This window comes from Candidatus Enterococcus willemsii (assembly GCF_009933335.1).
GTDB classification, from domain to species: Bacteria; Bacillota; Bacilli; order Lactobacillales; family Enterococcaceae; genus Enterococcus_F; species Enterococcus_F willemsii.
Map to the genome: position 1 here is coordinate 1 of NZ_MAEL01000010.1, position 57,671 is coordinate 57,671.

The following is a 57,671-nucleotide window of genomic DNA, read 5'->3' on the forward strand; positions in this document are numbered from 1 at the left end:
GACATGATGAAAAATACGTTGAAATAAATAGTTGGAGGGACAATCATGAAAATCGGTGCATTTGGTGAAGTAATGCTACGCTTAACGCCTCCGGAATATCGTCTATTAGAACAAAGTCATACTGTACGCATGGATTATACAGGAACAGGTGTCAATATTTTAGGCAATTTAGCTCACTTTGGTTTGGATACTTGGATGTTGACCAATGTACCGGATAATCGGTTAGGTGATGCAGCCAAAAATAGTTTACAACAATTTGGGATGAAAACTGATTTTGTTGGTAAACACCATAATCACTTAGGATCGTATTTTGCTGAAATTGGTTTTGGTGCTCGACCAACCCAAGTCACCTATCAAAATCGTCATGGCAGCTCATTTGGGGTTTCTGAACCTGATAATTATCCAATGGATGCCTTTTTAGCGACAGTTGATTTGGTACACATTTGTGGGATTTCTTTAAGTTTGACTGATGCAACGTGGGCTTCTGCAAAAACATTGGCGCAAAAAGCCCATCGTCAGCAAAAAAAAGTGTGCTTTGACTTTAATTTTCGCCCCAGTTTAAATACTGAAGAAGGTAAAAAGGCCTTAATGAAAGCACGCTATGAAGAAATCTTGCCATATTGCGATATTGTTTTTGGTACGCCAAGAGATTTAATTGAGTTATTACAACTAACGAATGAGTCTGTCACAGATGAAAAAGCAGAACAACAGTTAATCCGTTCGTTCTTAAAGAAATACGACATTGAATGGTTTGCAGGAACCAAACGTCTACACCAAGAAGAAAAGCAGTGGATTGCTGGTCGGATTGTCACAAAAGAGGATGTAATAGAAACAGAACCGCAATTATTAACGGTTTTAGATCGAATTGGTGCAGGAGATGCTTATGCAGCTGGTGTGTTACTGGGATATGCTGAAAATTGGTCATTGGAAAAAACAGCGACATTTGGTATTACGAATGCTGTGCTTGCACATACGATGCTAGGAGATGTCCCTTTAACAACTAGAGAACAAGTGCAACAAGTGATTGACCATCCTGGTATTGATTTAATTCGATAAGAAAAAACTTCTGATTAGCAATAGTCAGAAGTTTTTATTTTGTTAAAAAGCTTTCATGAATGAATTCTTTTTAGTATAGTAGGAACAGGTGATGAATATGTTAATCGTTGATGGCGATGGATCGCCAGTAAAAGAAGAAGTGATTCGCTTAGGTGAGTTCTTTCAGCTACCAGTACTAATCGTAACCAGTGTTGATCATTATACAACCAAAGAATACCCTGATTTTGTTCGTTTTATTTATGTTGATAAAGGGGCCGATAGTGCAGATTATCAAATTGTTAAAGAAATTCATGCTGGAGATATTTTAATTACGCAAGACTACGGATTAGCATCATTAGTATTGCCTAAAAAAGCCAGAGTCTTTCATCATTCAGGAAAAGAATATCTACCTGAAACTATTGATTTCTTGCTAACTCAACGCTATTTAGGAACACAAATGAGAAAATCAGGTAAGCGAACCAAAGGACCGAAAGCGTTTACGAAAGATGACCGGCAAGCTTTTTTTGAGCAGCTAAAAAAAGTCCTGCAAGAACCATAAAAACCTTAAAAGGAAACAATTTTTTACTAAATTTTGTGGTTAGCAACCGGAAAATCATAGTTAAGGATGTTCTGAAAAACCATTTTATGCTAAAATATGTGAGAATCATACGTGAAATGTGACGTTAAACACAGGAGGAAAAACGGTGAAAATTATTTTACTATACGGAGGGCAAAGCGCAGAGCATGATGTCTCTATTCTGTCAGCTTTCTCTGTACTAAATGCGATTTATTACAATTACTATCAAGTTCAACTTGTCTTTATTGCAAAAGATGGACAATGGGTCAAAGGTCCCGTGTTAACTGAAAAACCAACTTCAAAAGATATCTTGCATCTTACTTGGTCAACAAATGGTGCGTCTGGTGACTTTACCGGAACTGCCATTCAGCCAGGTGATATTAAGGAAGAAGATGCGATTGTCTTTCCACTTTTACATGGACCAAATGGCGAAGATGGAACGATTCAAGGATTCTTAGAAACAATTGATATGGCGTATGTCGGTGCAGGCGTTTTAACTAGCGCTTGTGGTATGGATAAAATTATGACGAAATATATCCTACAAGCAGCGGGCATTCCGCAAGTACCATATGTACCAGTGTTGAAAAACCAATGGAAAGAAAATCCTAAACAGATTTTTGAGCAATGTGAAGGTACGCTGTTGTATCCAATGTTTGTCAAGCCAGCGAATATGGGGTCCAGTGTAGGCATTTCTAAAGCAGAAAATCGTGAAGAGTTACAACAAGCGCTTGAAGAAGCTTATCGATATGACAATCGTGCGGTTATTGAGCAAGGTATTGAAGCTCGTGAAATTGAAGTTGCTATCTTAGGTAATGAAGATGTTCGTACGACAATGGCTGGTGAAATTGTGAAAGATGTTGCTTTTTATGATTATAATTCAAAATATATTGATAACAATATTGTGATGCAAATCCCAGCACAAGTCCCTGATGAAGTGCAAGAAAAGGCGCAAGAATACGCTAAAAATGCCTATATTATGTTAGGTGGTAGTGGGTTAAGCCGTTGTGATTTCTTCCTAACGAATAAAAATGAGTTATTCTTAAATGAATTAAATACGATGCCTGGTTTTACGCAATTTAGTATGTATCCTTCTTTATGGGAAAAAACAGGGTTGCAATATGGCGATTTAATTGAAGAATTGATTCAATTAGGACTAAATCGTTACAAACAACGGACAAACTTTTTAACAGATGTGAAATAAACACTAGACAAGGCACAGGTGAAGCAAATCGCTTCAAGGTGCCTTGTTTTGATGAAGGAGCAGAAAAGATGAAATTAACGATCAAAGAAATTGCCCAAGCGTTAAATATTGAACCAATCGACGCAGACAAACTTGTAACGAGTGTTGAATTTGATAGTCGTTTAATCACAGAAGGAAGTTTGTTTGTTCCATTAGCAGGTACAAGAGATGGTCATGAATTTGTCCAACAAGCCATTGAACAAGGTGCTGTGGCAACCTTGTGGGATAAAAAACGTACAAATATCCCAGAAAATATTACCGTTCTTTCAGTGGCAGATGTGAAAGCTGCTTTTCAACAATTAGCTGTTTACTATCAGGAAAAAGTAGCGCCTAAAGTAGTCGCTATCACTGGTAGTAATGGGAAAACGACCACTAAAGATATGACTGAAGCCGTATTGGCGCAAAAATTCCAAACGTATAAAACACAAGGAAACTATAACAATGATTTAGGAATGCCGTATACCATGTTACACATGCCAGATACAACGGAAGTGTTGATTTTAGAGATGGGGATGGACCATGCAGGTGAGATTGCTTTTTTATCTAAGTTAGCTCAACCGGATGCTGCAGCAATTACGTTAATTGGTGAAGCACATATCGAGAATTTAGGTTCACGAGCAGGGATAGCCAAAGCAAAAATGGAAATTACTGAGGGCTTAAAAGCAGAGGGCTATTTAGTTGTTCCAGCTGATGAACCATTATTACTACCTCTCATGACTGATTTAACGCAAAAAATCGAAACATTTGGGTTGGATAAAGGTGATATTCACGCAACGATTGTTGAAGAAACAAAAGATCAAACAACCTTTACAATTGAAGGAGAAACTTTCCGAATCCCTGTCTTAGGAAGTTATAATGTCAAAAATGCGCTGATTGCTTATGGTTTTGGCCGTTATTTTGGTTTAACAAATGAAGAAATTGTTCGTGGTTTAGCTACGTTTCAGTTAACTAAAAATCGCACACAATGGCTGAAAGCATCAAATGGAGCAGATATTTTGAGCGATGTTTATAATGCCAATCCGACAGCGATGGGGTTAGTATTAGATAGTTTTGGTCGTTTAGAACTGGCAGGCCGTCGTTTGGCAGTGTTAGCAGATATGCTAGAATTAGGACCTGATTCTAAACAAATGCATGCTCAGATGGCTGAACATATCGGTAATCAATATGATGCTATTTTTCTTTATGGGTCAGAAATGGCTTCATTAAATAAAGCGCTAGTTGAATTTGCAGGAAAAGTATACTATTTTGAAGAAAAAGACGCATTAATAAAAACATTAAAAGAACAATTACTGCCGACAGATACCCTTCTATTAAAAGGTAGCAACGGGATGGGTTTAGCTGAAGTTATTGCGCAACTATAAAGAGGAAAAGTGAGAAAAATACGACATTTAATCATGTGATGTGTCGTATTTTTCTTTTTTTGTTATACTAATAATAGTACAAATAAAAAGGAGAGTGTAATAAATGAAAAAGTGGATGATTACAAGTGTTGTATTGGTAGGATTATTGGCGGGTTGTGGCAGTAAAGAGGAACCCAAAGAAAGTACAGCAAGCAGTACAGCAGTAGAAACAGCTTCAAGTTCATCAGTAACAGAAGAAAGCACGAGTACTAGTGTTAGTACAAGTGGGGAAAACGGTGAATTTTCTGTAGGAGATGCTTCATATTCTATCGAAATTCCTGCTCACTGGGCAAATTATGAAGATGTCGCTAGTTTAAATCCAGATGCTTCTTACGCCTTAGAAAAAGATGATTTAAGTGCATATTACATGGTGATTGCTGAAAACAAAGTTGATTTTAGTAATTTCAATACGTATGTGGACTTAGTTACTGGTAGTTTAGAAGAAGAAGCAACTAATGTAAAAGAAGAAGACGTAACAGTTAATGGTATGAAAGGTGTGCGTAAAACCTTTGATTTGAATGTCCAAGGTGTAAACTTATCTTACATTTTTGATGTTGTTGAAAGTGAAACACAATTTGTACAAAGTGTTGGTTGGTCATTGAAGAGTGAAGCAGAAGTTGCAAAACCTGAAATTGAATCAATTTTAAATTCATTCCAACAAAAGTAGGTAGAAAATATTTTTGCAATAATGTTTGAAACTTGCTGAAAACAGTATTCCGTGATACACTGTTTTAGTGCCGAAAGATGAAGTAAAAATTGGAATAACTGATAACTAAACGAGAACGACTGTTTAGATAAAAAAGAAATGACCATGTCATCATAAATTCAAAACGAGGCTAGACAAAAGTAAATGATCGTTTGTCCTAGCCTTTTCTAATGCCTTCAAGAAGTGGTTTTTCGGTGAGAAGTGATAAAACAAATATGCTAGGGACCATGTTTGATTCATCATGGAAGAAACAAACACTTCAAACTGTCACCAGATACCTCGAGGATGTATCTAGTAAAAAACGACGAGATGAATCAATCATCTTGATCACAATTAGGAGGATCCATTTGAAATTTAAAGAATTAGAACTATCACAAGAATTATTGACTTCTATTGAGCGTGCCGGCTTTGAAGAAGCAACACCCATCCAAGAAGCAACAATTCCATTGGCGTTAGCTGGTAAAGATGTTATCGGTCAAGCGCAAACAGGTACAGGTAAAACTGCAGCCTTTGGGTTACCAATGTTACAACACATTGACCCAACAAAACAACAATTACAAGGTTTAGTTATTGCTCCAACACGTGAGTTGGCTATCCAAACGCAAGAAGAACTATACCGTTTAGGTAAAGACAAAAAAATCCGTGTACAAGCTGTTTACGGTGGGGCTGATATTGGTCGTCAAATTCGTCAATTAAAAGACCGTCCACATATCGTGGTAGGTACACCAGGACGTATGTTGGATCACATTAAACGCCACACGTTAAAACTAGCAACCGTGGAAACATTGGTATTAGATGAAGCAGATGAAATGCTAAATATGGGCTTTTTAGAAGATATTGAAACAATTATTGCCCAAGTCCCTGAAGAGCGTCAAACGTTGCTATTTTCTGCGACAATGCCACCAGCTATCAAAAACATTGGTGTAAAATTCATGAAAGAACCAGATCATGTAAAAATTAAAGCCAAAGAAATGACAGCTGATTTGATTGATCAATACTATGTACGTTCAAAAGATTTTGAGAAATTTGATATCATGACACGTTTATTAGACGTTCAAAAACCAGAATTGACGATTGTCTTTGGTCGTACGAAACGTCGTGTCGATGAGTTGGCTCGTGGATTAGAAGCCCGTGGCTACAAAGCAGAAGGTATTCATGGTGATCTTTCTCAACAAAAACGTATGAGTGTGTTACGCTCATTTAAATCTGGTAATTTAGACATCTTAGTTGCGACAGACGTTGCCGCTCGTGGATTAGATATTTCAGGTGTCACTCACGTTTACAACTACGATATCCCTCAAGATCCAGAAAGCTATGTTCACCGTATTGGTCGTACAGGACGTGCCGGTAAAGGTGGTATGTCAGTAACATTTGTAACGCCAAATGAAATGAGTTACTTACATGTTATTGAAAACTTAACGAAAAAACGTATGACACCATTACGTCCACCTTCTGAAAAAGAAGCTTTCAAAGGACAAATCGGTGCTGCAATGGAAACTGTTGCAGAAAAAATGACTTCAAATGGCTTAGAAAAATACTTGTCAGGTGCCGATCAATTGTTAGAACAATATTCAGCGCAAGATTTAGCGGCGTTACTATTAAAAACATTAGCAAAAGATCCAGAAGATTTAGTGCCAGTTAAAATCACACCTGAACGTCCATTGCCACAAGGGAAAAAATCCTTTAACAAAGGTGGTGGCAACCGTCGCAATAATAACCGTAATGGTGGCGGACGTCGTGAAGGCGGACGTGGACGCGATGATCGCCGAAATCGTGACGATAGAGACCGTCGCAGTAACAAAGGAAGCTATGGCAATAACAAAGATGGTGGCTCTCGCAAACCAAGCCGTCGTCCAAGTGATAAAAAGCGTAGTTTTGTTATCCGTAACAATCAAGATTAAGGAAAACTTAATGAATTCGAGATGAATGGATTCATGTTAAATATCTTTATATGACTTGTAAAATAAGAAAAGTGTCTGAGGAAATTCAATTTCTCAGACGCTTTTTGCATTTCAAGTAGGTTTTTAAGTGGTTTTTCTTCGTTTTTTTGGTAGAATAAGACTAACTTCGAAGGAAAGAGTAGGCGTCTATGATTCAGGGAATTGGGATTGATGCAGTTGATTTGCATCGAATAAAAAAAATTATTCAAGAGAAACCTAAATTTATTTCGCGTATTTTAACTTCAGCGGAATGTGAATTATTCTATGCATTACCTGAAAAACGTCAAATTGAGTTTCTTGGTGGACGCTATGCTTGTAAGGAAGCTTTTTCCAAAGCTTGGGGAACAGGTATAGGTAAAGTAACATTTCAAGATTTAGAGATTTTAGCAAATGATTTAGGTGCACCAATTGTTACCAAGTCGCCTTATCAAGAAGGTGCGGTGTTCGTTAGTATTACACATACCGAAGACATTGCATTTGCGCAAATCATTTTAGAGAAATAGAAGGAAGGTATTTCGATGGCAGTATCTTATCATCGCCCTACGAAAATAATTGTTGATTTACAGGCGATTCAACAAAATCTTGCCAATGAAATCAAACACAATCAAGGAAAAGATGTTTTTGTTGCCGTCAAAGCTAATGGATATGGGCATGGAGCAGTTCCTGTGGCGAAGGCCGCTTTAGCAGCTGGCGCTATGGGACTGTGTGTAGCAACACTTGATGAAGCAATTGAATTAAGAGAGCAAGGAATTGAAGCCCCTATTTTGTTACTAGGATTATTGCCATTATCGGCAGTAGCTGTGGCAGAAGAATATCGCGTGGCAGTAGCGGTTGCATCGCTAGCATGGCTTAAGCAAGCACAACCAGAGATTCGACACGCCTTGAAAATACATCTAGCCATTGATACAGGTATGGGGCGAATTGGCTTTCAAAAGTCGGAAGATGTGCAACAAGCAGTAAATTATTTACTGTCGGAAGAAGTGTTTGACTTTGAAGGGATTTTTACTCATTTTTCAACAGCAGATCAAGCAGACACCACTTATTGGGAGAAGCAGCATCAACGATTCAACGATATTTTAACTGGACTCTCTCATTTACCTAAGTATGTACACACAAGTAACAGTGCGACGACCTTATGGCATGAAGGTGTGGGGAATATGGTTCGATACGGTATCGCTTTGTATGGCTTGAATCCTTCTGGAAATGACTTAGATGTTAGTTATCCATTACAACCGGCTTTGTCATTAGAATCAGAATTAATCCAAGTTAAAAAAGTAGCAAAAGGTGAAGGGATAGGTTATGGCAAAACTTATGTGACACCAAAAGAAGAATGGATTGGCACTGTGCCAATCGGGTATGCGGATGGCTATGTTCGCAAAATGCAAGGATTCCATGTCTTAGTAGAAGGACAGTACTGCGAAATAGTTGGTCGTGTCTGTATGGATCAACTGATGATTCGTTTGCCACATGCTATTGAGGAAGGAACAAAAGTAACATTAATTGGAAAAAATCAAGGCGCACAAATTACGCTTCAAGAAATCGCAGATTATTTAGATACGATTCATTATGAAGTCATTTGTTTGTTTTCTGAACGAATTCCAAGAGAATATTTATAGAAAAGGATTGAGGGCCATGGTCAAACGTGGGGAAGTTTATTTTGCAGATTTGTCACCAGTAGTTGGTTCGGAACAGGGAGGATTACGCCCAGTTCTCATTATTCAAAATGATCTTGGAAATCATTTTAGTCCAACTGTGATTATCGCCGCAATTACAGCAAAAATGGCAAAACCAAAGTTACCAACACATATTGGAATTACTGCTTCTGGTACAGGTCTTGGCAGAGACTCCGTCATTTTAATGGAGCAAATTCGAACGATTGATAAATCTAGATTGAAAGAAAAAGTATGTCACCTACAAGCTGAAATCATGCAGTCAGTTGATACTGCCTTAAAAATCAGTGTTGGCTTATAGCAAGAAGACAGAGGTTCATACATAAATACAAGTTGGTGATTGAATGGGCTATGTAGTTCTTATACTAACCGTCATATGTTTAGTAATAGCTAGTTGGAAACGACTAGCACAGGTACGTAGATTTCGATATCAAAGTAAAGAAGGATATTATTTGCTAGTACACAAATTTGAAAAATCAGGCAGGTATTTTGGTGTTTTCCAACAAGGGGAAGTTGAACTCACTTTACAGATGCCAATCAACACTTATATCCAACTGCAACCTCCTATCAGAGGTTACTTACAACACACAGATGGAGAGCTTCAACGCTTTGAGGTCTAAAATGAGGAGTGAATATTATGGGGACAATTGGCTTTTACGGTGCAGGTAATATGGCGCATGCGATTATTCATGGCATGTTAGCAGAGGGATTGTATCAAAAAGAAGAGATTTTAGTCTACAATCATCGTTATGAACCCACATTAAAAAAACTAGAAGAACAATACCAAATTAGACCGATTTTAGATGAAAAGGAATTATTTGCTAAAACAGATTTGATTATTTTTGCGGTGAAGCCAGAAATTTTACTTGCTAAGTTACCTGGTTTTAAGCAATTTTTGACAGAGGAACATTTACTAGTTTCCATAGCTGCGGGTGTAACAATTCAGCAAATGGAAGAATTAGTTGGTTTGCATAAAATTGTTCGAGTAATGCCAAATACCCCAGCAGCAGTGGGCGAAGGTATGACCTCGTTGTCTATCAATTCAGAGGTCACTGATAGCGAGCAAGCGAAAGTTCTACAGGTATTCCAAAGCTTTGGTCGTGCAGTTGTCTTGCCAGAAAGTCAAATTGATGCAGTTGTTGGTGTCAGTGGTTCATCCCCAGCATATGCCTATTTATTTATAGAGGCATTAGCAGACGGTGCAGTCTTAGAGGGTATGAAACGTACGGATGCTTATGAATTTGCTGCACAAGCTGTTCTCGGGGCAGCTAAGATGGTTTTAGAGACTGGTGAGCATCCAGGGGCGTTGAAAGATAAAGTTTGTTCACCTGGTGGAACGACGATTGCAGCGGTTCGTTCACTAGAAGCCAATGGTTTTCGCCATGCTGTTATCGAAGCTGTTCAAACAGCCGCAAAAAAAAATCGTGAACTTACTTAAATACAATGACGAAGACATCTTAGATGCTTCGTCATTTTTTGTTAATTCAAATGATTGGCAGGTAAAACGACTTTACGTTGCTCAGAGAGTGCATACATCGTAATTGGTTTATCATAAAATTTAGGTAACAATGCTTCTGTCATCATTTCTTCGCGGAGACCTTTAGCGAAAATCTCACCATTTTTTAACATCATTACATGACTAATAATAGGTAAAATTTCTTCGGTATGATGTGTAACGAATAATAAACCAGGAGCATCAGGTTGGCGCATTAAATGATCGATTTTAATTAATAATTCTTCTCGAGCGAATAAATCAAGTCCGTTACAAGGTTCATCTAAAATTAACAGTTCTGGTTCGGCCATCAAAGCCCGCGCAATGAGCACAATTTGGCGCTCTCCTTGAGACAGAAAATGGTAGTTCTTGCCAATCAGACTTTCGGCATCTAAGGAAACCAAGATTTCTTTGGCAGTATTTAAGTCTTCTTGTGTAAATTTTTGATAAATACCGATACTAGCAAATTTTCCGGATAGCACAATACGTTCCGCTGTATCATTGACGTTTAAACGGTATTGCAATGCTGTACTGACCCAGCCAATCCGTTTAGACAATTCAGGGATAGACGTTTGGCCGAAGACTTGATCTAAGACCGTCAAACGCCCTTTAGAAGGCCAAAGACTACCAGTTATTAATTGTAAGAGCAAGGTTTTGCCTGCGCCATTTAGTCCAAGAATCCCCCAATTTTCGCCCTCATTAATTTGCCAACTAATATGATTTAAAAGTGCTTGTTGTTTACGAATAAATGAAACATCTTCAAATGTTAAAATTGCCATACAAATTCCTCCTTTTTATTCATCATACCAGTCTCTTACAAATTAACCAATAGTATTTTGAATTTTCTAACAATTGGCTTTCGCTATCTTTTTCGTTCATTTTTGTTAAAATGGAAAAAAAGAGAAAGAAGGCAATCGAATGGCAAATTGGCGTGAAGTTGTAGCATTATGTAGTGAAGAAAGAATCTTTTGGGATGACCACTACTATCGTTTTCGAAAAATTGGTGATGATACCTATGAATTATCTCGCTTAGTTGCAGGTCCATGTGGGGAGAACACGTACCATCCTAAATTAACTGTTAAAGTGGAAAATGAGATGTTCATTCCAATGACGTATTTTGATAATACCGATACACCAGTTAAAGAATTTACTAGAGAAGATGATGAGTCCTTTATAGATCAAGAGTTTGTGACATTATTAGAGATGTTTATGGAAGCAAAAGAACACCAAGAATAAAAAAGTCCGCTTATTTTTTCGACAAAATTGGATATTTGTACAAAAAAAAGAGCAAAATTAAGCAATAAAATGGAAAGTCTATCAAAATCATGATAAATTATCCAACGACATTGAAGAAATGACGGTGAAAATTGTGAAACATATTAAAAATATAGGTGAATTGTATCTATTGGATTGGAAGCGATTAGTGAAAAATCCAATTACGATTTTTTTAGTAGTGGCTTTAATGGTCATTCCGTCCTTATATGCGTGGTTTAATATCAAAGCATTGTGGGATCCTTACGGAAATACGAAGGAAATTCCCATCGCTGTATATAGTGATGATGTAGGGGCAACATTGAATGACAAAGAGATTCAAATTGGCGATCAAGTGATTGATACTCTCCATGAGAATGATCAGCTAGGTTGGCGTTTTGTGAAATCAGAAAAAGAATTAACAGAAGGCGTGAAATCTGGTAAATACTATGCAGGTATTTATCTACCGAAAGAATTCTCGGAAGATTTACTAAGCTTTACCAAAGGGGAAATCAAAAAGCCAACTATTGATTACTACTTTAATGAAAAGATTAATGCGATTGCACCTAAGATTACTGATAAAGGGGCAAGTAGTCTTCAAGAACAGATTACAGAGAATTTTATCCATACAGCCAGCTCAACTTTGTTAAAAGCATTTAATGAAGTAGGTTACAATTTAGAAACCAATTTAGTTTCTATTAATAAGGTCAAGAATTTAATTTTAGAAGTTGATAAAAATGCAGATAAAATTGAAGGATACACGAAAGAAGTACTAGAATTACAAAAAAAATTCCCAGAACTAAAAGAAAAACTAGCGAAAGCCGACGAGTTTACTAATTATATTCCTGAAGTAGATGCAATGGGTGAAAAACTAGTCGCAATGAATAAAAAAATGCCGGAAATTGAAGAACAGGCGAAAATTATTTTAACGTTACAAGAAAAGATTCCTGAAATTCAAAATGCCGGACGACAAATTGCAATGGTCGATGAAGACTTTGACCAAATTTCAGCAACTTTAACAGATGGGATTGCAGAAGCTAAAAAAGGATTGCAAGTCATCAATGATGTCCAAGCGTTATTACCAAAAATTGAACAACTATCCGGCGATGCGACGGCCTTTACTGATAAAACACTAGAAGCTGCCAATGCTTTAGAAGCCAACCTTGATTCCATTACTCAAGTAGTTCAAACCAATTTACAAATGGTTATCGGGTTATCCGAAACAGTTAACAGTTGGGCAGGAACGATTAATACAATCTTGAATGAATCAGAGGACTTAACTCCGGAACAACGAGCAGCATTGAAGAAAACACTATCTGATATTTCTGCTAGTTTAGCCAAACAGCAAGTGTTCATTGAAGATATGATTAATTGGTTTGAACAATTAGGGGGACTGGATCAAATAAGTGGTGATTTTAGTGGTGTGAAAAGCAGTTTACGGGAAATCCAAAATGTAATGGGAGCAGCGCAAAAAGCGGCAGACAATCTATTACGAATAATTGATTCAGATGATTTAAACAAGGCTAGTATCCAAAACTTCGTCCAACAATTACAAGAACTATCAGGCAATATCGCAAGTATTGGGAACTCAATTGATGTCACTGCTGTTAGCAATCAAGTACATGATTTGCTAGCAAATAAATTGATTCCAGCGTTAACCAATGCGCAATCGTTATTAGCAGCAACCAAAAATATTGATTTTGAATCCTTGCTGTCTTCAACAGAAAAAACGATTGGCAATGCCGTAACAATACTTGAAAAATACGAAAAAGAAATGCCAGCGATTGGACAAGAAATTCATGATGCCAATGTGTTATTAAATGGCCACATGGACGATATTGTTAATGGAATTAATAAAGGCGTCGATTTGTATCAAAATGAATTACCTGTGTTAAAAGAAAAACTGAACTTAGCGGCGAACTTTATTACAAATGACTGGCCTACGCTAAAAACGGAAATTACTTCGACCTTAGATACTATGCATGAAAAATTACCAAAAGTTGAAACAGCTCTGAATACAGCAGCAGAATTAATTGAAAAGGATTGGCCGTCCCTAAGAAGAGGCGTTCATAAAGCAGCTGATGCGATTCACAAAGGTGAGGAGATTGCTGATTTAGGAGATATCATTAAACTACTTAAAAATGATGTCAAAGCCGAAAGTGATTTCATTACGTCACCAGTAGAATTAAAAACCACAGCGATGTATCCAATCGCCAACAATGGTTCAGCAAGTACACCGTTCTATACAGCACTATGTTTATGGGTAGGAGCTTTATTATTGTCAAGTGTCGCAGCAACAGAATTCCATTTAGAAGGCAAAGACAAAAAACGTTTTAGTAAACGTGAAACGTTCCTGGCCCGCATGGGTACTTTCTTGACCTTTGCGGTAGGGCAAACACTAATTGTCACCTTAGGAAACTACTTTGCATTAGGCGTTGATGTGCGCGAGCCATTCTATAGTGTCTTGTTTGCTTTAGTCGTAGGACTAACCTTTATGATGATTATCTATGTCTTAGTCGGTTTATTCGGCAATGTCGGAAAAGGAATAGGGATTATTATTCTGGTACTATCGATTTCCGGAGGTGGTGGAAACTATCCGATTCAAGTTTCGGGTAAATTCTTCCAATTCATTAATCCACTCTTACCATTTACCTATGCCGTGGATCTTTTACGAGAATCAGCAGGCGGTATCTACTGGCCAAATGCAACCGTTAATTTACTTGTACTAATTGGTTTGTTTATTGTTTTCGGTGTCGTGGGAACAATTGTGAGTCCATTAATGATTAAACCGATGGAAAAAGTCGAAAAATTAGCCAAAGAAAGTCATTTCTTCCATTAAAATAAAAACTTGTGTGAGTACGGAATAAGGTGCTCACGCAAGTTTTTTTGTTTTTTAGAAAACTTTATGAAAAAATGAAAATACCTAAAAAAATGTGATGAAAAACAGCGAGATACTGCGTTGACTTTTCAATTCTTGAGGCGTAATATTCTCTCTTGTCTAACACAAAAAAGTGTGCGATATCAGAATGAAATAAAAAACGCAAGGAGCGAAAATAAGTGGAGTATCTAAAACGTTTGTTGGTAGGCAAACCCTTAAAGTCTGCAGAAAATGATGAGCAAAAATTAAGTCGTTTTGCTGCATTGGCCTTATTATCATCAGATGCCTTGTCCTCAATTGCTTATGGGACAGAGCAGATTGTTGTCGTGTTAGTAACACTTTCAACAGCAGCTATTTGGTACTCTTTACCGATTGCGGCATTTGTCATTGTGTTATTAGTGTCGTTAACATTGTCGTACCGTCAAATTATTCATGCCTATCCTCATGGGGGAGGAGCTTATATTGTCAGCAGTGAGAACCTCGGTGAGAAAGCAGGATTAGTGGCAGGTGGTTCGTTACTGATTGATTATATGCTAACTGTAGCAGTATCTGTTTCGGCAGGAGCAGAAGCGATTACTTCTGCAATTCCGGCACTGTATGGTCAGCAAGTCACAATTTCAATTATCATTGTTGTGTTAATTATGATGTTAAACTTACGTGGATTACGCGAGTCAGCCGCCTTTTTAATGGTTCCAGTCTACACATTTATTGCTATTATTACCTTATTAATTATTGTAGGACTGGTTAAAATCGCGTTAGGCATGGCACCATTACATGCAACAGCGGTGCCAGGAACAGTCGTCCCAGGCATTACAATTGCCTTGCTGTTGCGAGCTTTTTCATCAGGTTCTTCGTCATTAACTGGTGTGGAAGCAATTAGTAACGCTGTACCTTTTTTCAAAAAGCCCCATGCAAAAAATGCGGCAGCAACATTGACAATTATGGCAACTATTTTAGGGTTTTTCTTCGTAGGAATTACCTTTATTAATTACTGGTATGGCGTGGTTCCTAAAACGGAAGTAACTGTCTTAGCACAAGTCGGAGAGGCTGTCTTTGGTCATAGCGTCATGTTTTATATTTTACAATTTGCGACAGCTTTGATTTTAGCTGTTGCAGCGAACACAGGTTTTTCAGCGTTTCCAGTGTTAGCCTATAACTTAGCAAAAGATAAATTTATGCCCCATCTTTATCAAGATCGCGGTGATCGCTTAGGTTATTCAAATGGCATTATGACCTTAGCAGCAGGGTCAATTGTTTTGTTGCTTATTTTTCAAGGCTCAACAGAACGTTTGATTCCTTTGTACTCCATTGGGGTGTTTATTCCCTTTGCCCTTTCACAAACAGGTATGGTCATTAAGTGGCGAAAAGAAGGGCAGGCGTGGTTCCGCAAGTCGCTAGCAAATATTATTGGTGCAGCGATTTCTTACGGAATTATTTTGATTTTATTTTTCTATCGTTTAGGTGATATTTGGCCGTTTTTCATTATTATGCCGGTATTGCTGATTGTTTTTTATAAAATTCATGAGCATTATCATCATGTGGCAGAACAATTACGTTTAGAAAAAGAAGTGAAGATGAAGACATATGATGGAAATACTGTGATTGTGTTGGTTGGAAATGTGACCCAAGTAAACGTTGGGGCATTAAATTATGCTCAGTCGATTGGCGATTATGTGTTAGCTATGCATGTTTCTTTAGATGAGGATATAGTGAAAGAAAAAGAAATTGAGCGTGAGTTTAAAGAAAAATTCCCTGATATCCGTTTTTCAGTCGTTCATTCTTCGTATCGTTCGATTGAAAACCCAATCATTCGTTATGTGGACATTGTCAGTAAAAAAGCCCGACAACTTAACTATACGACGACTGTGGTTATTCCACAATTCGTACCGAAACATCGTTGGCAAAATATTTTGCATAATCAGACAAGCTTGCGATTGCGTTTCCGTTTGTCATGGCGTGAAAATATAATCGTTAGCACCTATAGTTATCATTTGAAAAAATAATTTGTCATGAAAAAAGGAAACCCTTTGAACGGATAGTTCAGGGTTTCCTTTTTATTTTATGATTCTTTACTTGTTCGTGCGGTTGGATCTAAGCGACGTTCAATGATTCCAAGTATCCAGTCGGTAAAAATCGACATCACAGCGGTTGGTAAGGCACCTGCTAAGATGATTGCAGCACCATCTGTTGCATTTGTCCCGCGGACGATAATGTCACCTAAGCCACCGGCACCAACGAAGGTACCAATTGCAGTGATTCCGATTGCGACAACTAAAGCATTTCGAATACCAGCCATGATAACCGAAATCGACAATGGCAATTCAATCATGTATAAACGTTGCCAAGCAGTCATCCCCATACCTTTACCAACGTCCAGTGCGTTACGGTCTACTTGAATCATGCCTGTATAGGTATTTTTGATGATTGGTAGCAGTGAATACAAGAAGACCGTCACGATAACCACGTTCACACCTAAACCAAAGGCAAACATCAGAATAGAGACCATTGCTAACGCTGGAATCGTTTGGATGATATTGGCAACACGAATGACCCAGTCGGATAATTTTTTATTCCGAGAAATTAAAATCCCGATTGGAATTCCCACAATTGCTGCGAATAACACACCATAAATAGAGATGAGGAAGTGACGAAGGAATTGTGAGAAGACATAACTGCCGTTTTCTTGAAAGTAATAGAGAAACTGTTGCAGTAAATTCATTTCGTTCATATTCATTTCGCATCCTCCTCAAAATAGTTGTGTTGTTCTAAAAACTGTTCTGCAACAATTGAAGGCTCGATTAAATCATTATCTGATTCATAATTCAATTTTTGCATGGTTTCAGTATCGATTTTCCCAGCTAAACGATTCAATGCATCTTCTAGTTCAGGTACTTCGTCTAACAGTTCTTGATTGACGACCGGCGAAGCATCATATGGTGGGAAAAACTGTTTGTCATCTTCTAACATGACCAAATCATAACTAGCAATTCGTCCGTCAGTTGAGTAGCCTAAGACCACGTCCATGCGATGTGCATCAACGGCATCATAAACTAGACCGATTTGCATAGGTAAAATAGAGCCGAATTTGAAGCCGTATTTTTCTGTGAAACCATCATAACCATCACCTTCACGAGTCATCCACGCGCGGTCTGCACCGACGACTAACTCATCAGCAACTGCTTCTAAGTCACTCACTGTTTTTAAATTATATTTTTCAGCGGTATCTTTTCTAACGAGAAAGACATAGGTATTGTCAAATCCATAAGAAGGGAGCCATACTTGGTTGTAGCGTTCTTTAAATTCTTTTTGAACGACTTTCATCGCTTCATCTGGATCTAAAACAGGTGGTAGTAACAGCGTGGAAGCAATATCCGTTCCTGTATAACGTGTAGAAGAGATACCTGCGTCACCATTTAGCATCGCTTGATGGTTAATATTGGTTGTTCCTAAGTTGTTAATAATGGTTGTTTGCTTGTCGGTATAATGTTCGACCATTCCAGAAACGACACTACCTAGAATTTGAGATTCAGTCGTAATACCACCGGTAATAGCGATAGTATCTTCATCTGTATTTGAAGCTAGTCCAGGAAATGAACAACCTGCAAATAAAAACAGACTTCCGCAAAGTAATAAGATTTTTTTGAATTTATTCATTAGTCATTCTCCTCTCTCAAGGCGGATGGTGTTAGTTTTTCTTCTAGTTTTCCTAAAAGATAGTCAGACACAATCGCTAGAATGATGACAGGAATAGTTCCTGCTAAAATCAATGGTGGTTGATAGTTGTCTAATCCACTAAAGATCATGACACCAAGTCCGCCAGCTCCAATGTAAGAAGCGAGGGTTGCCCATGCAATGACATACACAGCTGCTAAACGTACGCCAGCCATGATGGTTGGCAAGGCAATGGGCACTTCAACGCTGATAATTGATTGGATATTCGTCATCCCCATCCCTTTGGCAACATCAATATAATTAGGATCAACATTTTTCATCCCAATATACGTATTTCGCAAAATGGGTAGTAATGAGTAGATGAATAATGCGACAATCGCTGGCGCAACGCCGACTCCAAGAAAAGGAATCATTAAAGTTAAAAGGGCCAATGATGGAATGGTTTGTAATGCACTCGTAACTCCAATAACGACATTGGCAATTTTAGGGAAGCGTGTAAGCAAAATACCTACTGGGATTGCGACAAGTGCCCCCAATAGCAAGGCAGCGAATGAAATATAAATATGTTGCATGGTATTTGAAAAAATTTGAGCGCCGTATTCTGTAAAGAAGGCTTGCATAAGTCTAGACCCCCTCTATTTCTTCAGGATTGAATGCCTCAACTGCTTCAGTAATCGATTGTTCTTCGCCCCATAATACATCATAAACGATATCAACCAATGAAGCGCGGGTTAAAATACCAACGACACGATCTTTATCATCCACAACAGGAACATATTTTAAGCCACGATTCAAAATTCGTTGTAACGTATTACGTAAAAGGGCAGTCTCTTTGACAGAAAAGACATCGGTTTTTAAAATATCGCCAACACTGCTCGATTTCCCACGACGTTGGTTAATTGACTCAATGTCTATATATCCTTTAAGAATTCGTTGATTGTCAGTCACTAGCAAAGTATCGACGCGACGTTCACGCATTAGTTTAATCGCTTCTTGCAACGATTTTTCTGGCGTAATTGTCACGGCAGTATTTAACATGACTTCGCTGACTGGTGTTGTATCAGGTTTCGCTTGCATTAGTCGGTCTTCACCAATCAATTCTTCCACAAATTCATTGGCCGGTGCTTTCAAGATATTTGATGGCGTATCAAATTGAATCACACGACCTTCACTCATAATGGCAATTCGACTGGCTAATTTCAGTGCTTCATCCATATCATGGGTCACAAAAACAATGGTTTTACCAAGCCGTTCTTGTAAATCTTTTACCAAATCTTGTAAAGAATCTCTGGTAATTGGATCAAGGGCACCGAATGGTTCATCCATTAAAATAATATCTTGGTCAGCGGCTAACGCCCGGACAACCCCGATTCGTTGTTGCTGTCCACCAGAGAGTTCATGGGGATAACGATCCAACATTTCTCTAGGAAGTTCCACCAAATCAATCATACGTTCTGCTGTTTTTGCGCGTTCTTCGGGTGATACTTTCAATAATTTAGGAACTAACGTAATATTATCCCGAATAGTCATATGTGGCATTAAACCAATATTTTGAATAACATAGCCAATTTGACGACGCAATTCAACTGGATTAATTGATTGAATGTCTTTGCCATCAATTAGAATTTTTCCTTTTGTTGGCTCAGTCATTCGATTAATCATCCGCATGGAAGTCGTTTTCCCACTCCCACTAGTTCCAATAAAACAGATAAATTCTCCTCTATCAAAAGACAGATTCACATCTTCTACAGCTACTTTTCCGCCTTTATAAATCTTTGATACATTTTGAAATTCAATCACTATTGTTCACCTCAATTAAGTTTATTTTTCTCGTATCCATAATAATAGTATGCCTTAAATTCCGAAAGAATACAAATCATAAATAAATTGCAAACGCTTCATTTACGTATGATTTACTGTATAAAATGATGAAAAAGGAACAAAAAAGAAACAGAAGCAAACGTTGATATTATAGGCTTAGTTCGGATTATCATAAACTAAAAAATAAGATAAATCTATTTTTTTGAAAGAAATCGAAAAAAAGTGCTAAAATGGGAGAGCAAATCGACAAGAAAAGAGTGAAAAAAACATGTTAACAACAGAAGATTTTGATTTTGATTTACCAGAAGAATTGATTGCACAAACACCTTTAACTGATCGTGCAAGTTCTCGTTTGCTCGTCCTAGATTCCCAAACGGGTGAAATGGAGGACAAACATTTTTATGAAATCATTGATGAATTAAATGCGGGTGATGCTTTAGTGATGAATGATACACGCGTTTTACCTGCACGTTTGTATGGAGAAAAGGTCGAAACAGGAGCACATTTAGAAATTTTATTATTGAACAATACTGAAGGAGATACTTGGGAAACACTGATTAAACCTGCTAAACGTGCTAAAATAGGGACTGAAATTTCTTTTGGAGATGGTCGCTTAAAAGCGGTTGTTAAAGAAGAACTAAATCATGGAGGGCGCATGATTGAATTTAGTTATGACGGGATTTTCTTAGAAATTATTGAATCACTAGGTGAAATGCCTTTGCCACCGTATATTAAAGAACGTTTGGAAGATCAAGAACGTTACCAAACGGTTTATGCCAAAGAAAATGGCTCTGCTGCTGCACCAACTGCAGGCCTTCATTTTACAAAAGAATTATTGGCAAAAATCCAAGAAAAAGGAATTGAATTAGTCTATTTAACGTTACATGTAGGCTTAGGAACATTCCGTCCAGTTAGTGTAGATAATATTTCCGAACATGAAATGCACAGTGAATTTTATCGTCTGACTGAAGAAGCAGCAGATAAATTAAACGAAGTGAAGAAAAATGGCGGACGTATTGTAGCAGTTGGGACAACATCTATTCGCACGTTAGAAACCATTGGTACAAAATTTGACGGGAAAATTCAAGCAGATAGCGGGTGGACAAGCATCTTTATTACCCCAGGCTACGAATTCAAAGTGGTGGATGCCTTTTCAACTAATTTCCATTTACCGAAATCAACATTGGTGATGTTAGTTAGTGCTTTTGCTGGACGTGAGCAAACGCTAGCAGCGTATAAACATGCAGTTGATGAGCGTTACCGATTCTTTAGTTTCGGCGATGCTATGTTTATTAAATAACTTTAAGCCAAAAAGAACACCATTCGCATGAATGGTGTTCTTTTTATAAGAATAATTGCTTATCTTTCTAATAACGTTTGGGTAATAGTAATAAGTTCATCTTCAATTTTTGCAAAATCATTTTCTGAAATTTTTGAGTTGATTAAAATAACTGGAACCAGATTATTTAATTTGGAGATATATTTGTTCATACCTTCTAGTGATACAGTGCTTAAAATTAAATCAGCATGATGGATATCATCCGTAAATTTAAGGGCGTATTGTTTGCAAAAATGGCTGGTGATTCTAAATTCCAAATGTTTAGTATTTAAGAAAGTTAAATCTGAACGCAAAAACAATTTGATTTGTGGATAGTAAACTTCAGTTGGAACTAAATAGAAACATAGCAATAGACTTTCAATTTGAAAATATTTGTACGCTGGTTCAGACACTTTTTGGAGAAATTCGATCCATAAATCTTCGTATTTAGCAAAAAGAATTGGATACAGCACTTTAAGTTCTTCGGCATATTTTTGTGTAAAATTGTTCAGCATATTTTCATCAGGTTCAAAAAAATGATGAGAGAGTAGCTGTTTGACAAATTTTTTATGGACAAATTCTTGCTGAATGTCAGTGAGTGGTAAAAAATAAGCTTCAAACAATTCAATCCAAATGGTCGCATCGTCAGATTGAGTAACCTCTTGGAGTTGGTTAAGGTTAACTTGTAAATTAAAATCAATAATATCGGAGGCATAAATAGCAATAACCAAAAAATCCCAATCCGCTTTTTTCCATTCTGTTAAAAATACGGGTGGTTTTGGTAGTGAAAAGCTTGTGAGCATTTGTTTCTCATAGTCATTAAAAATGAGTAGCCAATTATTTTTGATGGCAGTCGTAATAATAAAACACCAAATAGCCAAAATTTCTACGGTACGAGTATCGGTATCAATTGCTAAATATTGTGCTATTTGCTCTGCTGTAGTAAAAAAATCCTCTTTGTTTTCAATCCATTCAATATGAGAGAATTGACGATGGATTGCAAATAAAAAGACGAAGAAAAAAGCACGTAATTTATACTCTTCTCCTACAATTGTAATGTGTGTCGATAAAGAAATCGAAATATCATGTTTAATGAGAGAAGCATTAATATCTTTGATTTTTCTTCGTAATTGTGATTCGCTAATATAATGATTGTTACAAAAGTCAATCGTCGAAATATGACGATTTAACAGAAGTTGTTGTAGTAATTCGTAACCTAATTCTTCTGAAAAAATAGAAGATAACAGTTTTTGGTAATTTACATAAGGTTGGCGAATAAGTTTAATGCCATTACGTTGGTCAATAATCAACGTTGCCATGTTTGAAGGGTAGGTCGCTTCCACCTCTTCTTGGATTTCTCGACAGATTTTTTTGATAGTGGATTGACTGTAATCGCCTACAATATAAGTGAGTTCACGACTAGAAATAAATTGTGTCTCTTCTTCTAAAGCAAATAAAATAGATTGTTTCAACCATGCAGTTGAAGAAATGCCATACATCATATGTGTGTAGTCTCCTTTCTAATATTTAGCCTTAGATAGATAAATAAAGAAATCTTCTTTATTTATTCAACTAGACGCATTATTATAATTGTTTTTTGTTGCGAAAAGATAGTCTTTTTGAGAAATATCCAGACTGGTTTAAAATATGAAAAAAGCTAGATTTTTCTATTGATTTTACATAGAAAGCCTACTGTGAAAGCCTTTGTTGCTCTTTTTTTATACATTGAAATAATGATAATTGAAATATAACGTCGTTTAGTGTCCAGTGTAGGGTAAAAAATGACGTTTATTTTTCCGAAAAGGCTGTAAAATAAAGATAACGATAGGTATCACATAGACGAAAAAATAAAAAAATAAACATGTTTAATAACAATAGGATAAAAACATTCATTTTTTTCCTACTTGTCTATTGTCTATCTATTTCTATTTATCGTCAAGTAATACCTTATTGTAATGGTTTTAGAATCATTTATTCGTCGAATACGTTTCATTTGAGATATCTCAACGTGTACAGTGCAAGTTCATTTCAACTATCATTGATTAAGAAGAGGTGAAGTTATGAATAAGCTATGGAAAGGATTTCTAAGCATTCTCTTGCTCTTAGTATTTGTCATTTTTCTATTTGTCATGATTGAAAATCAAGCAGTAGCTACACTGCCGTTTAGCTTGATTTCGATGTATGATTATCCATGGATTCACACGATTATTCCTTATTTTTTATTTTGGGGAAGCGTCGTTAGTAGTCTATTACTCGTAATTGCTTTAATTTGGGTATGGGCATATCCAAGTCGGAAAAATGAATTAGTATTAGATGCTAAAAATGGTACATTGAAAATACAAAAAAGAGCGATTGAAAACTTTGTCTTAGAAATTGTAAAGAAAGAAGTGTTTATTGACAACCCAAGCGTTCGTGTCAAAATTGACAAGAAAAAAATCAGTGTTACGATTTTTGGAAAAATGCGAAAAGTCATGGAAACACCAGAACGTCAACGACAATTAATACAAACTGTAAATACCGAATTGATGCAATTGTTAGGGACAACTGATAATTTAACTACCAAAGTTGTTTTAAATGATTATCGTTCTTCTAAGAAAACGAACGAGAAAAATCGTGTCGAGTAAAGGAGAGAATCAGATGAAAGTATTATTTCAACAGTACCAATACGCAATCATAGGTGGATTGACCGGATTGATTTTGGCGATTCTGCTCATTACGGTCGGTTTTTTTAAAACGTTATTGGTGCTCATTCTAACGATGTTAGGCGCATATATCGGCTTTTATTTAAATTCTATCGGTTTTTTTGATTCATTTAAACGACCGAAGTGAAATGAGAGCTTAAAAAAATGTTTTCAACTCTGCGTAGTAAATTTTTTTACTGAGCAGAATGATATAAATTAATCAAAAGTAGGAGGAATTATCATGGAAAAACAACCACAAGTACCAGAAGTACCACATAAGGAAGCTACACTAGACAAAAAACCAATTACTGGCGAATTGACGTTTGATGATAAAGTAGTACAAAAGATCATTGGTATTGCTTTGGAAGAAATCGATGGTTTGTTAACAGTAGATGGTGGATTCTTCTCTAATTTTGCTGAAAAATTAGTAAATACAGATAATGTCACTTCCGGCATCCATACAGAAGTAGGGAAAAAACAAGTGGCAGTGGATATGGATGTTGTCGTTGAATACGGCAAAGATATTCGAGCAATTTTTGATCAAATTAAAGAAGTAATTGCCCGTGAAGTAACGAAAATGACACATTTAGATGTCATCGAAGTAAACGTCAACGTATCAGACATCAAATCTAAAAAAGAATACGAAGAAGATAGTGAAACGGTTCAAGATAAAGTAACCGATGCAGCAAGCACGGCGGGTAGTTATCTTTCAAAACAAACATCGAAAGCTAAACGCTCAGTAGATAAAGGGATTGATAATTATCAAGAAAAAACGGAACCTCGCGTTCAATAGATAGGAGAGAAATAACATGGGATTACTATGGTCATTAATCGTAGGTGGCGTAATTGGCGCCATTGCAGGAGCTATTACAAATAAAGGTGGATCAATGGGAATTATTGCAAATGTCATTGCAGGTTTAGTTGGTTCAGCAATTGGTCAATCATTATTAGGATCATGGGGACCTGATTTAGCAGGTATGGCAATTATTCCATCTATTATCGGTGCAGTAATTGTTGTCGCAGTTGTATCATTCTTCATGAGAAAAAGTGCGTAACTATTAGCAAATTACACTTAGTGATCTATTCCCCGAAATTCTTTTAAACAGGAAAAAGAATTTGAAAACACGCCAGTCGAATCTTTTAGATTTGGCTGGTTTTTTGATAAAACACAGTTTATTTAATCATTGTCACCTTTTACCGATAGTTAGTTGTAAAAAGCAGATTTAATGAAATATAAATAACCGAACTAATTTGTCACACAAGTCGATTGTACCTTTGAAGAGCGAGGCTATGCTAAAAATGATGTAAATGGGGAGCTACTATGCAAAACATTATGGATGTGCTTCATATATACCGATTGAATTAGATTCAAATGGACTACCTAGCAAACTGAAGTATGATTCTGACCCAGAATTATTTAGGATACTAACAAGTAGTACATGCGGCATATTCTCTGCCAAGTAATTTTCAAATGATTTGATTTTGGGATTGTTTTATGAAAGTATTAAAATACCCGACTGTCGATGGAACGTGACAATCGGGTACTTTTATATTTAGAAGAGATATTGAACGATATGGCGTTACAAGTAAAGCAATTTCTACTTTACGTGATACAAAATCTTGTCTTGGTTTTCAAACTTGACGCATAGACTGTTTTTAACTTTACAAATGGAACTTTTTTGAAACAGAAAAGGTATAACTTGATATACAACTTACTTTGCTTTTTAATACTCAGTAAAACTTGTATCTTTGACAATATTTGTTTGTACTACATTTTATCTAAACATATCGTCCAACAGTTACTCTCTTCTTTACATTTACAGAATACCACAATTAGTAAGCGTTTGCAAAAGATAAGCACTTATATATAGGAAGAAATTGTGAAGATTTAGGGAAAGAAATCAGAGAAAAAATAACAAATTGTGAAAAATAACCAAAAAAAGTTAATAGTTTCGGTTAACCTAAGTATAATGTTTGATTGACGATAAAAAAACGTGTTATAGTAGGAATAGAAATAAAGGAGGAATAGGATGGAAGCATATAAAAAAAGCAAAGAAGAAATTCGTGAAGCAGTACAAGGAACACAAACGAATGGCTTAACAAAACAAGAAGCAAATAAACGATTGCAAGAAAATGGCCGAAATCGTTTTGAGGAAGCTCCTAAGGAATCAATGGCGAAAAAAATTGTACATAGTCTCTCTGACTTTACAACAATTGTTTTGTTAGTTGCGGCAGCAATCTCTTTTTATACCGCCATTGCAACAGATCATGGAGATTTATTTGAAGGAATTTTAATTATTGCCATTGTTATCATTAATTCTGTTTTAGCAATTGTTCAAGAAGGAAATGCTGAGAAAGCCTTGGCTGCATTACAAGATATGAACAAGCAGACAGCCACAGTGTTGCGTGATGGTCAATGGTTAGAAATTGATGCAGAAGAAGTCGTAGTTGGTGATACATTGATTATTGAAAATGGTTCAATGATTGTTGCGGATGCACGTATTATCGAAGGTTCACAATTACGAGTAGAAGAGTCTGCTTTGACCGGCGAAAGTGAACCTGTTGAAAAAGATGCCGATTTTGTCGCTTCAGAAGATCAAAGCCTTGGTGACCAAATTAATATGCTATTTAAAGGCTGTACGGTCGTTAATGGTCGAGGTCAAGCAATTGTCACTGCAACAGGAATGGATACCGAAATGGGTAAAATTGCGGGACTTCTAAATCAAAGTACCAATAAAGAAACCCCGCTACAAGTTCGGTTAGATCGTCTAGGCAAACGCATTAGTTTAGTTGCCTTAGGCGCAGCAGCGATTGTCTTTGGTTTGGGTTATATCCAAGGTGAGCCGCTATTAGATATGTTTATGACAGCTGTCTCGCTAGCTGTTGCGGCAGTGCCAGAAACATTGATGGTTATTGTGACATTAGCTTTAGCTTTCGGTGTACAAAAAATGGCGAAAAAACATGCGATTATTCGTCGTTTGCCAGCAGTAGAAACTTTAGGATCAGCAAGTGTGATTTGTTCAGATAAAACAGGAACGCTGACGCAAAATAAAATGACTGTTCGTCGTGTATGGACACACGGGGATGAAATCGTTGATACGGAAGATGCGATGACCGAAGATGCAATTGAAGTCTTAAAAGTCGGTGCGCTATGTTCAGACGTGGTTGTCGAAATGGAAAATGATGAGAAAGTCTACATTGGAAATCCGACAGAAGTAGCCATTGTCCGTGCAGTTGAAGAACATTTCCATTCTCAAAAAGAACTAAAAGAAGAATCACCACGTATTGCAGAACTACCTTTCGATTCAACTCGTAAAATGATGACGACGGTTCATAAACGTGGGAAAAAATACATTTCAGTGACAAAAGGGGCATTTGATGTCTTACTACCCCGTTTCCGTTATGGAGATGTGGATCAAGCAACAGTTGTCAATGATCGTTTTGGTAAAAAGGCGTTACGCGTGATTGCTGTAGGGTATCGTATTTTTGATGAAGAACCAACAGAAATTACTTCAGAATTTCTAGAACATGACTTACGTTTAGTGGGATTAATTGGGATGATTGACCCACCACGCCCTGAAAGTAAAGCAGCGATTGCTCGTGCCAAACGTGCAGGCATCAAGACAGTGATGATTACTGGAGACCACGTGGTAACAGCAAGTGCGATTGCCAAAGAACTAGGGATTTTACAAAAAGGTGACAAAGCATTGACTGGTTCACAGTTACGTGAAATGACCGACGAACAATTAGATGCAACCGTAAAAGAAAATTCTGTCTATGCTCGTGTCACGCCAGCCGATAAAATTCGGATTGTTCAATCATGGCAACGAACAGGTGCAACTGTTGCGATGACGGGTGATGGAGTTAATGATGCACCCGCATTAAAGGAAAGTGATGTTGGTTGTGCGATGGGAATTACGGGTACGGATGTTGCCAAAGGCGCTGCAGATATGGTCTTAACAGACGATAACTTTGCAACTATTGTTGATGCTGTCGCTCAAGGTCGTACCGTGTATCAAAATATTCGCAAAACAGTTAATTTCTTATTAAGCTGTAATATTTCAGAAATCTTTATTGTGTTACTTGCGATGATTCTTGGATGGGGTGCGCCATTTACTGCGGTACAATTGCTATTTGTTAACGTAGTAGCTGATGGTCTACCAGGTTTTGCTTTAGGAAAAGAACCCGCAGAAGATGGGATTATGAAACAATCGCCAATTCCACCACAAGAAAGTATTTTTGCCCGTGGTTTATGGCAAAAAATTGGCATTAACTCATTTGTTTTCACTGTAGTGACTCTATTTGGTTACTATTTAGGTACTTTCGTTGATGGTGTAAGTCCTTGGATTAATGCAAGTCAAGAAGTTGGACAAACCGTCGCATTCTTGATTTTAGCGTATTCTTCTATCTTACATGTCTTCAATGTACGTAGTGAAAAATCAATTTTCCAAGTCAAATTATCGTCGAATAAATCATTATTCGAGATGGCTGTGTTGGCAGTTATCATTACGACAGTGATTGCATTGTTGCCAATCACTCAAGGATTATTTAATCTAGTACCAATCAGTCTAAACCACTGGATGTTAGCTGGAGCGTTATCAATTGTTCCGATTTTCGTGAATGAAATGATTAAATTCCATAATTCGGAAGATGAAGAAGACGAAGAAGAAGCATAATAATGAAAATGGTGAAATCCTCTTAATAGGATTTCACCATTTTTTAACTAAAATAATTGACATGGTATGAATGGTGTTTTAAAAGTTATTCAGAATAGACTAAAAAACCTACTATGAAAAAAATCATAGATAGGTTTTTTTGATACTTATTCTTTCGGTAAATTCGCATAGAAAATAGATTTCGTAGCATAGATATAAGGATTTAACCAGATATAGCCAATCCCTAATGTTAGCCAGCAAAGGAAATGCCAACCAATAAAGCTTAAATCTAAGAGGAATAATTGCCCTTTATGGCCATCCATGATTTGACGACTAGCGGTAATTGTATCAAGATATCTTGGCACTTCACCAGTGTTTTCATAGGTTTCATAAAAAATATAATTGGCTTGTGAATAAGCATAGCTTTTGATAATTCCTGGGATGATTAGAAGCAATGACCACAAGAACGTGAAAAGAACTGATAGCAAGTAAATAACGACAATTCCTAAAGCATAGGGCAATCGAAAGCCTCGTACCAAATCTTTAAACGGTCGAATCGTTGCTATTCTTCCGCGATAAACATCTAAGAATGTCCATGAGATACCTGCTGTAAAGAATGCAGCGATTAATCCTGAAATAAGTCCACCCGCATTGCTACCTGAAGAACCACCATTATCTGTTGACACATAGCTAGAAGACTCCAGGGAATGCATATAATCTTGGAAAAAGATGAAGAAAAAGTATAAAAGAGCGCCAATTATAATGAATGTAGCAATGACAGTCAGAATGGTTAAAAGTGTTGGAATTAAGCACATCAAAATGCTTTCTTTCCAACGGTTTTGAAGCAAAGCTTTTGCTTCAGCTTTTAATTCAGCATTTGTTTTCAAATAATAACCTCCTTTGTTTAATCTGTTTTTAGTGTATCAGAAAAAAACAATTTAGGGAAAAGAGAAGGGAAAATCAGCGAGGGAATATTCTTTATTGTGTAGTAGGTAACATATACTTTTTTGTTATGCTCTTTTAAAAATAAGTGGTAAAGGGAGAATCAATCATTTATAATAAGGTTTAAATTAAAATATTCACAAGGAGGAAAAAATGAAAAAATTAGGTATGTTAGGTAGTTTGGCGGTAACATTGTTAGTTGTTGCGGGATGTTCAGAAAATGAAAAAACGGCAGAAAGTGTCATTGAGATTTCTAGTTCAGAAACGACAAATAGCTCAGAAGTTACTTCAGGAGCATCTGCAAGTGATGCTACAACATCGGCATCGATTGTCCCTGATAATTTAGTTGCCATCTATGAACCAGAGGGATTTTCAGAAGATGAAGAGAAAGAAAAAGCGTTATTTGTGATTGGTGATCCACGAGATTATAGCGTGACATATGATTTAGCGAATACAGCGATGGCTTACTTTGAGTCAGAAGGCATTGAGGTCGAAAAGCGTGATTTATATGAACTTGATTTTGATCCCGTTTTAACTCTAGATACATTCTATCATGCGAAAGATGGTGAAGGAGACACACCAGAGGATGTACAAATAGAACAAGATTTTGTCACTCAAGCCGATCATATTATTTTTGTCTATCCTAATTGGCATGATACCCCAACAGCGATTGTCAAAGGCTATATGGAGCGCGTGTTTGCAAAACAATATGCTTATCAAGATAGCGAGCAAGGCTTAGAAGGTTTATTAAAAGAGAAAGATATATATACAATTATGAACTGTGGTTATTTAGGGGGTGGCCGAGGATTTATCGGTGATGGTGTCGGACAAAACGATGAAACTTGGGACGAATACATGAAGGCTTTCAAAGTGTTTGATGACGATACAGCCGCTTTCTGGGGAGTGACTAATAAAGGGCGCTTTATGAACGACCAAACACCAGCCAATGATTCACCAACGTATGAAAAAGAACTGACAGAATTACGAGAAGATTTGCAACAACATTTAAAAAAAGATTTTTTTGAATAAAGTAGCTAAGTGCAGTATCCAAGTGCGTACGACAAATTTGTTGTATGTACTTGGATACTGTTTTCTTAGCTCGTAATTTCTAGTGCTCAGACACTCCAATCATTAGTTATCATTGGCAATAAAATGCCAATGATAAATAGCGGCTAACGTTCGATAAGGGGCGAATTGGTCAAAATAAGCATCGAATTCAGGTCGGGTTATTTCCGGCTTTTTTGTTACTTTTTTTACGGCATTTCGCAAAGCTAAATCTTCATAGACTGCGATATCTTTCCGCTGGTAGGCATGCATAAGAATAATTTTTGCGCTCCATAAACCAATTCCTTTAATCTGACACAAATAATCCAGTGCCTGATCGTCATTCATCTCATAAATATTTGCAAGTTGAAGTTCGTTATTTAGGATTTTTATGGCAAATTGCTGGATATAACGGGCTTTTGAAGTCGTTAATCCCACACTTTTAATAGTTTCCAGAGATGCTTCACCAACAGAAGTAACTGTTGGAAAATGTGTCTGAAATCGCTGGAAAATAACTTGGGCTGTAGAGGCGCTAATAACTTGCCCAATAATAGCATAAACTACGCACCAGTAAGGGTCTGAAAAAGCTTGCCGTTGAATAAATCCGTAGCGGTGAATGAACGAGTGCATAATAGGATTTTTTTCCAATTCAAAGAGTTCATTTAGTGAATAATCGATATTTTTCGTATCGGTTAAAACAGGATCTGGGGTGTTGTTTAATAGTGTACTGGGTTTTAAATATTCCTTTCCATAAGCGACAATTAACGCATGGTATTCTTGAAATAGCGCAACATTTTCTGGTAGTTGTGTCATCATAAACGTTTGGATGGCATCATAATTTGTTGAATCAAAGAAGTCAAATTTTGCTAGGAGACGTTTTAAATAAGTATCTACGACAAAAATAGGACGATTGAATGCGTAGAGTAATATACAGTCGCATGTTTCATTACCAATACCGTGAATAGCTAAAAATTCCTTTCTTAATTGCTTTGTGGGAATCGTTGCCACAATTTCTTTTTTAAAGTCGTATGTTTGATACCAGTGTAGCACACGCTTGATTGTTTGAACTTTGCGTGTATAGAAACCTGCTGGCTGAATTTGGTGTATCAGCTCATCATCGGTTAATTGCATAATTTCAGCAGGATGAAAGGATGGAAAACGTTGGAGAGCTAATTCGACATTTTTCCAATTTGTATTTTGCACAAGAATAGCACCAATCATCATTTCAATGTCATTATTTGCGGGCCACCAATGTTGTGGACCATAATAATTATATAAGTCGTAATAAATATTAGATAAATTTTTCATATAAAAAGTATACCACAGAGAAATGTGCAAATATTGCTTTTAAAGCGTTCATATATTGTGCAATTAGCTTGTTGGTAATACACTAGAAGCGAGAGGTGAAGAAGATGGTACCAACTAAAGAACAACTGCAAGCAATTGAAAGCTGTGATCCGCAATATGACAATCAATTTTACTATGGTGTGAAAAGCACGAAAATATTTTGTAAACCATCCTGCAAGTCAAGAATGCCTCGAATAGAAAACATTGAAATAGTTGAAGATGTCAGAGAATTAATCAAGAGAGGTTATCGTCCGTGTAAAAGATGTCGACCAACAGATGAAAAATTACCAGATGTCGAATGGATTGAACAGGTGAATAATTATATAGATACTCATTATCAAGAGAAATTGACGCTTTTTTCGATAGCAGAAGACATGCATAGTAGTCCGTATCATTTGCACCGTAAATTTAAAGAAATTAAAGGAAATACCATCCACGCGTTTCTCAAAGAACGCAGAATGCAAGAAGCAATTACCTTGTTGCAGACAACCCAACTTGATATCGCAACAATTGGTCAAAAAGTTGGTATTGAGAATAGCTCACAATTTGTGAGAGATTTCAAAAAGTTTTGTGGTCAGACACCCTTACAGTATAGAAAGGAAGTTAAAGATGAGAACTATTGAATATATCCGTGTGAATGTAGATAATCATGTATTCTATCTTGGGAAAGAAAAAGGGGCGTACGTGTTTGTTGGCAGTGAAGGAAAGGAATTTGAAGAAATTTATCAGTTCTTCGGCGAAAAAAATATAACATATGTCAAAGGCGTTAAGAAAGATTTTCAAGATGCCATCCAACAATTTGAAGCGTATTATAGCGGACGCTTACGCAGGTTTGATTTGCCGATAGCCTATACAGGAACACCCTTTCAACTAGCAGTATGGGAAGAATTGCAACATATCCCTTATGGCGAAACAATCACCTACAAACAATTAGCAAAATCACTGAAAAAAGAAAAGGCCGTACGCGCCATTGCCAGTGCAGTAGGAAAAAATCCGCTGTTAGTCCTTGTCCCTTGTCACAGAGTTCTTGGCAGTGATGGAAAACTGCGAGGATATCGTGGCGGTTTGGCTATGAAACAAGCTTTATTAGCCCAAGAACAGCGATAAAAAATAGAGCAAGGAATATGTGTTCCTTGCTCTATGCGGTTTATAAAGGTAAATCTTTTTTATTAAACCAACTAATACCTAAAGTGTAAAGTACGAGCGCCAAAATGCCCATGATGACAAATTCTGTCACATAGCCATCACCAGATAAAATACGTTGAGTATCAAATAAGGTATTTAAGGTAACGTATTTTAGGAAATCTAAGTCATCGGACAATTTAAGGAACATGCTAATGACAAAGAAGAATAACGGAATTCCTGCACCAAAAGTAAGGGAGTTTTTAGAATTATTAAAAATACAAGAAGCGCAGAAACAAATACCACTAATCACTAAATGATAAAGTAATGCCCCAACGTTTAGTTTTAAAAACATCTCAATATCTAAGGCATCCGGCTGAAATTGTTCGGCAGCTACAATCCCTACGATAGAAACAATTGACCACATCACAATGAGCGACAGGATAAAATAGATGGCACTGGTAATAGTCAACTGTAAACGAGTCGTCGGTGTTGATAAGAAACCTGTCATGTTTCCTTTATCAATCTTTTCTGCAATTAAACGATTTCCAACCATAATTGAATATACCATAGGAAAAATAATTGCCATTAAAGCATAAAATGAGTTTGCCATGAAAGCAACCAATGATCCCGTGCCCGAAAAGATATTAGATACAGCAGTGCCTTCTGTTGCATTATGCAAACCTGACATTGCTTGAGGGGTAAATACATAGCTCATAACAATTAGAAAAACACATAATACCGTGGTAAAAGCAATTAAAAAGGGAAGATTTGATTTAATGGTTTGTTTGAAATAAGGAAAACTAAACATGTTGGTTACCTCCATAAAATTGCATAAAATATTCTTCTAGTGTATGTTTTTCTTCTTTTAAAAAGCGTACATTATGTTTGGATAAAACGGCCAATAATTGATTAATGTTTGAATCGTTGATTGTTACAATCATTTGATTCTCAGCTGTACGATAGGTTGCTTCTGGATAAATTTGTTTTAAATCAGTAAGCGCATGTGAATCGATAAATTCAATTTTATAGGTTTTTAGTTGCGAGTGACGCAATTCATCAACGGTTACTTCTTTAATTAAATGCCCATTGCGAATCATGCCAATTCGATCACAAGTTTTTTCAACTTCTTCAAAAATATGAGACGATAGAATAATTGTTTTGCCTTCAGCTTTTTCCTTTTCCATTAATTCAATGAAACGATTTTGCATTAAGGGGTCTAAACCACTCGTTGGTTCATCCAATAATAGCAATTCTGGACGATGCATGAATGCTGCGACAATCCCAATTTTTTGTTTCATACCTTTCGACATGCGTTTGATTCCTGCATTTGGATTAATTTCGAAATAATCAAGTAATTCTGTTGCATAAGAAAAGTCTGTCATCTTTCGCATGTTGGCGATTAATTTTAAATAGTGTAGACCAGTCATATCATCTGGAAAAGAAATTTCACCAGGTAAATAACCAATTCGTTTTTGAATTTCTTTTTGTTCTGTCCAACAGTCCATGCCAAAAATTTTAACAGAACCTGTTTGTGGTTTGGAAAATCCCATTAGATGACGCATTGTTGTGGATTTTCCAGCACCATTTGGTCCAAGATAGCCGTAAACCTCACCTGCTTTGATTGTCAATGTTACATCGAATACCCCTTTATTATTGCCATAGTCTTTGGTTAAATGATCAATTGTAATAACTGTCAATTTTGTCACGCTCCTTTGTTTCTCAAGTACTAGCTTAGTTTAGTCCTGAGAAAATCGAAATACAACCGACAATTCTATGAAAAGTGTTGGTTTTGAGATATACTCAGAATGAGGTGATTATGTGAACCAGACCAATGCCCATGAAGACTTTATCCAAGCCTTTTGGCAGTTGTATGCAGAAAAGCCACTGGAAAAAATCTCTGTACGTGCACTTTGTGAACTAGCCGGTTATAATCGTACGACTTTTTATGCCCATTTTGATAATATTTATGATTTATTAGATCAAGCGTTAGACCGATTAGTTTTACCTATCAAACAAACAATCCAAAAAGTAGAAGATCTATCAATTTTGTTTCAAACTGAGACTGCAATTCAATTCTTTTTGTCTGTATTTCAAACAAATGGGTGGTACATCGGTTTGATTATCAAAAGTAATCATCATCATTTAATTGAAAATAAAATCAAAGCCATTCTTTTACCAATAGTAAAAGCGAACATTCCTCAAGGAAAGCAGAATACTCGTCTTTTATATATCATTGAGTATCAGCTATCAGGTGTGTTAGGACTTTTGCATGCTTGGTTCCAAAACGGACAAGACATGTCAGAAATTGAGTTGATTCAACTACTCCATGATATTTCTTCACAAGGTGTCTTCACACGCGTTAATGAAGAGATGAAACCAAGAAAGGATGGATAAGAATGTCACCAATGGCATATTTTGCCAAACAAACAATACTAGAAACAGAACGATTATGCTTACGTCCATTACAGTTAAATGATTTAGAAGATTATCATGAATATGTATCCGATGATGAGTTATTAAGATATGATTTTCCAGCTAGCCGTAACTTGGAGGAGTCTTTGGAAGCCTTAGTTGCTTATAATTTGGCACAACCATTGGGAAGGTATGCTTTAGAAGTGAAGGAAAATCAAAAAATGATTGGTCACTTTTCGTTACGATTGAATCCAGAGCAAACCTGTGTCGAAATTGGGTACGTGATTCACTGTCAATATAATGGCAAGGGATATGGTAGCGAAGCGCTAAGAGCACTCATCAGTTTTCTTCAAACCATTCCCCAACTAGAAAAAATAATTGCCACAATTGAACGGCCTAATATTGCTAGCCAACGACTTGTTGAAAAGCAAGGGTTTATTCATGTCGAAACGCTGAAAAATGTCCAGTCATTGCGCAATGAAAAAACAATGAAGTATGTGTATGTCTTTATGCTACACAAATTAACGTAAAACTAAGAATTTTCTTCTTTCACTAAGCTATAGTTGCAAAATGGACCCAGAGGACTTATCATAAAAAGAGCTATATATTAATTACAGAAAGTAGGGAGATGAATGTCGGAACCGGCCATTCGTTATCGTTTAATTAAGAAAGAAAAACACACAGGTGCACGTCTAGGAGAAATTATTACACCACATGGAACCTTCCCGACACCGATGTTTATGCCAGTGGGTACCTTAGCTACGGTTAAAACTATTGCCCCAGAAGAATTAAAAGAAATGGGTGCAGGGATTATTTTAAGTAATACGTATCATCTATGGTTACGTCCGGGAGAAGATATTGTTGCTGAAGCGGGTGGTCTGCATAAATTTATGAACTGGGATCAACCTATTCTAACGGATTCAGGTGGTTTCCAAGTCTTTTCATTAGCAGATATGCGCAATATTGTGGAAGAAGGAGTGCATTTCAAAAACCATTTGAATGGCTCGCCGTTATTCTTATCACCAGAAAAAGCAATTGACATCCAAAACAAATTAGGTTCAGATATTATGATGAGTTTTGATGAATGTCCACCATTTGATGAAAGTTATGATTATGTGAAAAGCTCTGTTGAACGAACTTCTCGTTGGGCAGAACGTGGTTTAAAAGCTCATGCCAATCCTGATCGCCAAGGCTTATTTGGAATTATTCAAGGAGCTGGTTTTGAAGATTTACGCCGTCAAAGTGCCAAAGATTTGATAAGCATGGATTTCCCAGGCTATTCAATTGGTGGGTTGTCTGTTGGTGAACCAAAATCAGAAATGAATCGTGTACTAGAATTTACAACACCTTTAATTCCTGAAAACAAGCCGCGCTATTTAATGGGCGTAGGAACAGCAGACTCATTAATTGATGGTGTGATTCGTGGTGTTGACATGTTTGATTGTGTATTACCAACACGAATTGCACGTAACGGAACTTGTATGACTTCTCAAGGACGTTTAGTCGTTAAGAATGCGAAATTTGCTCGTGACTTCCGTCCAATTGATGAAAAATGTGATTGTTATACTTGTCGTAACTATTCTCGTGCGTATATTCGTCACTTGATTAAGTGTGATGAAACATTTGGGATTCGTCTAACATCTTATCATAATCTGTACTTCTTATTGAATTTAATGAAACAAGTCCGCCAAGCGATTATGGATGATAATTTATTAGAGTTTCGTCAACACTTCTTTGAAGAATATGGCTTCAATAAAGAAAACGCGAAAAATTTCTAAAATCTTCACAAAAAAATCCTAGTGAAATGAAGTCGTATCTGATAAAGTAATAGTGATAGTTAAAATATTGAGGTGAAAAAAATGTCAATGCTTATTATGATCATCCCTTTGATTGCGATGATGTTCTTTATGCAACGTTCACAAAAGAAGCAACAACAAAAACGTGAAGAATTATTGAATAGCATGCAAGTAGGTAGCCGCGTGGTAACAATCGGTGGTCTACATGGTGTGATTTCTGCTGTGAATGATACGAAAGAAACAGTCGAAATTGATTGCGATGGTGTTTACTTGGAGTTTGACCGTGCGTCAATTCGTACCGTAAAACCAGGAGCTGTTTCAGAAGAAGTAGTTGAAACAACTATTGAAGAAGAAACGAATGAAAATGACTAATGAGTAGTTAAAAGCGAGTGGGTTCTCTGTTGAGACTCACTCGTTTTTTTTGCGCAATGTGACAACCAGTACACTAAGTTCAATAAAGAACAACACAACATATAGTAGTAAGGAAAAAGCATCGGCGACAATTGAATTAGCAGGTTGATGCAAATAATCAATTAACGCATAGAGCGTTCCTAAAAACAAAATAGTAGTAATGGAAAGAATCAACGGTTTCCGATAATGATACAGCATAATAATCCTCATTTCTATGAATAAAAATCTATCTTGTTTAGAGTATAGCTTGTAAAAAAATAATAGAAAAGTTATAACTTAGTCAAGTGACAAAACTGTTCGTTTGTTGATAGAAAAATAATTGTGAATAAATTCACTTAAAGTGTTTACAAATAAAAATGAATCGTGTATGATGTAATTGTGAATAAGTTAACAAATAAAAGTAGATAAATTCTAGGAGGATTACCATGACTAAGACAGTAGAAAAAGAAGTTGGAAAAATTGATGTATCAGTGATGATTGATGATTTAGCAGCAAAAGCAAATGTAGCATTAAAAGAAATGGAAAACTTTGATCAAGAAAAAGTCGATCACATTGTACATGAAATGGCAATGGCAGCTTTAGACCAACATATGCCCCTAGCAAAAATGGCAGTTGAAGAAACTGGTCGCGGAATTTATGAAGATAAAGCAATTAAGAATATGTATGCCTCTGAATACATTTGGAATAATATTAAACATGATAAAACAGTTGGCGTGATTAATGAAGATAAGCAAAAAGGCATTATTGAAATTGCTGAACCGGTGGGAGCGATTTGTGGGGTGGTTCCAACAACCAATCCAACCTCAACCACTATTTTTAAAGCGATGATTGCATTAAAAACACGTAACCCAATTGTTTTTTCATTCCATCCAAGTGCGCAAAAGTGTTCAGTTGCAGCCGCACGTGTGGTACGTGATGCCGCGATTGCAGCTGGTGCACCTGAAAACTGTGTACAATGGATTGAACATCCATCAATTGAAGCAACCCAAGGATTAATGAATCATCCAGGAATTGCAATTGTTTTAGCAACAGGTGGTGCTGGCATGGTTAAGTCTGCGTACTCAACAGGAAAACCAGCCTTAGGCGTAGGTCCCGGAAATGTGCCCGCATATATTGAAAAAACAGCAAAAATCAAACGTGCAGTGAATGACTTATTTGTCTCTAAAACATTTGATAACGGAATGATTTGTGCATCAGAACAAGCAGTTATTGTTGATCGTGAAATTTACGCAGCAGTTAAAGCCGAATTCCAAGCGCACCAAGCCTATATCGTCAAACCAAATGAGTTACAACAATTAGAAGATGCGGTAATGAATGAAGGAAAATATGCTGTCAATCCAGCAATCGTTGGTCATTCAGCGATTGAAATTGCGGAGTTAGCAGGTATTAAAGTACCCGAAGGAACGAAACTATTAATTGCGGAATTGGAAGGTGTAGGCCCTGATTATCCACTTTCTCGTGAAAAATTGTCACCGGTACTAGCTATGGTGAAAGCGAAAAATACCGAAGATGGATTAGATTTATGCGAAGGAATGCTAAATCTTGGTGGATTAGGACATACAGCAGTTATTCATACTGAGGATGAAGAGTTACAAGTCCGTTTTGGATTACGCATGAAAGCATGTCGTATTTTAGTCAACACGCCATCTGCAGAAGGTGGAATTGGTAATATTTATAATGAAATGATTCCATCATTGACATTAGGTTGCGGTTCTTACGGTAAGAATTCCGTTTCTCGTAACGTATCAGCAGTGAACCTAATCAACGTCAAAACTTTAGCGAAACGGAGAAATAATATGCAATGGTTTAAATTACCATCAAAAATCTATTTTGAAAAGAACTCTCTATTGTATTTAGAAAAAATGGAAAATGTAGAACGTGTGATGATTGTGTGTGACCCAGGGATGGTTCAGTTTGGTTATGCAGATATTGTTCGAGATGTCTTGGCACGTCGTAAAAATGCGGTCCAAATTGAAGTATTCTCTGATGTCGAACCGAACCCATCGACAGATACGGTTTACAAAGGAACAGAGATGATGGCTGCATTCAAACCAGATACTATTATTGCTTTAGGCGGCGGCTCAGCAATGGATGCAGCGAAAGGCATGTGGATGTTTTATGAAAATCCAGATACGTCATTCTTTGGTGCCAAACAAAAATTCTTAGATATCCGCAAACGTACGTACAAAATTGCTAAACCAGAAAAAACACAATTTGTATGTATCCCAACAACTTCTGGGACAGGTTCAGAAGTGACACCATTTGCGGTTATCACAGATAGTGACACGCATGTGAAATACCCATTAGCTGACTATGCATTAACACCAGATGTAGCGATTATTGATCCACAATTTGTATTATCGGTTCCCGCTTCTGTGACTGCAGATACTGGGATGGATGTCTTAACGCATGCGATTGAATCATATGTTTCAGTGATGGCATCAGATTACACGCGGGGATTGAGTTTACAAGCAATTAAACTGGTTTTTGAAAACTTAGAAAAATCAACGTTGACTCCTGACATGGAATCTCGCGAGAAAATGCACAATGCGTCAACGATGGCTGGTATGGCATTTGCCAATGCGTTCTTAGGAATTTGTCATTCTGTTGCGCATAAAATTGGGGGAGAATATGGTATTCCACACGGACGTACCAATGCGATTCTACTGCCACACATTATCCGTTACAATGCCAAAGACCCACAAAAACATGCGATGTTCCCTAAATACGACTACTTCCGTGCGGACACAGATTACGCAGACATTGCGAAATTCTTAGGTCTAAAAGGTGAGACAACTGCCGAATTGGTTGAAGCATTAGCAACTGCAGTTTATGAATTAGGTCAAAAAGTAGGGATTGATATGAGTTTGAAAGCACAAGGCGTTACGCAAGAAATCTTGGATACGACCGTTGACCGTATGGCTGAGTTGGCGTATGAAGATCAATGTACAACAGCTAACCCTAAAGAGCCACTAATTTCTGAATTGAAACAAATCATTATCGATGCTTACAATGGTTAAGCAAATAAATGAACTACTCTTGAGAAATCAGGAGTAGTTTTTTTCTTGACGAATGCTAGAGGTGCGGTAGACTAAAAATAGATAGAACAAGGAGGAAAAGCAATGACAATCAACCAATACGTTCAAGAGCTAGCAAATTCGCAAGCATCTCTCATACATTTACAAGAAGGTTTGCTTGCAAATCAAGCCTTAATGAAACAGGAAACAGCACAAGAATTTATTTTTGATCTACGAGATTATGCGGATAGTCTGGCAATTGTGACAGATTTTGTTGACGAACCAGTAGTTGATTCAAAGGATGCAGCAGAATTATCTGCTATCTTAGGAGAACAAAATCAGTTGTTGCATGCAATTATTCAAGATATTTCGCAAACAGAAACCTTTTTTAATCAAAAAGGTGGCGAGCTCCGTCGGACACTAGCTAGTTTGCAAGGAGTATTGGAATTAAATGGCCTGTTACTTCAAGATAACCGAGCATTTCAACAGATACTAAAACAAACAGGTGAACAAATGGTTGAAAAACCTATAGAAAAGAGCAGTTTTTTTCAACGATTGTTTGGTAAAAAATAAGAGTAAGAGAGGCCGCTCTCTTACTCTTATTTACGCATTCCATATTTCTGAATGTCGATATGTCGTGCCGCACACCAATCTTTTGGCTCTCCGCTTAAAATTAAGGGTAACTTCTTCAATTGAACGGTTTTTGTTACGCCAGACATCGCATAAAGGGTTTTTAATTCTGCTTGCCATTGTTGGACAAGTGCAATCGTCTCATCTAAGCCATGTGTTAGCAGGTGGTTTAAAATAGTTCCTGCAACACCAACTGTCTGTGCACCAAAGCAAAGTGATTTGAAGATGTCATAAGCATTGCGAATCCCGCCAGAAGCGATTAGTTCAAAGGGAACAGGTACTTCTTTGGCTTCCAATAGCGAAGCAACATTTGAAATTCCAAAATTATCTAAATAACGAAATTCGCGTTTTTTTCGACGGGCATTTTCAATTTGGGTGAAACTAGTTCCCCCGCTTCCTGCCACATCGATAATCGTTACCCCTGTCGATAGTAATTGCTGAATCGTCTCCCGCGTCATTCCAAAGCCAACTTCTTTGACGATTACCGGCACGTCGAGGTGATGGGCAATCTCTTCAATCGTTGTTAACCAATGGCTAAAATCACGGTCACCTTCAGGCATGACTAATTCTTGAGGTGCATTTAGGTGGATTTGTAACGCATTCGCGTCAAATAAATCAACAGCTCTTTTGGCATTTTCTAACGTGGTTCCAGCACCAACATTGGCTACAAAACAACCAGTTGGAAACTCTTGTCGAATCACGCGATAAGAATCTGCAACGGAGTCATCTTTAAGCGCTGCTGAAACTGATCCGGTTGCCATCATTAAATCTGTTTCCTTCGCCAAAATAGCAAGTTGGCGATTGTATTCTTTGGTTTTTTTACTTCCACCAGTCATCGCATTAATAAAGAAAGGACTACTAAATGTTTGGTCAAATAATTTTGTCTCAATTGAGACATCGTCAATTCGCGTATTCGGAAATGAATGGTGGAGAACTGCGACGTCATCAAAGGCATTGTATTTTGTTTTATGAAAAGCTTTTGCTAGTGAGACATGCTCGTCTTTTCGATTCATTTTGTCCCTCCTCGGTAGTGATAGACATGTAAGGGTAAAGGTGTAATTTCAGCTTGCTCCCATTTGCTCATTAAAGGTAAAATACCTGTTTTTTGATCGGCGATCACAATACCACAGTCGCCACCGCCAGCACCAGAAGATTTTGCAGCGCCACCACAAGCTTCGGCTAAGTCACATAATTGTTTTAAAGCAGGTGTTTCAATTGAGACGCCTGTAATGTGAGAAAGTTCAGCTAGCAATTGACGATTTTTGCTAATCATTCGTTTGATTTTGTTTACGTTGTTGTTATGAAAACCCTCAATTAATTCTTCTACGCAAGCTTTGCTATCAGCTAAGAATTGTTGGTAAGCTTCTTGTTTATCAGCTTCGTTTTCAGTGGATTGATTGACTTGGTCCACTAAATCAGACGTTGAAGCCGGGCTACCCGTCCAGCCGATTAATAAGCGTAAATTTTTGGGTGTCTCCAATGGTTGGATGTTTAATTTAGGCCAGTCGCTTTCTAGTAAATGTGACAAGGTCCATTTTTTTTGTGCTTCTTTGACCCAGTCATGATCAAAAGTTGAAAATGCTAACCAACCACCATAACAACTAGCGGCAATATCGCCACAAGAACCGTTGCCTTGGACCGCAAGATGGGCAAGCGCAGCAATTTTAAATTGCGTCAACTTATCCATTTTTAAGTCATAAAATAAATTTAAGGCTTTGACTGTGGCAACTGTGACGGCACCACTTGAACCTAAGCCATATTTACGACCGTTGGAATTATCCAATTCGCTTGTCACTTTTAAATCGTAAAAAGCTAATAGCGTTCCTTTTTCTAAAGCATATTTTTCAGTTAAACGAATGGCAGCTAAAATATAGTGAAAGGGATTTTCACGATGATCTAAAACCAACTCACCATTTCGTCGTGTCCAACGAATCGGCAAATCACTGTATTGTTGTGACTGAATACTGCCGTTACGTACCGCACTTTCAATCGTTACCGTAATAAATTGGTCGACTGCAACAATCAATGCTGGATGGCCGGGTTCGACAACGGCGTATTCACCAGCAATATATAATTTTCCTGGGGTAGCAACTTCAATCATTTTGACACTTCCATTTCTAAAGATACGGCTCCTTTGCCAGCAGAGGCAGAAGTAAGCTGTTCAGGACTAAACTCTTGTTTTAATTTATCTAAAATTGCTGGCACATCTTTTTTCTGGCAAAGGACTTTGACATTTGGACCAGCATCCATTGTAAAGTAGCAAGGCAAACCAGCTTGACGAATCGTACGGACACAGTTCATTGCTCGTAAACTTTCTGGTGACCAGTAAGTAAAAGGAGGTGTTGCGGCTAATGTTGTAGCATGCATTTTTAATCCGTTGGCTTCGGTTACCTCACCAAGCGCAGCGAAATCTTTCTTAGCAATTGCTTGTTTGGCTGTTTGAAGATCGGTGGCTGCAGCATCTAACCAAGCATCATAAAAAGAAGACGTTTCGACGGTGCGTTGCATGCCATCTCGGCTGGAAACGTCTTTTTTCTGGTCATTAATTAAAATAAAAATCATTGCTAGCTCATTTTCCCACGCATCAGAAGGAATGACTTGGGCAAACGATGTGTCATCGGAGTAACCTTTTTCCCATTCCACGAAGCCGCCAAAAATGCTCCGACAAGCCGAGCCAGAGCCACGTCGTGCGAGTTGTGATAACTCTTTATCAGATAATCCTAACTGCAAGGCATCATTACAAGCCTTCGCTAGTGCAGCTAAGCCACTTGCAGAAGAAGCTAAACCAGCAGCAGTAGGGACAAAATTTTGGCTTTCCACATTGGCGTAATAAGAAATCCCCGCTTTTTTACGCGCTAAATCAAGAAAGCGACTGACTTTAGCGGTAGCTTTCTCGTCTTGTTTGTCATTATCTAATGTAAAGGTGTCTTGGGTGTACTCTGGCGAAAATGTCACGCTTGTTTCTGTGTAGAATGCATCCAGTGTTAGTGACAGACTGTTATTCATTGGTAGAATCAGTTGCGCATCTTTTTTACCCCAATATTTAATTAGAGCGATGTTTGTGTATGCGCGGGCTTTTCCTTTATACATGTTGGTACACTCCTAATCCTTGAAGCCAAGTGTCTTTGACTCCCTCTACTTTTAGTTTTTGCGCGATATGTTGCGCTTGTTGTTTGGTTTGTGTCAGCACTAAAAAGCAGCCGCCACGTCCGCCACCAGTTAATTTAGCACCTAAAGCTCCTTCATCAAGCGCAAGCTGGATAAAGGTATCAAGTGCCTTATTACTGACAGTTAAGTCTTGTAAATGTTTTTGTGCCTTGGTCATTGCTTGTCCGAGTTGTTCAGGTTGGTTGTGGATAATTGCTTCTTTGGCTTCTTTGGCTAATTGTCCTAACTGATAGATGTGTAAGCTGGTCGCATCAGGACTGGTTTCAAAAAGTTCAGCAACTGAACGGACTGCAGAACGTGTTTGTCCCATGATACCTGTATCAGCGACTAATAAATAGGCATCAATATTTAATGGAAATGTTTGAAAATCTTTGTCGCGTTCAAAATAAATTGGTTGGTTTCCGCTAGTTGCTGCGGCATCAATTCCACTTGGATTGCCGTGTGCAATGTTTTCAGAAAAATTGACATAGTCTAATAAGACTTGTTTGGGCAAAATGGTTTCTTGCCATGCAAAAAAAGCACGTGTCACTGCAACAGCTACCGCAGCACTTGACCCCATGCCACGTTCGGATGGGATAGTACTCTTGATAGATAACTGAAAGTTTGGTGTATGCAATTTTTGCTGCAAACGAGTAGTTAATTGTTGAATATTTGTTAAGCCAGTAGGGACTTCACTTAAAAGCCCTTCATGATAAATTGAATGCAACTGATTTTCTGTTGCTTCTTGTACCGTTGCAACAACTTGGGTGCAACTAAATGGAAAGGCGATGGCAGGTTCTCCGTAAACAACGGCGTGTTCCCCCATCAAAATAATTTTTCCTGTCGCTTTTCCCATTCCTAGTGTTAACATGGGGTACGCCCCTCTCAAATGATAGAATCCTTTAGCTATTTTACTAGATAATCGTCCGTTCGTTAAGTATTCGGGACATATTCTAATGAAAAACTTGAAATCTTATAAATTTGTTTGAGATTTTTTCTAAGAATTCTCTTGGTAAATTTACTTGACGTTACAATATGTAGTGCGTTACAGTTTATTAGTTGATTAAAAATACAATATTTAGTGATGAGTGAGTTGGAGGATATGAGTGTGATTGTATTAGCAGGAACCATTGGAGCGGGAAAATCTAGTTTAACCGCCTTATTAGCAGATCGTTTAAATAGCCAAGCATTCTATGAATCAGTAGACGATAATGAAGTGTTGCCTCTTTTTTATGCAGATCCCAATAAGTACGCATTTTTATTGCAAATTTATTTTTTGAATAAACGTTTTGAAAGTATCAAACAAGCTTTGAAAAATGAAAACAATGTGTTGGATCGTTCAATTTACGAAGATTCACTTTTATTTCATTTGAATGCCGATTTAGGCCGTGCAACGGATACTGAAGTACGTGTCTATGATGAATTATTGGCAAATATGTTGGAAGAACTTCCTTATGCTGCACATAAAAAACACCCTGATTTATTGATTCACATTCGTGTGTCCTTTCAAACGATGCTTGAACGCATCGAGAAACGTGGTCGTGAGTTTGAGCAAATTAGTTATGACCCTAGTTTATATGAGTATTATCAAGAGCTAAATCGTCGCTACGATGAGTGGTTTGAGGCATACGATGCTAGTCCTAAGATGCAAATTGATGGTGATGCCTTAAACTTTGTCGAAGACGTAGATGCTGCAGAAACCGTACTAACAATGATTGAAGAGAAGTTAAGTGAGTTGCGCAGCTAATGAAGAAAAAACAAATCGGTTGCTACGAAAGTAGGGAACGATTTGTTTTTTTTAACAGGGTTCTTAATATAAAGTATATCTTAGGAAGTGTAGATCAATGATCATTAGAGAGACAAAACTTATCACGAGTGGGAAATCTGTGGGTGTATCTTTGTCAAAAGAACTTTTGGAAAGAATAGATTTGAAAGAGTAAATAGCACCGTGTATGTGGGTGAAGCGCAGTTAGTTGAAGCAATTCATCAAACAAGTAAGATGTCATATGATTTGGAGATTGGAGAATTAATGACTGACTCTTTTGTTAAACGTGAGACGATGTACAAAGCGTTATCCAAACGTTGACTAACTTGTAAAAATACTGATTATTCATAGAATGTATCATACACTTGAACATTAACAATGAATAAAAAGAAACTAGTCAGAAGACCCTATTATTGAGACGTCTGACTAGTTTTTTGTGTATAAAAAAACAGCGATTTCTCGCTGTGAATGGGCTTATTTTTTTGATTGGCTAGATTTCCAAATATAGCCACCAATTACGTCATCGATAAAAAGCTTTTCTGCATGTGACAGAGTCTTTTCTTCGTAAGAGATTTCCATGTTTGAGTGGAACAAATGGCTAAGGTCGATTTGTTCATGTTTAGAAGGATCGGTAGGCAGACCGGATAATCCTAATAAGTAATCGGCAGAGACATGAAAGAGCTGTGCAAATGATTTCAACTCGTCTGCAGTCACTTTGCGAACTCCTGATTCAATCTTGTTCATAGTAGATTTGCTGAACCCCATTTTTAATGCAAGATCTGTTTGAGACCAATCCATTTTTTCACGTAAATCAATGATTTTTTGAGGGAGAGTTGTTGCCATAAGGATCCGTTCCTTTCTATGTCTATTGTTATTCTATTTTATCATTGTTGCGAAAAAAGATACGAAATGTTTACAAAATGTATATTATTGCGGTTGACGTTTCTAAAATAGAAATATATAGTGGAAGAAAAGGCTCTCTATAGTTGAAATGGAGGTGTTTATTATCTATATTGTTGATCTAGTAATTATTAAAGCAATGAGACTTGAGAAAGGGTATTCTCTCCAAAAAATGGTGAATCTTATGGGAATACTCGATAAGACAAAATATTATCGTCGAGAGAAGGGGGAGGTTCATTTTAGACCTGAGGAATTACTATTAGTAGCCAATGTCTTAGATGTGCCTTTGGAAAAGTTATTCACTCAAAAAAATTCAGAAGAATAGAGAATGGAAAAAAGTTTTGCTCTTTTTTTAGTATTTAATTATGACGGAGGTGGGAAATAATGTTTGGTTTTCCTAAAAAAGTTCTCTTGCAACGTGAACTATTACAATTTCTTGATAATCAAGAAACGTACACAACCAGTATACATATCGTAAATGTTTTGCCAATTCGGTCTAGGCAAACAATTTTAAAGTACATCAAAGAACTACAAGAGACAATTGAACAGTTATATGACAAAGATAATTTATATTTGGAACTAAATAAACGTGATGGTGTTTTTTTACATCGTAAAAATGCGAATTTTCAAGCAGTGTTTGAACAAATTTATTCAGATACAATTACCTATCAAATTTATCGTCGCTTAATTTTGGAGCGATGTTTTTCAGTAGACGATTTTTGTGAGAAAGAACAAATTAGTTTTTCAAAGCTACGTCGAGATATCAAACAAATCAATGATTTTTTAATGCCTTACGAATTATTTATTTCAATTGGAAATACTGTGAAAATCACGGGTGATGAAGCAATGATTCGTCTTATCTTCTTTTTATTTTTATATTATGTTCATCGTCAAGTTGTCCACATTTCTTGGATTGATATGACTAAATATATCAAACAAGCTCAAGAAAGCATGCAGCAACATGCGATTAATAATACCAAGTCACTCGTCAACAAAGTGGCTTTATGGATCTTTATCCATGAGCAAGCACCAGATGAATTAGAGAATCTACACCTGCCTACAACAGATATTACAATTCAAGGAACCATTGAAGAACAGTTTACATTTACGGTGCTAGATATGCTAGACTTATTAGATGGTATTCTACAAATCAAGCCACAAAAAGTAAAAGAGATTCAACCGTGGATAACAATGTTTGAAACTGATTTTCGACCATTGACGTTAGAAGAACAGCAACGTGTGTACCAACTTGCTTATAAAAAACAGCTACTCAAACAATGGCTACCCAATCAGGAACTCATCACAGCTATTTTTTCACCGACAAATGTTGCGGAATTGGTACCATTGTACCCGAAATTTGCTGCGCATTTGGCTCAGTTTTGGGATAGATGTCTGGCGAATTTTCCAGAATTCTCTGAACAAGTAGATTATCATCAACTATTTTTATTTTGTTTACCTTTTGTACCAGAAAAAATGCTATTAAAGCCGATTAGGATTTGCTTGATTTCCCAATTACCAACTTATTATGTACAACAAATACAACAACAATTGACATATGCATTTCATCGTCAAGTAGAACTGGAATTTGTGGCAAAAGAAAGGGCAGAATTGTATGTTTTTACAGAAAGGTTTACACTTCCTCAAGAAAAGCCATCCGTACTAATTGATTCGCAATTATCAATACGAGATATGCAACAGCTGCAAGAGATATTGCAAGGCAAATAATTCTCATGTTCTCCTTTTTTATTCCAAATCATTTTGAAAAAGATTGTTTTATGATAAGGTGAGAATGGGGAGGGATATGCATGAAATACTATCGAGTCGTGTTTTTAGTAGGGGCGTTGTTTTTAGCAGGATGCCAAGCGTCAACACCCAGTACCGAGAGTGTGTCAGAACATTCAGCTAGTTCTTACCAAGAAACACAAGCAACATCAACAATTCAGGAAGAAATGGGCGAACAAGAGCCATCGACAGAGAATAAGAATGTGGTTGATCAAGGAATGGATGAAGCGACTTATTTATCCGAACATCTTCCTTTGGAGGAATTAGATTCCATAACGCTTACCGATAATCGAAATAAACGCGTGTTATTATTTAGTGATGACTCTGGTGAACGTTATAAAAGTATCTACCTAAAGCAAAAACGCTGGTTGAAAATTGTCTCTTTGACAGATGATGAACTCATCTTTAATCAAGAAATTTAGGTGAGAACGAACAAGGAGTATGACATCCATATGAAAAATCCGAGTGCTAGGGCAAGAGATCCTTTGTTACTTGGATTTTTTCTATTGTGCTATTTATTAATAATTAACGTAGACAGCTGAATCAACAACGATATGAACCAAAAATTGCGAAAATGCTGACTTGGAGTCAAGGACTAAAAAGATGTATGATATGAGGATGAGTTCATTTGTATCTAATCATATACACCTAAAAGTAGGAAGAAAGATGTAATGAGAATTTAGAACAATTACTTAGAGTGTAAAAATGGGGGATGGTGCTATGCGACTTAAACTACATATCAATCACAGTCTGTTAGCGCAAGAAAATATTGAAGTAAAAGCGAGAGTTAATCTGAATACTGGAGAAGTCACTTTTTTTATTGAGGAAGATGATTTGAAGAAATCACAATAGGACGTTAAAGGTTAGTATAGGAAAGTAGATTGTTGTTAGATACATGGGTTAATGTGTGCAGTATTTTTATTTAATAAAGAAAGGAGTAGTTATGAAATTATATTTTGTTAGGCATGGTCATACAGAATGGAATGAAAGCAATAGAATTCAAGGTAGTCAAGATGTTGACTTATCCAAAAAAGGTATATTACAAGCTAAAAAATTAGCGAATAAACTACAAAAAAAGCAACTAACTATTTCAAAAATATATTCTAGTCCACAAAAAAGAGCAATTCAAACAGCGAAAAGTATTTCTAATAAATTAGCAATTTCTACAGTAGTAAAAGAAGGGTTACAAGAAATTAATTTAGGATTATGGGAAGGGTTAACATGGAAAGAAGTACAAGAAGACTATGCATCTGAGTTTAACGTCTGGTTCCATAATCGAAGATACCAAATTGCCCCTGAAGGAGAATCTTACCAACAATTAATGGTAAGGGTTATGTCTGTCCTTGAAGAAATAATAGACCAGAACCAAGAAGATGTTCTTATCGTTACACACAGTGCAGTTATTATGTGTTTACAATGTCTGGTTCATCAGAAAGCTTTCGAACAGATGGACCACTACCGAGTAAAAAATACAGAAGTAATTGAATTCGATGACTGTACACTACACCTTCTGAAATCATTGATATAATTCACTAAAAAATAGCCCGCTAGTAGGGGCTAGCGGGCAAAGGAGTTAAAAATGAAAAAGTGTTAGTTAGGGTTGTTTGTTGGTATGTTTATACTATAAAGCTTAAATGTGAATACTTTGTGACGAAAAACTTTCATTTTGTTTAAAAAAATAAAAAATAAAAAAACAAAAAGAACCCGTCAGTAGGGGCTGACGGGCAGGGTAAGGAGTTAAAAATGAAAAAGTGTTAGTTAGGGTTGTTTTGTTGGTATGCTTATACTATAAAGCTCAAATGTGAATACTTTGTGACAAAAATCTTTTATTTTCTTAAATAAAATAAAAAACAAAAAAAGAGCCTGCCAGTTGGGTGGCTGGCAGGCAAGGAGTTAAAAATGAAAAAAAGTTAGTTAGGGTTGTTTGTTGGTATACATATACTATAAAACTAAATTGTGAATACTTTGTGATGAAAAACTTTTAAAGTTATTAAGATTCTATTATTCACAAGTTATTTTGTGATTTTTAATGTGAGGGCATTTAAAGCTACAATTACCGTACTTAATGACATTAAGATTGCGCCGACTGCTGGGCTTAATAAGATACCAATTGGTGCTAAAATACCAGCTGCTAATGGAATTGCGACAATGTTATACCCTGCTCCCCACCAAAGATTTTGAATCATTTTTTTTCGGGTTTGTTTGGATAAATCTAGGAAGCGAAGAATATCTTCAGGATTGCTGTTTGTTAAGACGACATCGGCAGAGTCAATGGCGACATCTGTTCCAGCGCCAATGGCAACACCAATGGTAGCTCTCGCTAAACTTGGCGCATCGTTAATGCCATCACCCACCATCATGACACGTTTGCCTTTTTGAAGCCATTCGCTGACGATTCGTTCTTTATCTTCGGGCAGTAAACCAGCGTAATAGTTTGCCATACCTAAATAATTTGCGACATTTTTAGCGGCTTCCTCATTGTCTCCAGTCAACATGACAGGTTCGATTCCTCGTTCTTGTAATTGGGCAATAAATTGAGTTGCTTCCGGTTTTACCTGATCTCCCAAAGCAATTAAGGCAATTAATTGGTCGTCAATTAATAAGTAACTAATCGTGTTCCCTTGTTCTTGATAGGATTGAATGAGTTGTGTGTCAATGGGTTTTCCTAAACGACGGACTTCTTTTTCGTTTACGATTTTAACTGTTTTATGATTGACGGTGCCAACAAGACCGACCCCTGAGATGTTACTTGTGTTTTCTGAGGAGTAAGGCGTGATTTGTTCGGCTTTGAGATAATTCATAATCCCTGTGGCAATCGGATGATTGGCAGAAGTTTCTAAGGCACCGATGAATTTTAAAGCATCTTCTTTGGAATAGGTACTATCGATAACCTCTACACCTGTGACAGAAAATGTGCCTTGGGTTAATGTCCCTGTTTTGTCTAATAAAATCATATCAATGTCATGAGTATTTTCGAGTGCATTACGGTTTTTTAACAATAAGCCATTTTTAGCAGCAATCGAAGTGGAGCGAGCAACCACTAACGGAATGGCTAAACCTAAAGCATGTGGACAAGCAATGATGAAGACGGTAACCATGCGTTCAAGTGAAGTTGGAAAGTCATCAACGATTAGCCATACAGAGAAGGTAATAAGTCCAGCGATTAAGGCAATATAGAAAAGCCATTTAGCGACTTTATCAGATAAGGCTTCCAAGCGAGATTTTTCGCTTTGTGCTTTACGCACCATCTCCATGACTTTGGCTAAATAACCACTTTCGCCTGTACCAGTTACTTTAATTTGTAAGGTCCCATCACCATTGACAGAACCACCGATGACTGTGTCACCTACTTCTTTTTTGACACCACGGGACTCACCAGTAACAGCGGACTCGTCGATAATGGACGAACCTTGCTCAATAATCCCGTCAGTTGGCATTTTATCGCCAGCACGTACGCGTAAACGGTCTCCTGCATGGATCTCTTGTAAAGGAAGGGTTTCTTCGCGTCCGTCAGAATGGATGCGTGTGACTTCATCGGGTAAAAGTTCGGCTAATTTCTGCAAGGCATCACTCGCATTTGAAATAGCATTCATCTCAATCCAGTGACCTAGTAACATAATGACAATTAAAGTCGCTAATTCCCAGAAGAAATCCATAACATGTTGATGCAAGAACTGATTCGCAATAAAAGAATATACACTGTATACATAAGAAACGGAAATCCCCATGGCAATCAACGTCATCATAGCGGGATTTTTTTGTTTTAGTTCCATTTTAGCACCACTTAAAAATGGTTGCCCACCATAGAAAAAGAGAATGGTGGCTAAAACAAGAACGACCCAATCTGAACCAACGAATGTAAATTGAAACGGCAATTCCATGCCCATCATTGGAGAAAGCAGAATAATTGGAATGGCTAAAATGAGTGACAACCAAAATTTTTGCTTGAAATTTCCCATATGCATCGAGTGATCCATGCCACCCATGTCGTGTTGATGCATTGAATGATCCATTTCATTGTGATGGTTATGCATGTCGTGCTGAGACATTTTGTGTTCTTCGTGATGGTGCATGTGTTCATGATCTGTCTGTTTATTCATCGAAAATCCTCCTTTGTTTACAAATGTAATTATTATCTATTTTTAGTTTACGCGTATCGTTTTTTATTGTCAAATAATAGCCATTAATAAAAAAAGTTGGTTCCTAAATAGGAACCAACCAGAAAAGTTAATTTGATTTTGGACGTAAAAAATGCCAAAGCATGCCAATGATAAATCCGATACATGCAGGTAACACCCATCCCATCCCAATTGAAAAGAAGGGCAGGAATTTTTCTCCTAAGTGAATGAGGCTTTGAGCAAAACCTGTTTCCGAAAGAAAAGCTGGACTTGCTTTTAAGCCATCAATAATTGAGGCAATTAAAGTGAAATAAGTAGTGACTTGATAAACACGTGAATCATGTTTGAAAAGTGGACCGATAATAGCCAATAGAATAAGTGTCATTGCCAAAGGATATAAAAACATCAAGACTGGGAATGAAAATTCAATAATTTTAGTCAAACCTACATTGGCAAAAAGACAAGCCATGCCACTAACAAGTGTTGCAAAAAAGAGATACGAACGTTTAGGGAATAATTCAATAAATGTTTCAGAAAAAGCGGAAATCAAGCCAATCCCAGTTTTTAAACAAGCAACAATGACAATAAGTGCTAAACCAATACTACCAATGGTTCCCAAGTAGTGATTAGCGATTTCTGCTAAGGCAATCCCACCATTTTCGCTGAGTGGGAAGGTACCGATACTCATTGTTCCCATATATGCTAGTAGGCTGTAAATAATACCCATTAAAACAATACTGACCGCACCTGATTTAATCGTATCAACGGCAATCGTTGCAGGTTTTGTTACCCCACGATGGCGGATAGTTGTCACAATGATAATACCGAAGGCTAATGAAGCTAAGGCATCTAAGGTATTGTAGCCTTCAACAAATCCTTTGAAGAAAGCACTGGTTGCATACGTTGGTTGGACAGTAGCTGTCGATACCGCACCCATTGGACGAGTAAATGCTAGTAGTAACAAAATACCTAGCAATACTAAGAACAAAGGATTTAAAAATTTGCCAACATAATCTAATAATTTGGATGGTTTACGCGCAAACCACCAAGCAGTAAAGAAGAATAATAAACTAAAAATAGCTAGAAATAATGTGTGCTGTGTTTCGGGAAGAAATGGCGCTAAACCAATTTCAAAAGAAGTGGTCGCCAAACGTGGTAAAGCAAAAAATGGCCCAATCACTAAATAAAGTAAAATCGTAAAAATAAAGGCATAACGTTTGTTAATTTTTGAAGCAAGGTCAAACAAACCATTGCTTTGCGAAGTGCCAATCGCAATCACACCTAAAAATGGTAAACCAATTCCAGTTACTAAAAAACCTAAATTTGCCCAAAAAACAGCCGAGCCAGCTTCTTGTCCCATATGCACAGGGAAGATAAGATTTCCTGCACCAAAAAATAGTCCGAATAACATGGAGCCAATGTACAGATAATCTTTAACAGATAATTTTTTTTCCATATGAATCTCTCTTTCTAAAAATTGCTGTACCAAACGTATCAAACTATGAAAAAAATAGCAATTCCTATCCGATTTTTTTCAGTAAATCCTTAGGAAACAAAAAAACGCCACCCTCAAATGAGCGTGACGAAACGTTTTATTTTAAGACACGACGTAAAAATTCTTTGGTACGTGTTTCTTTTGGATGAACAAAAATATCTTCAGGTGTGCCTTCTTCAGCAATTACACCTTTATCCATGAAGATTACACGGTCAGAAACTTCTCTGGCAAAATCCATTTCATGTGTCACAATAACCATTGTTAAGCCTGTTTCCGCCAGATTTTTCATTGTTTTTAATACTTCCCCGACCATTTCTGGATCAAGTGCGGATGTCGGTTCATCAAAGAGCATGACATCGGGATTCATTGACAATGCACGAGCAATCGCAACACGTTGCTTTTGTCCACCTGATAATTGAGCAGGTTTCGCTGAAACGAAGCGATCCATGCCGACTTTTTTCAAGTTTTCAATCGCAATTTGTTTTGCTTCTTCACGATTGCGTTTTAAGACGGTTAATTGTCCAGATAGGCAATTTTCTAGCACATTCATATTGTTAAATAGGTTAAATGATTGAAAAACCATTCCTAAATGTGTACGGTATTTTGGCAAGTTGTAGCCCTTTTCTAAGACATTTTCACCTTTGTATAAAATCGCACCACTGGTTGGTTTTTCTAATAAGTTGATACAGCGAAGTAACGTTGATTTTCCTGAACCAGAAGAACCGATAATCGTTAGCACTTCACCTTTATTGACCGTCGCATTAATGTCTTTTAAGACTTCATTCGAGCCAAAACTTTTTTTCAAATGACTAATTTCGATGATTGATGACATAGTTGTTCCTCCTTATTCTTGACCTTCTGATGTTTCATCTATTTGGACATATGCCGTGGGACCATCGATTTTTTTCTCCATGAGACGTAATAGGCGAGTTGCTGTAATCGTCAAGACTAGATAAATGGCACCAATAATTGTAAATGTTTGGAAGAATAATAGGTTCGTTCCAGCAGCAGCCGATCCTTGGAAGAATAGGTCACCAACACTGATGACACTCAACACGGCCGTATCTTTAATATTAATAACTGTCTCATTTCCGATAGCAGGTAAAATATTGCGTACAACTTGTGGCAAGACAACTTTAATCATGGTTTGACTATGTGTCATTCCAATCGCTTGAGCTGCTTCAAATTGTCCTTTATCGACAGCAAAAATCCCACCACGAACAATTTCCGACATGTAAGCACCTGTATTAATCGAAACAATAATCAACGCAGCTACAGTTCGGTTTAAGTCGATTTGGAATGCTAAGGCTAATCCGTAGAAAATAACCATTGCTTGTACCATCATAGGAGTGCCACGGAAAACTTCAATATAGAGTGTTAATAAACCGTTGACTACTTTTTGGAAGAAACGTGCAACTGGATTTTCTGACATTGGTAAGGTCCGGAAGACGCCAACGAGTAAACCGATTAATGTCCCGGCAATTGTTGAAAAGATAGCGATAAATAATGTAATGCCCGCACCACGCAAGAATAAATTACCGTATTGTTGAATAATTTGTTTGAATGTTTGGACTAAACCGACATTCTCTTCATCAGAAGCAGAAGGTTGGTTTTCAACCGCTGTATCCATAATTTTGTTGCGTTCTTCTTGAGGAATACCTGCTAAAATCTCATTAATTTTGTTAAAAGCTGGATCGTTTTTACGTAATCCCACGGCAACTTGAACGTCTTCGGGATTCGTTTGGAAACCGTCAGCTTCAGAGAATTCAACCATGGTTAAATTCTTGTTTACATTTGATGCAGTGACACCTTCTGGACGTTCGCTGACATACCCGTCAATTACGCCAGAGCTTAATGCGACGCGCATTGCTGAAAAGTTTTGTTGTGCTTGTTGTTTTTCGACCCCTGGAATTTGATCAATTACACTATAATGGAACGTGTTTAATTGTGCTGTGATTTTTGCCCCTTCAAAATCAGCAAGTGTTTTTGCATTGGCATAGGGACCATCTTTTTGGGTTACAATAACTAAGTGAGATTCGTAATAGGAATCGGTAAAATCAATTTCTTTACGACGTTCTTCTGTGGGAGACATCCCAGCGATGATGGCATCGATTTTACCTGATTGTAAAGCAGGAACTAACCCATCCCATTGAATCGCGACAACTTCTAATTCTTTGCCTAATCCGTCAGCGATACGTTTTGCCATTTCGACATCGTAACCACCAACATAAGTATTTTTCTCACCACTTTTTGGGACTGCACCGTTGGCATCAGTAGTTTGTGTCCAGTTAAAAGGTGCATAGGCTGCTTCCATCCCAACGCGGAAAGTATCTGAGTTAGCATTTTTTTCATCTGCCAAACTAGGCACGCTAACAAATAGGGAAATAATCATTACAAATAAAAGTGTGAATGATTTTTTTTTCATTTTATAACCTCTTTCTTTCTACGAGAAAAACCAACAAAAAACAGCCGTACTCCATGATTGGAAAACGGCTGTAGACATTCAATCGTTGTCAACAAACTTCTCACAAAACATAGCGCACCTTAGCTAGTTGCTAAGACAGTCCGCAAGTTATTCACTTACGACCCAACAAATCTTTTAAGCAATGAAGATTTGTTTCGGCGATGTTCCCTAGTCCTGTTTCAACGTGTTGCTTCACTCCACAGTGTTAATGAACCTCGCGACCTCTACCGGTGAAGGTATCTCGTATTCAATTTAATCCTTCACGATTTTAGAAGAAAAGTTGTTGTTTGTCAACTAATTTACTAAATCATGCAGTTTTGGCTTTTGGTTCACGTCCAAGAATTGCTTGGATGATGGTTAAACCTAACAAAATAGCTAAAACAAGATAAATTAAGCTTGAATATTGTGTCACACCAAAGCCCCATGTACGATAAATCACTAATGAAATAGCAAGAACGATTGCTGCAATGACATTAAAGAATGCAAATGCCCAAAGGTTGCCATTTTCTTTGCGAGATAGGTAGAAGATAGAGAACCAAATGCTTAGTAAACCCCACGCAATACATACAAAAATAATACCCCAATAAATAATAGAAGCTAACATTTTTATTTTCACCTCACTTTGTTCAATCACTAACTATTTTACCACGTTTTTAAAAATGTGTCATGGAAAAATCGTAAATATTGCGATAATTTGTGAAAAAAATCTAAAATTATTTTTCGTATCATAAAATACTTTTAGCACGTATAATAGAGTTGAGGTGATAAAATGATGATTTGTTCACGAGAAGAAGCCTACCAAAAATTGCAAAAAGCGAAGGCCATTACTTTTTTAACGGGTGCCGGAATTTCTACTCCGTCGGGTGTGCCAGATTACCGCTCATTAAATGGCATTTATCAAGGGCAGCCTGAATACCTATTAAGTGCAACGTGTATGCAA

The 57,671-nt window shown here is 37.1% G+C and carries 57 protein-coding genes and 1 riboswitch (1 of these 58 running past the window's edge); of the genes, 36 read left to right on the plus strand and 21 right to left on the minus strand.

Annotation, left to right across the window (positions count from 1 at the left end; translation table 11 throughout):
• The first annotated feature begins 42 nt into the window (after positions 1-42).
• The 10 genes from BAU17_RS01190 (at position 43) to proC (ending at position 10,006) form a co-directional block, all read left to right on the plus strand.
• Positions 43-1,056: a sugar kinase gene (locus tag BAU17_RS01190; protein WP_161901095.1), complete on the plus strand. Its 1,014-nt coding sequence runs from the start codon at positions 43-45 to the stop codon at positions 1,054-1,056.
• 91 nt (positions 1,057-1,147) lie between these two features.
• A complete protein-coding gene (locus BAU17_RS01195) occupies positions 1,148-1,594 on the plus strand; it encodes a YaiI/YqxD family protein (protein WP_237579066.1) in 447 nt (148 codons plus the stop codon).
• A 145-nt stretch (positions 1,595-1,739) separates the two neighbouring features.
• The gene (locus BAU17_RS01200) at positions 1,740-2,813 is read left to right on the plus strand and encodes a D-alanine--D-alanine ligase (RefSeq protein WP_161900986.1); all 1,074 of its coding nucleotides are present in this window, start codon (positions 1,740-1,742) and stop codon (positions 2,811-2,813) included.
• Between the two features lie 68 nt (positions 2,814-2,881).
• Complete coding sequence (locus BAU17_RS01205) at positions 2,882-4,213, plus strand: UDP-N-acetylmuramoyl-tripeptide--D-alanyl-D-alanine ligase (protein ID WP_161900987.1); 1,332 nt, start codon at positions 2,882-2,884, stop codon at positions 4,211-4,213.
• A 103-nt stretch (positions 4,214-4,316) separates the two neighbouring features.
• Positions 4,317-4,919 carry a hypothetical protein gene (locus tag BAU17_RS01210; protein ID WP_161900988.1) on the plus strand — a complete coding sequence of 201 codons (603 nt, stop codon included), beginning with the start codon at positions 4,317-4,319 and terminating at the stop codon, positions 4,917-4,919.
• Between the two features lie 386 nt (positions 4,920-5,305).
• A complete protein-coding gene (gene cshA / locus BAU17_RS01215) occupies positions 5,306-6,859 on the plus strand; it encodes a degradosome RNA helicase CshA (RefSeq protein ID WP_161900989.1) in 1,554 nt (517 codons plus the stop codon).
• A 188-nt stretch (positions 6,860-7,047) separates the two neighbouring features.
• Positions 7,048-7,401: a holo-ACP synthase gene (gene acpS, locus BAU17_RS01220; protein ID WP_161900990.1), complete on the plus strand. Its 354-nt coding sequence runs from the start codon at positions 7,048-7,050 to the stop codon at positions 7,399-7,401.
• Positions 7,402-7,416: 15 nt separating this feature from the next.
• Positions 7,417-8,514 (plus strand): alanine racemase, encoded by a 1,098-nt coding sequence (alr, locus tag BAU17_RS01225; protein WP_161900991.1) that lies wholly within the window; start codon positions 7,417-7,419, stop codon positions 8,512-8,514.
• A 16-nt stretch (positions 8,515-8,530) separates the two neighbouring features.
• Positions 8,531-8,869 (plus strand): type II toxin-antitoxin system PemK/MazF family toxin, encoded by a 339-nt coding sequence (locus BAU17_RS01230; protein ID WP_161900992.1) that lies wholly within the window; start codon positions 8,531-8,533, stop codon positions 8,867-8,869.
• A 336-nt stretch (positions 8,870-9,205) separates the two neighbouring features.
• Positions 9,206-10,006 (plus strand): pyrroline-5-carboxylate reductase, encoded by an 801-nt coding sequence (proC, locus tag BAU17_RS01235; RefSeq protein ID WP_161900993.1) that lies wholly within the window; start codon positions 9,206-9,208, stop codon positions 10,004-10,006.
• Positions 10,007-10,047: 41 nt separating this feature from the next.
• Here proC and BAU17_RS01240 read toward each other — a convergent pair whose 3' ends face one another.
• Positions 10,048-10,839: an ABC transporter ATP-binding protein gene (locus BAU17_RS01240; RefSeq protein ID WP_161900994.1), complete on the minus strand. Its 792-nt coding sequence runs from the start codon at positions 10,837-10,839 to the stop codon at positions 10,048-10,050.
• 139 nt (positions 10,840-10,978) lie between these two features.
• Between BAU17_RS01240 and BAU17_RS01245 the strand changes: the two genes are divergently transcribed.
• The 3 genes from BAU17_RS01245 (at position 10,979) to BAU17_RS01255 (ending at position 16,192) form a co-directional block, all read left to right on the plus strand.
• Positions 10,979-11,296 carry a hypothetical protein gene (locus tag BAU17_RS01245; RefSeq protein ID WP_161900995.1) on the plus strand — a complete coding sequence of 106 codons (318 nt, stop codon included), beginning with the start codon at positions 10,979-10,981 and terminating at the stop codon, positions 11,294-11,296.
• Positions 11,297-11,429: 133 nt separating this feature from the next.
• Positions 11,430-14,150, plus strand: coding sequence for a YhgE/Pip domain-containing protein (locus BAU17_RS01250; protein ID WP_202622255.1), 2,721 nt, complete (start codon positions 11,430-11,432; stop codon positions 14,148-14,150).
• Positions 14,151-14,368: 218 nt separating this feature from the next.
• On the plus strand, positions 14,369-16,192 hold the full coding sequence (locus BAU17_RS01255; protein WP_161900997.1) for an amino acid permease: 1,824 nt from the start codon (positions 14,369-14,371) through the stop codon (positions 16,190-16,192).
• Between the two features lie 56 nt (positions 16,193-16,248).
• Here BAU17_RS01255 and BAU17_RS01260 read toward each other — a convergent pair whose 3' ends face one another.
• Genes BAU17_RS01260 through BAU17_RS01275 form a run of 4 tightly spaced genes read right to left on the minus strand, consistent with a single transcriptional unit; the run spans position 16,249 to position 19,661 of the window.
• Positions 16,249-16,923, minus strand: coding sequence for an ABC transporter permease (locus tag BAU17_RS01260; protein WP_161900998.1), 675 nt, complete (start codon positions 16,921-16,923; stop codon positions 16,249-16,251).
• The gene (locus BAU17_RS01265; RefSeq protein WP_161900999.1) at positions 16,920-17,843 is read right to left on the minus strand and encodes an osmoprotectant ABC transporter substrate-binding protein; all 924 of its coding nucleotides are present in this window, start codon (positions 17,841-17,843) and stop codon (positions 16,920-16,922) included. The genes BAU17_RS01260 and BAU17_RS01265 overlap by 4 nt, the downstream gene beginning before the upstream one ends.
• A complete protein-coding gene (locus tag BAU17_RS01270; protein ID WP_161901000.1) occupies positions 17,843-18,481 on the minus strand; it encodes an ABC transporter permease in 639 nt (212 codons plus the stop codon). The genes BAU17_RS01265 and BAU17_RS01270 overlap by 1 nt, the downstream gene beginning before the upstream one ends.
• Before the next feature lie 4 nt (positions 18,482-18,485).
• A complete protein-coding gene (locus tag BAU17_RS01275; RefSeq protein WP_161901001.1) occupies positions 18,486-19,661 on the minus strand; it encodes a betaine/proline/choline family ABC transporter ATP-binding protein in 1,176 nt (391 codons plus the stop codon).
• 289 nt (positions 19,662-19,950) lie between these two features.
• Here BAU17_RS01275 and queA point away from each other — a divergent pair, with 289 nt between their 5' ends.
• Positions 19,951-20,982 carry a tRNA preQ1(34) S-adenosylmethionine ribosyltransferase-isomerase QueA gene (gene queA / locus BAU17_RS01280; RefSeq protein ID WP_161901002.1) on the plus strand — a complete coding sequence of 344 codons (1,032 nt, stop codon included), beginning with the start codon at positions 19,951-19,953 and terminating at the stop codon, positions 20,980-20,982.
• 59 nt (positions 20,983-21,041) lie between these two features.
• Here the strand turns inward: queA and BAU17_RS01285 are convergent, their stop codons facing one another.
• A complete protein-coding gene (locus tag BAU17_RS01285; protein WP_161901003.1) occupies positions 21,042-22,502 on the minus strand; it encodes a helix-turn-helix domain-containing protein in 1,461 nt (486 codons plus the stop codon).
• A 558-nt stretch (positions 22,503-23,060) separates the two neighbouring features.
• On the opposite strand from BAU17_RS01285, the gene amaP reads away from it, so the two are divergent.
• From amaP to BAU17_RS01310, 5 genes are all read left to right on the plus strand, one after another.
• Positions 23,061-23,624, plus strand: a complete 564-nt coding sequence (gene amaP / locus BAU17_RS01290; RefSeq protein WP_161901004.1) for an alkaline shock response membrane anchor protein AmaP — start codon at positions 23,061-23,063, stop codon at positions 23,622-23,624.
• A 13-nt stretch (positions 23,625-23,637) separates the two neighbouring features.
• Positions 23,638-23,829 (plus strand): DUF2273 domain-containing protein, encoded by a 192-nt coding sequence (locus tag BAU17_RS01295; RefSeq protein WP_161901005.1) that lies wholly within the window; start codon positions 23,638-23,640, stop codon positions 23,827-23,829.
• Between the two features lie 93 nt (positions 23,830-23,922).
• A complete protein-coding gene (locus BAU17_RS01300; RefSeq protein WP_161901006.1) occupies positions 23,923-24,474 on the plus strand; it encodes an Asp23/Gls24 family envelope stress response protein in 552 nt (183 codons plus the stop codon).
• A gap of 16 nt (positions 24,475-24,490) precedes the next feature.
• Positions 24,491-24,736, plus strand: a complete 246-nt coding sequence (locus tag BAU17_RS01305) for a GlsB/YeaQ/YmgE family stress response membrane protein (protein WP_161901007.1) — start codon at positions 24,491-24,493, stop codon at positions 24,734-24,736.
• 975 nt (positions 24,737-25,711) lie between these two features.
• The gene (locus tag BAU17_RS01310; protein ID WP_161901008.1) at positions 25,712-28,357 is read left to right on the plus strand and encodes a cation-translocating P-type ATPase; all 2,646 of its coding nucleotides are present in this window, start codon (positions 25,712-25,714) and stop codon (positions 28,355-28,357) included.
• A gap of 146 nt (positions 28,358-28,503) precedes the next feature.
• Here BAU17_RS01310 and BAU17_RS01315 read toward each other — a convergent pair whose 3' ends face one another.
• On the minus strand, positions 28,504-29,223 hold the full coding sequence (locus BAU17_RS01315) for a DUF975 family protein (protein ID WP_161901009.1): 720 nt from the start codon (positions 29,221-29,223) through the stop codon (positions 28,504-28,506).
• Between the two features lie 208 nt (positions 29,224-29,431).
• Here BAU17_RS01315 and BAU17_RS01320 point away from each other — a divergent pair, with 208 nt between their 5' ends.
• The gene (locus BAU17_RS01320) at positions 29,432-30,307 is read left to right on the plus strand and encodes an NAD(P)H-dependent oxidoreductase (RefSeq protein WP_161901010.1); all 876 of its coding nucleotides are present in this window, start codon (positions 29,432-29,434) and stop codon (positions 30,305-30,307) included.
• 102 nt (positions 30,308-30,409) lie between these two features.
• On the opposite strand, the gene BAU17_RS01325 is transcribed toward BAU17_RS01320, so the two are convergent.
• Positions 30,410-31,630 (minus strand): hypothetical protein, encoded by a 1,221-nt coding sequence (locus BAU17_RS01325; protein ID WP_161901011.1) that lies wholly within the window; start codon positions 31,628-31,630, stop codon positions 30,410-30,412.
• Between the two features lie 104 nt (positions 31,631-31,734).
• Here BAU17_RS01325 and BAU17_RS01330 point away from each other — a divergent pair, with 104 nt between their 5' ends.
• Both BAU17_RS01330 and BAU17_RS01335 read left to right on the plus strand, forming a co-directional pair.
• Positions 31,735-32,292: a bifunctional transcriptional activator/DNA repair enzyme AdaA gene (locus BAU17_RS01330; RefSeq protein WP_161901012.1), complete on the plus strand. Its 558-nt coding sequence runs from the start codon at positions 31,735-31,737 to the stop codon at positions 32,290-32,292.
• A complete protein-coding gene (locus BAU17_RS01335) occupies positions 32,279-32,776 on the plus strand; it encodes a methylated-DNA--[protein]-cysteine S-methyltransferase (RefSeq protein ID WP_161901013.1) in 498 nt (165 codons plus the stop codon). The genes BAU17_RS01330 and BAU17_RS01335 overlap by 14 nt, the downstream gene beginning before the upstream one ends.
• Positions 32,777-32,816: 40 nt before the next feature.
• Here the strand turns inward: BAU17_RS01335 and BAU17_RS01340 are convergent, their stop codons facing one another.
• Together BAU17_RS01340 and BAU17_RS01345 are read right to left on the minus strand one after the other, a co-directional pair.
• The gene (locus BAU17_RS01340) at positions 32,817-33,602 is read right to left on the minus strand and encodes an ABC transporter permease subunit (protein WP_161901014.1); all 786 of its coding nucleotides are present in this window, start codon (positions 33,600-33,602) and stop codon (positions 32,817-32,819) included.
• Positions 33,595-34,500, minus strand: a complete 906-nt coding sequence (locus tag BAU17_RS01345) for an ABC transporter ATP-binding protein (protein ID WP_418904761.1) — start codon at positions 34,498-34,500, stop codon at positions 33,595-33,597. The genes BAU17_RS01340 and BAU17_RS01345 overlap by 8 nt, the downstream gene beginning before the upstream one ends.
• A gap of 112 nt (positions 34,501-34,612) precedes the next feature.
• Between BAU17_RS01345 and BAU17_RS01350 the strand changes: the two genes are divergently transcribed.
• The 4 genes from BAU17_RS01350 (at position 34,613) to yajC (ending at position 37,374) form a co-directional block, all read left to right on the plus strand.
• Entirely contained in the window at positions 34,613-35,188 is a 576-nt protein-coding gene (locus tag BAU17_RS01350) for a TetR/AcrR family transcriptional regulator (RefSeq protein WP_161901016.1), read from the plus strand.
• A 2-nt stretch (positions 35,189-35,190) separates the two neighbouring features.
• Positions 35,191-35,736, plus strand: coding sequence for a GNAT family N-acetyltransferase (locus BAU17_RS01355; RefSeq protein WP_161901017.1), 546 nt, complete (start codon positions 35,191-35,193; stop codon positions 35,734-35,736).
• A 102-nt stretch (positions 35,737-35,838) separates the two neighbouring features.
• The gene (tgt, locus tag BAU17_RS01360) at positions 35,839-36,984 is read left to right on the plus strand and encodes a tRNA guanosine(34) transglycosylase Tgt (protein WP_161901018.1); all 1,146 of its coding nucleotides are present in this window, start codon (positions 35,839-35,841) and stop codon (positions 36,982-36,984) included.
• Between the two features lie 81 nt (positions 36,985-37,065).
• Positions 37,066-37,374, plus strand: a complete 309-nt coding sequence (gene yajC / locus BAU17_RS01365; RefSeq protein ID WP_418904762.1) for a preprotein translocase subunit YajC — start codon at positions 37,066-37,068, stop codon at positions 37,372-37,374.
• Positions 37,375-37,410: 36 nt separating this feature from the next.
• On the opposite strand, the gene BAU17_RS01370 is transcribed toward yajC, so the two are convergent.
• Positions 37,411-37,611, minus strand: a complete 201-nt coding sequence (locus tag BAU17_RS01370) for a hypothetical protein (RefSeq protein WP_161901019.1) — start codon at positions 37,609-37,611, stop codon at positions 37,411-37,413.
• Positions 37,612-37,838: 227 nt separating this feature from the next.
• Between BAU17_RS01370 and adhE the strand changes: the two genes are divergently transcribed.
• Both adhE and BAU17_RS01380 read left to right on the plus strand, forming a co-directional pair.
• Positions 37,839-40,433, plus strand: coding sequence for a bifunctional acetaldehyde-CoA/alcohol dehydrogenase (adhE, locus tag BAU17_RS01375; RefSeq protein ID WP_161901020.1), 2,595 nt, complete (start codon positions 37,839-37,841; stop codon positions 40,431-40,433).
• Between the two features lie 102 nt (positions 40,434-40,535).
• On the plus strand, positions 40,536-41,003 hold the full coding sequence (locus tag BAU17_RS01380) for a hypothetical protein (RefSeq protein ID WP_161901021.1): 468 nt from the start codon (positions 40,536-40,538) through the stop codon (positions 41,001-41,003).
• 26 nt (positions 41,004-41,029) lie between these two features.
• On the opposite strand, the gene fni is transcribed toward BAU17_RS01380, so the two are convergent.
• The 4 genes from fni to mvk are packed head-to-tail and all read right to left on the minus strand — an operon-like array spanning position 41,030 to position 45,078.
• Positions 41,030-42,073 carry a type 2 isopentenyl-diphosphate Delta-isomerase gene (gene fni, locus BAU17_RS01385; RefSeq protein WP_161901022.1) on the minus strand — a complete coding sequence of 348 codons (1,044 nt, stop codon included), beginning with the start codon at positions 42,071-42,073 and terminating at the stop codon, positions 41,030-41,032.
• On the minus strand, positions 42,070-43,161 hold the full coding sequence (locus tag BAU17_RS01390; protein ID WP_161901023.1) for a phosphomevalonate kinase: 1,092 nt from the start codon (positions 43,159-43,161) through the stop codon (positions 42,070-42,072). Before BAU17_RS01390 ends, fni begins: the two co-directional genes overlap by 4 nt.
• Positions 43,158-44,150, minus strand: coding sequence for a diphosphomevalonate decarboxylase (gene mvaD / locus BAU17_RS01395; protein WP_161901024.1), 993 nt, complete (start codon positions 44,148-44,150; stop codon positions 43,158-43,160). The genes BAU17_RS01390 and mvaD overlap by 4 nt, the downstream gene beginning before the upstream one ends.
• Complete coding sequence (gene mvk / locus BAU17_RS01400; protein WP_161901025.1) at positions 44,143-45,078, minus strand: mevalonate kinase; 936 nt, start codon at positions 45,076-45,078, stop codon at positions 44,143-44,145. The genes mvaD and mvk overlap by 8 nt, the downstream gene beginning before the upstream one ends.
• 231 nt (positions 45,079-45,309) lie before the next feature.
• Here mvk and BAU17_RS01405 point away from each other — a divergent pair, with 231 nt between their 5' ends.
• Positions 45,310-45,954: a deoxynucleoside kinase gene (locus BAU17_RS01405; RefSeq protein ID WP_202622253.1), complete on the plus strand. Its 645-nt coding sequence runs from the start codon at positions 45,310-45,312 to the stop codon at positions 45,952-45,954.
• 201 nt (positions 45,955-46,155) lie between these two features.
• Entirely contained in the window at positions 46,156-46,293 is a 138-nt protein-coding gene (locus tag BAU17_RS01410; RefSeq protein WP_161901027.1) for a hypothetical protein, read from the plus strand.
• A gap of 153 nt (positions 46,294-46,446) precedes the next feature.
• Here BAU17_RS01410 and BAU17_RS01415 read toward each other — a convergent pair whose 3' ends face one another.
• Positions 46,447-46,815, minus strand: coding sequence for a helix-turn-helix domain-containing protein (locus tag BAU17_RS01415; protein WP_161901028.1), 369 nt, complete (start codon positions 46,813-46,815; stop codon positions 46,447-46,449).
• A 196-nt stretch (positions 46,816-47,011) separates the two neighbouring features.
• On the opposite strand from BAU17_RS01415, the gene BAU17_RS14150 reads away from it, so the two are divergent.
• From BAU17_RS14150 to BAU17_RS01440, 5 genes are all read left to right on the plus strand, one after another.
• Positions 47,012-47,197: a helix-turn-helix domain-containing protein gene (locus tag BAU17_RS14150; RefSeq protein WP_267913773.1), complete on the plus strand. Its 186-nt coding sequence runs from the start codon at positions 47,012-47,014 to the stop codon at positions 47,195-47,197.
• Between the two features lie 59 nt (positions 47,198-47,256).
• The gene (locus BAU17_RS01425) at positions 47,257-48,597 is read left to right on the plus strand and encodes a helix-turn-helix domain-containing protein (protein WP_161901030.1); all 1,341 of its coding nucleotides are present in this window, start codon (positions 47,257-47,259) and stop codon (positions 48,595-48,597) included.
• 80 nt (positions 48,598-48,677) lie between these two features.
• A complete protein-coding gene (locus BAU17_RS01430) occupies positions 48,678-49,076 on the plus strand; it encodes a hypothetical protein (RefSeq protein WP_161901031.1) in 399 nt (132 codons plus the stop codon).
• Positions 49,077-49,374: 298 nt separating this feature from the next.
• A complete protein-coding gene (locus BAU17_RS01435) occupies positions 49,375-49,506 on the plus strand; it encodes a Clp protease (protein ID WP_161901032.1) in 132 nt (43 codons plus the stop codon).
• A 91-nt stretch (positions 49,507-49,597) separates the two neighbouring features.
• On the plus strand, positions 49,598-50,182 hold the full coding sequence (locus BAU17_RS01440) for a histidine phosphatase family protein (protein ID WP_161901033.1): 585 nt from the start codon (positions 49,598-49,600) through the stop codon (positions 50,180-50,182).
• 484 nt (positions 50,183-50,666) lie between these two features.
• Here BAU17_RS01440 and BAU17_RS01445 read toward each other — a convergent pair whose 3' ends face one another.
• The 5 genes from BAU17_RS01445 to BAU17_RS01465 all read right to left on the minus strand — a co-directional run bounded on the left by BAU17_RS01445 (position 50,667) and on the right by BAU17_RS01465 (position 57,335).
• Positions 50,667-52,754, minus strand: coding sequence for a heavy metal translocating P-type ATPase (locus BAU17_RS01445; protein ID WP_161901034.1), 2,088 nt, complete (start codon positions 52,752-52,754; stop codon positions 50,667-50,669).
• Between the two features lie 127 nt (positions 52,755-52,881).
• Complete coding sequence (gene brnQ, locus BAU17_RS01450) at positions 52,882-54,228, minus strand: branched-chain amino acid transport system II carrier protein (RefSeq protein WP_161901035.1); 1,347 nt, start codon at positions 54,226-54,228, stop codon at positions 52,882-52,884.
• A gap of 136 nt (positions 54,229-54,364) precedes the next feature.
• On the minus strand, positions 54,365-55,099 hold the full coding sequence (locus BAU17_RS01455; protein WP_161901036.1) for an amino acid ABC transporter ATP-binding protein: 735 nt from the start codon (positions 55,097-55,099) through the stop codon (positions 54,365-54,367).
• A 12-nt stretch (positions 55,100-55,111) separates the two neighbouring features.
• Positions 55,112-56,692, minus strand: coding sequence for an ABC transporter permease subunit (locus BAU17_RS01460; protein ID WP_161901037.1), 1,581 nt, complete (start codon positions 56,690-56,692; stop codon positions 55,112-55,114).
• 102 nt (positions 56,693-56,794) lie between these two features.
• Positions 56,795-56,966, minus strand: a riboswitch (Lysine riboswitch).
• A gap of 72 nt (positions 56,967-57,038) precedes the next feature.
• The gene (locus tag BAU17_RS01465) at positions 57,039-57,335 is read right to left on the minus strand and encodes a hypothetical protein (protein WP_161901038.1); all 297 of its coding nucleotides are present in this window, start codon (positions 57,333-57,335) and stop codon (positions 57,039-57,041) included.
• 165 nt (positions 57,336-57,500) lie between these two features.
• Between BAU17_RS01465 and BAU17_RS01470 the strand changes: the two genes are divergently transcribed.
• A protein-coding gene (locus BAU17_RS01470; RefSeq protein ID WP_161901039.1) for an NAD-dependent protein deacylase crosses the window boundary here: on the plus strand, positions 57,501-57,671 show its 5' portion. Its footprint extends 522 nt past the window's final position; the window shows 171 of its 693 coding nt (coding positions 1-171); it begins with the start codon at positions 57,501-57,503; its stop codon lies beyond the right edge, outside the window.

Coding starts and splice junctions, on each gene's coding strand:
- BAU17_RS01195 (WP_237579066.1), top strand. CDS start 1,148: ATGAATATGTTAATCGTTGATGGCGATGGATCGCCAGTAAAAGAAGAA.
- BAU17_RS01205 (WP_161900987.1), top strand. CDS start 2,882: ATGAAATTAACGATCAAAGAAATTGCCCAAGCGTTAAATATTGAACCA.
- BAU17_RS01210 (WP_161900988.1), top strand. CDS start 4,317: ATGAAAAAGTGGATGATTACAAGTGTTGTATTGGTAGGATTATTGGCG.
- acpS (WP_161900990.1), top strand. CDS start 7,048: ATGATTCAGGGAATTGGGATTGATGCAGTTGATTTGCATCGAATAAAA.
- alr (WP_161900991.1), top strand. CDS start 7,417: ATGGCAGTATCTTATCATCGCCCTACGAAAATAATTGTTGATTTACAG.
- BAU17_RS01230 (WP_161900992.1), top strand. CDS start 8,531: ATGGTCAAACGTGGGGAAGTTTATTTTGCAGATTTGTCACCAGTAGTT.
- proC (WP_161900993.1), top strand. CDS start 9,206: ATGGGGACAATTGGCTTTTACGGTGCAGGTAATATGGCGCATGCGATT.
- BAU17_RS01240 (WP_161900994.1), bottom strand. CDS start 10,839: ATGGCAATTTTAACATTTGAAGATGTTTCATTTATTCGTAAACAACAA.
- BAU17_RS01245 (WP_161900995.1), top strand. CDS start 10,979: ATGGCAAATTGGCGTGAAGTTGTAGCATTATGTAGTGAAGAAAGAATC.
- BAU17_RS01260 (WP_161900998.1), bottom strand. CDS start 16,923: ATGAATATGAACGAAATGAATTTACTGCAACAGTTTCTCTATTACTTT.
- BAU17_RS01265 (WP_161900999.1), bottom strand. CDS start 17,843: ATGAATAAATTCAAAAAAATCTTATTACTTTGCGGAAGTCTGTTTTTA.
- BAU17_RS01270 (WP_161901000.1), bottom strand. CDS start 18,481: ATGCAAGCCTTCTTTACAGAATACGGCGCTCAAATTTTTTCAAATACC.
- queA (WP_161901002.1), top strand. CDS start 19,951: ATGTTAACAACAGAAGATTTTGATTTTGATTTACCAGAAGAATTGATT.
- BAU17_RS01285 (WP_161901003.1), bottom strand. CDS start 22,502: ATGATGTATGGCATTTCTTCAACTGCATGGTTGAAACAATCTATTTTA.
- amaP (WP_161901004.1), top strand. CDS start 23,061: ATGAATAAGCTATGGAAAGGATTTCTAAGCATTCTCTTGCTCTTAGTA.
- BAU17_RS01295 (WP_161901005.1), top strand. CDS start 23,638: ATGAAAGTATTATTTCAACAGTACCAATACGCAATCATAGGTGGATTG.
- BAU17_RS01300 (WP_161901006.1), top strand. CDS start 23,923: ATGGAAAAACAACCACAAGTACCAGAAGTACCACATAAGGAAGCTACA.
- BAU17_RS01305 (WP_161901007.1), top strand. CDS start 24,491: ATGGGATTACTATGGTCATTAATCGTAGGTGGCGTAATTGGCGCCATT.
- BAU17_RS01310 (WP_161901008.1), top strand. CDS start 25,712: ATGGAAGCATATAAAAAAAGCAAAGAAGAAATTCGTGAAGCAGTACAA.
- BAU17_RS01320 (WP_161901010.1), top strand. CDS start 29,432: ATGAAAAAATTAGGTATGTTAGGTAGTTTGGCGGTAACATTGTTAGTT.
- BAU17_RS01325 (WP_161901011.1), bottom strand. CDS start 31,630: ATGAAAAATTTATCTAATATTTATTACGACTTATATAATTATTATGGT.
- BAU17_RS01330 (WP_161901012.1), top strand. CDS start 31,735: ATGGTACCAACTAAAGAACAACTGCAAGCAATTGAAAGCTGTGATCCG.
- BAU17_RS01335 (WP_161901013.1), top strand. CDS start 32,279: ATGAGAACTATTGAATATATCCGTGTGAATGTAGATAATCATGTATTC.
- BAU17_RS01340 (WP_161901014.1), bottom strand. CDS start 33,602: ATGTTTAGTTTTCCTTATTTCAAACAAACCATTAAATCAAATCTTCCC.
- BAU17_RS01355 (WP_161901017.1), top strand. CDS start 35,191: ATGTCACCAATGGCATATTTTGCCAAACAAACAATACTAGAAACAGAA.
- tgt (WP_161901018.1), top strand. CDS start 35,839: ATGTCGGAACCGGCCATTCGTTATCGTTTAATTAAGAAAGAAAAACAC.
- yajC (WP_418904762.1), top strand. CDS start 37,066: ATGTCAATGCTTATTATGATCATCCCTTTGATTGCGATGATGTTCTTT.
- BAU17_RS01370 (WP_161901019.1), bottom strand. CDS start 37,611: ATGCTGTATCATTATCGGAAACCGTTGATTCTTTCCATTACTACTATT.
- adhE (WP_161901020.1), top strand. CDS start 37,839: ATGACTAAGACAGTAGAAAAAGAAGTTGGAAAAATTGATGTATCAGTG.
- BAU17_RS01380 (WP_161901021.1), top strand. CDS start 40,536: ATGACAATCAACCAATACGTTCAAGAGCTAGCAAATTCGCAAGCATCT.
- fni (WP_161901022.1), bottom strand. CDS start 42,073: ATGAATCGAAAAGACGAGCATGTCTCACTAGCAAAAGCTTTTCATAAA.
- BAU17_RS01390 (WP_161901023.1), bottom strand. CDS start 43,161: ATGATTGAAGTTGCTACCCCAGGAAAATTATATATTGCTGGTGAATAC.
- mvaD (WP_161901024.1), bottom strand. CDS start 44,150: ATGTATAAAGGAAAAGCCCGCGCATACACAAACATCGCTCTAATTAAA.
- mvk (WP_161901025.1), bottom strand. CDS start 45,078: ATGTTAACACTAGGAATGGGAAAAGCGACAGGAAAAATTATTTTGATG.
- BAU17_RS01405 (WP_202622253.1), top strand. CDS start 45,310: ATGAGTGTGATTGTATTAGCAGGAACCATTGGAGCGGGAAAATCTAGT.
- BAU17_RS01415 (WP_161901028.1), bottom strand. CDS start 46,815: ATGGCAACAACTCTCCCTCAAAAAATCATTGATTTACGTGAAAAAATG.
- BAU17_RS14150 (WP_267913773.1), top strand. CDS start 47,012: ATGAGACTTGAGAAAGGGTATTCTCTCCAAAAAATGGTGAATCTTATG.
- BAU17_RS01425 (WP_161901030.1), top strand. CDS start 47,257: ATGTTTGGTTTTCCTAAAAAAGTTCTCTTGCAACGTGAACTATTACAA.
- BAU17_RS01430 (WP_161901031.1), top strand. CDS start 48,678: ATGAAATACTATCGAGTCGTGTTTTTAGTAGGGGCGTTGTTTTTAGCA.
- BAU17_RS01435 (WP_161901032.1), top strand. CDS start 49,375: ATGCGACTTAAACTACATATCAATCACAGTCTGTTAGCGCAAGAAAAT.
- BAU17_RS01440 (WP_161901033.1), top strand. CDS start 49,598: ATGAAATTATATTTTGTTAGGCATGGTCATACAGAATGGAATGAAAGC.
- BAU17_RS01445 (WP_161901034.1), bottom strand. CDS start 52,754: ATGAATAAACAGACAGATCATGAACACATGCACCATCACGAAGAACAC.
- brnQ (WP_161901035.1), bottom strand. CDS start 54,228: ATGGAAAAAAAATTATCTGTTAAAGATTATCTGTACATTGGCTCCATG.
- BAU17_RS01455 (WP_161901036.1), bottom strand. CDS start 55,099: ATGTCATCAATCATCGAAATTAGTCATTTGAAAAAAAGTTTTGGCTCG.
- BAU17_RS01460 (WP_161901037.1), bottom strand. CDS start 56,692: ATGAAAAAAAAATCATTCACACTTTTATTTGTAATGATTATTTCCCTA.
- BAU17_RS01465 (WP_161901038.1), bottom strand. CDS start 57,335: ATGTTAGCTTCTATTATTTATTGGGGTATTATTTTTGTATGTATTGCG.